48 protein-coding genes, 1 tRNA gene and 1 rRNA gene (1 of these 50 running past the window's edge) are annotated in these 57,671 nt (G+C 65.5%); 36 read left to right on the forward strand and 14 right to left on the reverse strand.

Going from position 1 to position 57,671, the window contains the following annotated elements; translation table 11 throughout:
- From rrf to IV501_RS08470, 23 genes are all read left to right on the forward strand, one after another.
- Window positions 1–116: ribosomal RNA gene (gene rrf, locus IV501_RS08360) — 5S ribosomal RNA — on the forward strand.
- A 246-nt stretch (window positions 117–362) separates the two neighbouring features.
- Window positions 363–566: a hypothetical protein gene (locus IV501_RS08365; RefSeq protein ID WP_200556185.1), complete on the forward strand. Its 204-nt coding sequence runs from the start codon at window positions 363–365 to the stop codon at window positions 564–566.
- Window positions 567–577: 11 nt separating this feature from the next.
- Window positions 578–1,366 carry an RPC7 family DNA-directed RNA polymerase III subunit gene (locus tag IV501_RS08370; protein WP_200556187.1) on the forward strand — a complete coding sequence of 263 codons (789 nt, stop codon included), beginning with the start codon at window positions 578–580 and terminating at the stop codon, window positions 1,364–1,366.
- Window positions 1,344–2,369 (forward strand): HAD-IIA family hydrolase, encoded by a 1,026-nt coding sequence (locus IV501_RS08375; protein WP_234698471.1) that lies wholly within the window; start codon window positions 1,344–1,346, stop codon window positions 2,367–2,369. Before IV501_RS08370 ends, IV501_RS08375 begins: the two co-directional genes overlap by 23 nt.
- A 37-nt stretch (window positions 2,370–2,406) precedes the next feature.
- Window positions 2,407–2,598: a hypothetical protein gene (locus IV501_RS08380; RefSeq protein ID WP_200556197.1), complete on the forward strand. Its 192-nt coding sequence runs from the start codon at window positions 2,407–2,409 to the stop codon at window positions 2,596–2,598.
- Window positions 2,595–3,398 carry a TlyA family RNA methyltransferase gene (locus IV501_RS08385; RefSeq protein WP_200556199.1) on the forward strand — a complete coding sequence of 268 codons (804 nt, stop codon included), beginning with the start codon at window positions 2,595–2,597 and terminating at the stop codon, window positions 3,396–3,398. Before IV501_RS08380 ends, IV501_RS08385 begins: the two co-directional genes overlap by 4 nt.
- A 111-nt stretch (window positions 3,399–3,509) precedes the next feature.
- Entirely contained in the window at window positions 3,510–4,415 is a 906-nt protein-coding gene (locus IV501_RS08390; RefSeq protein WP_200556407.1) for an NAD kinase, read from the forward strand.
- Window positions 4,412–6,109 carry a DNA repair protein RecN gene (recN, locus tag IV501_RS08395; RefSeq protein WP_200556201.1) on the forward strand — a complete coding sequence of 566 codons (1,698 nt, stop codon included), beginning with the start codon at window positions 4,412–4,414 and terminating at the stop codon, window positions 6,107–6,109. Before IV501_RS08390 ends, recN begins: the two co-directional genes overlap by 4 nt.
- Before the next feature lie 104 nt (window positions 6,110–6,213).
- Window positions 6,214–7,890, forward strand: a complete 1,677-nt coding sequence (pyrG, locus tag IV501_RS08400; RefSeq protein ID WP_200556203.1) for a CTP synthase — start codon at window positions 6,214–6,216, stop codon at window positions 7,888–7,890.
- A gap of 3 nt (window positions 7,891–7,893) precedes the next feature.
- Window positions 7,894–8,565 (forward strand): NUDIX domain-containing protein, encoded by a 672-nt coding sequence (locus tag IV501_RS08405; protein WP_372430750.1) that lies wholly within the window; start codon window positions 7,894–7,896, stop codon window positions 8,563–8,565.
- 8 nt (window positions 8,566–8,573) lie between these two features.
- Window positions 8,574–9,518 (forward strand): site-specific tyrosine recombinase XerD, encoded by a 945-nt coding sequence (xerD, locus tag IV501_RS08410; RefSeq protein ID WP_307812244.1) that lies wholly within the window; start codon window positions 8,574–8,576, stop codon window positions 9,516–9,518.
- Between the two features lie 252 nt (window positions 9,519–9,770).
- Window positions 9,771–10,661, forward strand: coding sequence for a ParA family protein (locus IV501_RS08415; RefSeq protein ID WP_200556205.1), 891 nt, complete (start codon window positions 9,771–9,773; stop codon window positions 10,659–10,661).
- Complete coding sequence (locus tag IV501_RS08420; protein ID WP_200556207.1) at window positions 10,645–11,493, forward strand: segregation and condensation protein A; 849 nt, start codon at window positions 10,645–10,647, stop codon at window positions 11,491–11,493. The genes IV501_RS08415 and IV501_RS08420 overlap by 17 nt, the downstream gene beginning before the upstream one ends.
- Window positions 11,483–12,139 (forward strand): SMC-Scp complex subunit ScpB, encoded by a 657-nt coding sequence (gene scpB / locus IV501_RS08425; RefSeq protein ID WP_200556208.1) that lies wholly within the window; start codon window positions 11,483–11,485, stop codon window positions 12,137–12,139. The genes IV501_RS08420 and scpB overlap by 11 nt, the downstream gene beginning before the upstream one ends.
- On the forward strand, window positions 12,129–12,923 hold the full coding sequence (locus IV501_RS08430; protein ID WP_200556210.1) for a pseudouridine synthase: 795 nt from the start codon (window positions 12,129–12,131) through the stop codon (window positions 12,921–12,923). Before scpB ends, IV501_RS08430 begins: the two co-directional genes overlap by 11 nt.
- Window position 12,924: 1 nt before the next feature.
- Window positions 12,925–13,287, forward strand: a complete 363-nt coding sequence (aroH, locus tag IV501_RS08435; protein WP_200556212.1) for a chorismate mutase — start codon at window positions 12,925–12,927, stop codon at window positions 13,285–13,287.
- On the forward strand, window positions 13,284–14,402 hold the full coding sequence (locus tag IV501_RS08440) for a prephenate dehydrogenase (RefSeq protein ID WP_200556214.1): 1,119 nt from the start codon (window positions 13,284–13,286) through the stop codon (window positions 14,400–14,402). Before aroH ends, IV501_RS08440 begins: the two co-directional genes overlap by 4 nt.
- A complete protein-coding gene (cmk, locus tag IV501_RS08445; RefSeq protein WP_200556216.1) occupies window positions 14,399–15,070 on the forward strand; it encodes a (d)CMP kinase in 672 nt (223 codons plus the stop codon). Before IV501_RS08440 ends, cmk begins: the two co-directional genes overlap by 4 nt.
- A gap of 48 nt (window positions 15,071–15,118) precedes the next feature.
- On the forward strand, window positions 15,119–16,657 hold the full coding sequence (gene der / locus IV501_RS08450) for a ribosome biogenesis GTPase Der (protein ID WP_200556218.1): 1,539 nt from the start codon (window positions 15,119–15,121) through the stop codon (window positions 16,655–16,657).
- A gap of 57 nt (window positions 16,658–16,714) precedes the next feature.
- Window positions 16,715–17,356, forward strand: a complete 642-nt coding sequence (locus IV501_RS08455) for an FMN-dependent NADH-azoreductase (RefSeq protein ID WP_200556220.1) — start codon at window positions 16,715–16,717, stop codon at window positions 17,354–17,356.
- A 58-nt stretch (window positions 17,357–17,414) separates the two neighbouring features.
- Window positions 17,415–17,768: a nuclear transport factor 2 family protein gene (locus IV501_RS08460; protein WP_200556222.1), complete on the forward strand. Its 354-nt coding sequence runs from the start codon at window positions 17,415–17,417 to the stop codon at window positions 17,766–17,768.
- A 9-nt stretch (window positions 17,769–17,777) separates the two neighbouring features.
- Entirely contained in the window at window positions 17,778–18,344 is a 567-nt protein-coding gene (locus IV501_RS08465) for an MOSC domain-containing protein (RefSeq protein WP_200556224.1), read from the forward strand.
- A 214-nt stretch (window positions 18,345–18,558) separates the two neighbouring features.
- Window positions 18,559–18,632: transfer RNA gene (locus IV501_RS08470), tRNA-Pro, on the forward strand.
- A gap of 196 nt (window positions 18,633–18,828) precedes the next feature.
- On the opposite strand, the gene IV501_RS08475 is transcribed toward IV501_RS08470, so the two are convergent.
- Window positions 18,829–19,410: a tyrosine-type recombinase/integrase gene (locus IV501_RS08475; protein ID WP_234698472.1), complete on the reverse strand. Its 582-nt coding sequence runs from the start codon at window positions 19,408–19,410 to the stop codon at window positions 18,829–18,831.
- A gap of 326 nt (window positions 19,411–19,736) precedes the next feature.
- Between IV501_RS08475 and IV501_RS08480 the strand changes: the two genes are divergently transcribed.
- From IV501_RS08480 to IV501_RS08500, 5 genes are all read left to right on the forward strand, one after another.
- Window positions 19,737–20,084, forward strand: a complete 348-nt coding sequence (locus IV501_RS08480) for a sulfate permease (protein WP_200556226.1) — start codon at window positions 19,737–19,739, stop codon at window positions 20,082–20,084.
- 568 nt (window positions 20,085–20,652) lie between these two features.
- Window positions 20,653–22,143, forward strand: coding sequence for a DUF2397 domain-containing protein (locus IV501_RS08485; RefSeq protein ID WP_200556228.1), 1,491 nt, complete (start codon window positions 20,653–20,655; stop codon window positions 22,141–22,143).
- Entirely contained in the window at window positions 22,140–23,297 is a 1,158-nt protein-coding gene (locus IV501_RS08490) for a DUF2398 family protein (RefSeq protein ID WP_200556230.1), read from the forward strand. The genes IV501_RS08485 and IV501_RS08490 overlap by 4 nt, the downstream gene beginning before the upstream one ends.
- Window positions 23,294–27,400, forward strand: coding sequence for a TIGR02680 family protein (locus tag IV501_RS08495; RefSeq protein WP_200556232.1), 4,107 nt, complete (start codon window positions 23,294–23,296; stop codon window positions 27,398–27,400). Before IV501_RS08490 ends, IV501_RS08495 begins: the two co-directional genes overlap by 4 nt.
- The gene (locus tag IV501_RS08500) at window positions 27,400–28,713 is read left to right on the forward strand and encodes a DUF2399 domain-containing protein (protein WP_200556234.1); all 1,314 of its coding nucleotides are present in this window, start codon (window positions 27,400–27,402) and stop codon (window positions 28,711–28,713) included. Before IV501_RS08495 ends, IV501_RS08500 begins: the two co-directional genes overlap by 1 nt.
- Window positions 28,714–29,189: 476 nt before the next feature.
- Here IV501_RS08500 and IV501_RS08505 read toward each other — a convergent pair whose 3' ends face one another.
- The gene (locus tag IV501_RS08505; RefSeq protein WP_200556236.1) at window positions 29,190–29,747 is read right to left on the reverse strand and encodes a GIY-YIG nuclease family protein; all 558 of its coding nucleotides are present in this window, start codon (window positions 29,745–29,747) and stop codon (window positions 29,190–29,192) included.
- Between the two features lie 24 nt (window positions 29,748–29,771).
- Entirely contained in the window at window positions 29,772–30,698 is a 927-nt protein-coding gene (locus IV501_RS08510; protein WP_200556238.1) for a hypothetical protein, read from the reverse strand.
- A 24-nt stretch (window positions 30,699–30,722) separates the two neighbouring features.
- On the opposite strand from IV501_RS08510, the gene IV501_RS08515 reads away from it, so the two are divergent.
- Window positions 30,723–31,727, forward strand: a complete 1,005-nt coding sequence (locus IV501_RS08515) for a hypothetical protein (protein WP_200556240.1) — start codon at window positions 30,723–30,725, stop codon at window positions 31,725–31,727.
- A 197-nt stretch (window positions 31,728–31,924) separates the two neighbouring features.
- On the opposite strand, the gene IV501_RS08520 is transcribed toward IV501_RS08515, so the two are convergent.
- Window positions 31,925–32,269 carry a hypothetical protein gene (locus IV501_RS08520; protein ID WP_200556242.1) on the reverse strand — a complete coding sequence of 115 codons (345 nt, stop codon included), beginning with the start codon at window positions 32,267–32,269 and terminating at the stop codon, window positions 31,925–31,927.
- Between the two features lie 369 nt (window positions 32,270–32,638).
- On the opposite strand from IV501_RS08520, the gene IV501_RS08525 reads away from it, so the two are divergent.
- Complete coding sequence (locus IV501_RS08525) at window positions 32,639–33,583, forward strand: hypothetical protein (protein WP_200556244.1); 945 nt, start codon at window positions 32,639–32,641, stop codon at window positions 33,581–33,583.
- A 463-nt stretch (window positions 33,584–34,046) separates the two neighbouring features.
- Here the strand turns inward: IV501_RS08525 and IV501_RS08530 are convergent, their stop codons facing one another.
- The 3 genes from IV501_RS08530 to IV501_RS08540 form a co-directional block, all read right to left on the reverse strand.
- Window positions 34,047–35,129 carry a hypothetical protein gene (locus tag IV501_RS08530; protein ID WP_200556246.1) on the reverse strand — a complete coding sequence of 361 codons (1,083 nt, stop codon included), beginning with the start codon at window positions 35,127–35,129 and terminating at the stop codon, window positions 34,047–34,049.
- A gap of 127 nt (window positions 35,130–35,256) precedes the next feature.
- Window positions 35,257–36,291 carry an XRE family transcriptional regulator gene (locus IV501_RS08535; protein WP_200556248.1) on the reverse strand — a complete coding sequence of 345 codons (1,035 nt, stop codon included), beginning with the start codon at window positions 36,289–36,291 and terminating at the stop codon, window positions 35,257–35,259.
- 28 nt (window positions 36,292–36,319) lie between these two features.
- Window positions 36,320–36,991 carry a hypothetical protein gene (locus IV501_RS08540; RefSeq protein ID WP_200556250.1) on the reverse strand — a complete coding sequence of 224 codons (672 nt, stop codon included), beginning with the start codon at window positions 36,989–36,991 and terminating at the stop codon, window positions 36,320–36,322.
- A gap of 486 nt (window positions 36,992–37,477) precedes the next feature.
- Here IV501_RS08540 and IV501_RS08545 point away from each other — a divergent pair, with 486 nt between their 5' ends.
- Both IV501_RS08545 and IV501_RS08550 read left to right on the forward strand, forming a co-directional pair.
- A complete protein-coding gene (locus IV501_RS08545) occupies window positions 37,478–38,176 on the forward strand; it encodes a hypothetical protein (protein WP_200556252.1) in 699 nt (232 codons plus the stop codon).
- Between the two features lie 172 nt (window positions 38,177–38,348).
- Window positions 38,349–39,035 carry a hypothetical protein gene (locus IV501_RS08550; protein WP_200556254.1) on the forward strand — a complete coding sequence of 229 codons (687 nt, stop codon included), beginning with the start codon at window positions 38,349–38,351 and terminating at the stop codon, window positions 39,033–39,035.
- Window positions 39,036–39,077: 42 nt separating this feature from the next.
- On the opposite strand, the gene IV501_RS08555 is transcribed toward IV501_RS08550, so the two are convergent.
- Window positions 39,078–39,500 (reverse strand): hypothetical protein, encoded by a 423-nt coding sequence (locus IV501_RS08555; protein WP_200556256.1) that lies wholly within the window; start codon window positions 39,498–39,500, stop codon window positions 39,078–39,080.
- 93 nt (window positions 39,501–39,593) lie between these two features.
- The gene (locus tag IV501_RS08560; RefSeq protein ID WP_200556258.1) at window positions 39,594–39,950 is read right to left on the reverse strand and encodes a hypothetical protein; all 357 of its coding nucleotides are present in this window, start codon (window positions 39,948–39,950) and stop codon (window positions 39,594–39,596) included.
- A 255-nt stretch (window positions 39,951–40,205) separates the two neighbouring features.
- On the opposite strand from IV501_RS08560, the gene IV501_RS08565 reads away from it, so the two are divergent.
- Both IV501_RS08565 and IV501_RS08570 read left to right on the forward strand, forming a co-directional pair.
- On the forward strand, window positions 40,206–40,535 hold the full coding sequence (locus IV501_RS08565; RefSeq protein ID WP_200556260.1) for a hypothetical protein: 330 nt from the start codon (window positions 40,206–40,208) through the stop codon (window positions 40,533–40,535).
- 77 nt (window positions 40,536–40,612) lie between these two features.
- Window positions 40,613–41,935 (forward strand): hypothetical protein, encoded by a 1,323-nt coding sequence (locus IV501_RS08570; RefSeq protein WP_200556262.1) that lies wholly within the window; start codon window positions 40,613–40,615, stop codon window positions 41,933–41,935.
- Between the two features lie 149 nt (window positions 41,936–42,084).
- Here the strand turns inward: IV501_RS08570 and IV501_RS08575 are convergent, their stop codons facing one another.
- The 3 genes from IV501_RS08575 to IV501_RS16680 all read right to left on the reverse strand — a co-directional run bounded on the left by IV501_RS08575 (window position 42,085) and on the right by IV501_RS16680 (window position 45,567).
- Window positions 42,085–44,436 (reverse strand): CHAT domain-containing protein, encoded by a 2,352-nt coding sequence (locus tag IV501_RS08575; protein WP_200556264.1) that lies wholly within the window; start codon window positions 44,434–44,436, stop codon window positions 42,085–42,087.
- Window positions 44,437–44,725: 289 nt separating this feature from the next.
- Complete coding sequence (locus tag IV501_RS16675; protein WP_200556266.1) at window positions 44,726–45,286, reverse strand: hypothetical protein; 561 nt, start codon at window positions 45,284–45,286, stop codon at window positions 44,726–44,728.
- Window positions 45,283–45,567, reverse strand: coding sequence for a transposase (locus tag IV501_RS16680; RefSeq protein WP_200556268.1), 285 nt, complete (start codon window positions 45,565–45,567; stop codon window positions 45,283–45,285). Before IV501_RS16680 ends, IV501_RS16675 begins: the two co-directional genes overlap by 4 nt.
- Before the next feature lie 619 nt (window positions 45,568–46,186).
- On the opposite strand from IV501_RS16680, the gene IV501_RS08590 reads away from it, so the two are divergent.
- Together IV501_RS08590 and IV501_RS08595 are read left to right on the forward strand one after the other, a co-directional pair.
- Window positions 46,187–53,032, forward strand: coding sequence for a hypothetical protein (locus IV501_RS08590; protein ID WP_200556270.1), 6,846 nt, complete (start codon window positions 46,187–46,189; stop codon window positions 53,030–53,032).
- Window positions 53,032–56,745: a hypothetical protein gene (locus IV501_RS08595; protein WP_200556272.1), complete on the forward strand. Its 3,714-nt coding sequence runs from the start codon at window positions 53,032–53,034 to the stop codon at window positions 56,743–56,745. The genes IV501_RS08590 and IV501_RS08595 overlap by 1 nt, the downstream gene beginning before the upstream one ends.
- Before the next feature lie 263 nt (window positions 56,746–57,008).
- On the opposite strand, the gene IV501_RS08600 is transcribed toward IV501_RS08595, so the two are convergent.
- Together IV501_RS08600 and IV501_RS08605 are read right to left on the reverse strand one after the other, a co-directional pair.
- The gene (locus tag IV501_RS08600) at window positions 57,009–57,242 is read right to left on the reverse strand and encodes a DoxX family protein (protein ID WP_307812253.1); all 234 of its coding nucleotides are present in this window, start codon (window positions 57,240–57,242) and stop codon (window positions 57,009–57,011) included.
- A gap of 24 nt (window positions 57,243–57,266) precedes the next feature.
- Window positions 57,267–57,671, reverse strand: the 3' portion of a protein-coding gene (locus IV501_RS08605) for an SDR family oxidoreductase (protein WP_200556276.1). 414 nt of this gene lie beyond the right edge of the window; the window shows 405 of its 819 coding nt (coding positions 415–819); its start codon lies beyond the right edge, outside the window; it ends in the stop codon at window positions 57,267–57,269.

Raw genomic sequence — 57,671 nt, forward strand, 5'->3', positions numbered from 1 at the left:
TCGGCGGCCATAGCGAGAGGGAAACGCCCGGTCACATTCCGAACCCGGAAGCTAAGACTCTCAGCGCCGATGGTACTGCAAGGGGGACCTTGTGGGAGAGTAGGACACCGCCGGACTTAACTTAGAACAACCACTATGGCCATCCCGCGAGGGGTGGCCATAGTGCGTTAACGAGCATTGGGCGTTAACGAGCGAGCTGCGGTATCGAGCATCGTGGGTTAACGGGCATTGCTATCACCTGCACTGTGACGGTGCTGCATCACCCCATAATTTTCACAGCGACCAAACCCAAGGAGACACCGTGTCTGATTTCGGAGAACGAGGACGACGCCCGGGCGACAAGCCGGCGAATGGACGTCCGGATGACCGCAGACCGAACCGTGGGGGACCGGATCGTGGTGGGCCGCGCGATGGCGCGCAGCGCCCCGATCGTGGGGCACGGCCAGATCGTGGAGGGCGCCCGGAACGTGGCGGCCGGCCCGATCGCCCTGGCGCTCCGCGGGGCAACGGTGGCGGATATCAGGGCCGTTCGGCACAGGACGACTACGTCGATCCGGATCCGCTGAAGCTGAGGTCTGTGCGCAATCGGCACGATGACCCGATCATCCCCGACGACGTTCAGGCCAAGGAACTCGACCGCGTCGCACGCGCTCAGCTGAAGACCTTGAGCAAGGAGAACGCCGACGAGGTCGCTCGTCACCTGGCGATGGTCGCGCGTCTGATCGAATCCGATCCAGCGCTTGCTCATCAACACGCCCTCTCCGCTGCCCGCCGAGCTGGGCGCATCGGTGTCGTGCGCGAGACGCTCGCGATCACGGCGTATTCGATCGGAGATTTCGCGCTGGCCCTTCGCGAGCTGCGCACCTATCGCCGGATCTCCGGTAACAACGACCAGCTTCCGCTCATGGTGGATAGCGAACGTGGTCTGGATCGTGCCGACAAGGCGCTCGAACTCGGTCGCTCCGTTGATCGCGCGACCCTGCCGTCTGACGTCCAGGTGATGCTGGCGATCGCCATGTCCGGCGCACGTCTCGACCTGGGGCAAGCGGATGCCGCGCTGATCGAGTTGCAGATCCCGCAGCTCGACCCCGACACCGCTTTCCCCTGGAGCCCCGCCCTGTTCGACGCGTATGCCGCGGTGCTCGAAGAACTCGGGCGCGATGACGAGGCCGAAACCTGGTGGCAGCGCTCCGATCGCGCCAGTGCCGCGCTCGACAACGGCGGCGCCGACGATGACGACGTCATCGAGGTGGTCGAGGAAGAGGGCGACAGCGACGACATCGATGAGGTCACCGATGCCGAAGACGAAGAAGACGGCGCCTCCTTGGAAGGGGAGGGCATCGATGGCGAAGCGACCCACGACTGAGTCTCCGCTGCACGGAGTCGACCTGCTACTGGCCGACCTTGATGGTGTCGTCTATGCGGGCGCGAACGCGATTCCGCACGCCGTCGAGAGCATCAATCGCGCGGCAGAGGGGCGTCGGGTCGGGTACCTGACCAACAACGCCTCGCGCACCGCGGCATCCGTTGCCCAACATCTCACCGAGCTGGGCCTCTTGGTGACCGAGGATGACGTGGTGACCTCGCCGCAGGCGGCGGTACGACTGCTCGCCGACCTCGTGCCCGCCGGCTCGACCGTGCTGGTGGTCGGGGGCGACGGGTTGACGACGGTGGTGGAGGCGGCGGGGTTCGTGGTGACGGATTCGGCGCTGGAGCATCCGGCAGCGGTCATCCAGGGCTTCGCGCAGAATGTCGGCTGGGTGCAACTGGCCGAGGCATCCTACGCTCTGGGCGCCGACGAGACCATGCCGTGGGTCGCGACGAACACCGACTGGACGATTCCGCAGGCTCGGGGCATCGCTCCGGGTAACGGCACTCTAGTGTCGGCCGTGCACACCGCAATCGGGCGGCTGCCTATCGTGGCGGGTAAGCCCGAGATTGCGATCTTCCGGGAGGCGGTAGCCCGCTTCGGCGGCAGCAAGCCGCTGTTCATCGGCGACCGGCTCGACACCGACATCCTCGGGGCGAATCGCGCCGAGATGGAGTCCGTGCTCGTGCTGACCGGCATCGATCATTCAAAGAAGGTGCTCGCGGCCGACGCGAAGTCGCGCCCCACCTACCTGCTCGAAGACCTGCGTGAGCTCGACCAGCCCTATCCGGCCGCCGTTCGCAAGACCACGTTGCGCGGAGCAACGACCGTCACGGTGGGCGACGCGACCGTGCAACTGCTCGGTACTGCGGTGACGATCGTGAAGGCGGGGCGTCCGATCGATCTCTTGCGGGCCGCATCCACACTGATCTGGGAGTCGGGTCTGCCGATCTACGGCCTCGATGTGGCGCCGGAACTGTACGACGAGGGTAGCGTCTGAGGCATGGAGAACGAGGCGTCATGAGTGACGAGACGACATGAGTGACGAGACGGCGGCGGCGACGGAGCCCGGCGAGACGGATGCCCTCCTCTCGCGTCTGCGGGTGATCGAGGATCAGCCGCTCGATACCCGCGCCGAGGCCTTCGTGCAGATTCACGATCGACTCCGCGCGACGCTTGAGGGCTCGGATTCACCGATCGCGGGCGGCCCGCAAGCGACGGCCGGATGACCGACCAACGGCTCGACGCAGCACTGGCCGAGCGCGGTCTGGTTCGGTCGCGCACCCACGCCGCGCGGCTGATCGCGGCCGGGTCGGTGCTGGTCGACGGCGAGACCATCATCAAGGCCTCGCACCGGGTCGGCGCCGATCAAGAGCTCGCGATCATCGGCATCGACCACTACGTGAGCCGCGCAGCGCACAAACTCCTGGCCGCGCTCGACGTCTTCGAGATCCCGGTGGCCGGGCGCTCGGCGCTCGACGTGGGCGCGTCCACCGGTGGCTTCACCCAGGTGCTGCTCGAACGCGGTGCTTCGCACGTGATCGCGCTCGATGTCGGGCACGGACAGCTGTCGCCCCTCATCGACGGCGACGAGCGGGTGACGGTGATCGAGGGCTTCAACGCACGGGAGATGACGCCAGAGCTGCTGGAGGGGGCAGCCGGGCATCCGGTCGCGGTCGACCTGGTCGTGGGCGATCTGTCCTTCATCTCTCTCACGCAGGTGCTGCCCGCGCTCGTGGCGACGGCGGGACGGGATGCCGACTACGTTCTGCTGATCAAGCCGCAGTTCGAGGTGGGACGGTCGGGCATCCGTGAAGGGATCGTGCGAAACGCCGGACTGAGGTCTGAGGCGGTCAGCGCCGTGCTCTGGTCGGCCTGGGATCTCGGGCTGAAGACGGCTGGTCTCATCTCCTCCCCAATCCTCGGAAGTGCCGGGAACCATGAGTATCTCGCCTGGGTGAGCGCACGGGTGGGTACCGATCCGACAGAATGGACTGATCGGCTTTTTGCTTCAGCACGTCCGGAGTGATGCTCGGGGGCTTGTGCTCCCCACCATGCCGACCCGACCCGATCGACTCACGAGGAGTAGCTAGTGGAAGACCGGATCGCGCCGATTGATCGCACGCCCGAATCGCGATACATGCTCGTCGTCTCGCACACCGGTCGCCAAGACTCGCTCGACGCGGCCGTGCAGGTCTGCCGCAAGCTCGTCGCCCATGGTGTCACTCCCGTCTTGAAGAAAGACGAGTACGACGACATCGTCGCCCAGGCTCCCGAGTTGGTGGGCACCGCGGTGATGGTCCAGTCCGTTGACCTGAGATCGCTTGAGCTCGTGATCGTGCTCGGCGGGGACGGCACCATTCTGCGCGCAGCTGAAATGGTTCGCGGGTGTTCGGCGCCGCTTCTCGGGGTGAACCTCGGTCATGTGGGGTTCCTGGCCGAGAGCGAGCGCGACAATCTCGAGAACACCGTGCAGCGCGCGCTGGCCCGGGACTACGAGGTCGAGGAGCGCATGACTTTGGCCGTGCGGGTCAAGGTCGCCGGCGAGGTCGTCTACGACACGTGGGCGCTCAACGAGGCCACCGTCGAAAAGGCGAGCAGGGAGCGGATGCTCGAGGTCGTCATCGAGGTCGATGGTCGACCGCTGTCGTCGTTCGGCTGCGACGGGGTCGTCATGTCGACCCCGACCGGCTCCACCGCCTATGCGTTCTCCGCCGGCGGGCCGGTCGTCTGGCCGAGCGTCGACGCCATGCTTCTCGTACCGCTGAGCCCGCACGCCCTGTTCGCCCGGCCGCTCGTGGTCGGACCGGATTCCGTCTTCGCGGTCGAGGTGCTCGCTCGCACGCAGGGCACGGGAGTGCTCTGGTGCGACGGTCGACGAACCCACGATCTGGCACCCGGGGCACGGGTAGTCGTGCGACGCTCGGACATCCCGGTTCGCCTGGCCCGTCTGCACCACGGTCCCTTCACCGATCGCCTGGTGGGAAAGTTCAACCTGCCGACCAGCGGATGGCGCGGACCGGCCGCCGACGGGGCCCAGCAGTGATCGAAGAGATCTCGATCCGCAATCTCGGCGTCATTGGCGATGCGCGGTTGCCTCTTGGCCCTGGGTTCACGGCGGTGACCGGCGAAACCGGCGCAGGCAAGACCATGGTGGTCACCGCGCTCGGGCTGCTGCTCGGCGATCGTTCCGACAGCGCGATGCTGCGCCAGGGGGCCAGTTCGGCCGTCGTCGAGGGTCACTGGCAGATCGACCCCGCCGGCGCCGTCGCTGAACGAGTGCTGGACGCCGGCGGCGAAATCGACGAGGGCGAGCTCATTCTCGGTCGATCGATCTCGTCGGAGGGGCGAAGCCGAGCGACCGTCGGCGGCAGGACCACGCCGGTCGGCGTGCTCTCGGAGATTGGCGAGCAGCTCGTCGTCGTGCACGGGCAGTCTGACCAGGTGCGATTGCGGTCGGCAACGGCACAGCGCGAGGCACTCGACCGGTTTAGCGGTACTGAGCTGGCCAGCGTGCTGGCCGAGTACCAGCAGACGTATCGCCGCTGGCAGGGCAACCAGGGTGAGCTCGATGTGCTCGTCGCCGAACGCGACCGTCGCGCCGCCGAGGCCGAGGAGCTGCGCGCGGCGATGGCCGAGATCGAGGCCGTCGCACCCCGTGCCGGAGAGGACGACGAACTCGCCGAGCGTGCCGAACGCCTGAGCAATCTCGAAGACCTACGGCTCGCCGCCGCCCAGGCTCACGAACTGATCGCCACCGAGAGCCCCGACGAAACCCCGGACGCGGTGACGCTTCTCGAAACCGCGCGGCGCCAACTGGAACGGGCCGCCGAGCACGATCCAGCACTTTCCGGTATCTCCAGCTCGCTTGCCGAGGCGAGCTTCCTGGTGTCAGACGTCGCTGTGCAGCTGTCGAGCTACCTCGGCACTCTCGACACCGATGGGAGTCGGGAGCTCGAGATCGTGCAGGAGCGCCGAGCCGACCTTGCCGGTATCGCCCGCAAGTACGGACCGAGCCTGACCGAAGCGATCGACTACCTCGAGACCGGCAGTTCTCGCTTGCTGGAGCTCGACAACGACTCCGAGCGCATCGAGGGCCTCGAGCATGAGGTGGAGGCCGACCGGGCGAAGGTGTTGGAGCTGGCGGAGCAACTCAGCGCGCTTCGGCGTGGAAGCGCCATCCGTCTCTCCGACGAGGTGACCGCTGAACTCGCGGCCCTCGCCATGCCGGATGCGCGCATCGTCGTGGATGTCGCCGATCGCAGCGAGTATTCGTTGAGCGGCAAAGACGTCGTGTCGATCCTGCTCGCACCCCATCCCGGGGCAGAGCCGCGACCGCTCGGGCGCGGTGCGTCGGGGGGAGAACTGTCACGGGTGATGCTGGCGATCGAGGTGGTGATCGCGGGCAGCGACCCGGTTGCCACATTCATCTTCGACGAGGTGGATGCCGGGGTCGGCGGAGCCTCGGCCATCGAGATCGGTCGCCGACTCGCCCGGCTGTCGCGCTCGGCGCAGGTGATCGTCGTCACCCACCTGGCGCAGGTCGCCGCATTCTCCACCAACCATTTGCGCGTGGTCAAAGACAGCTCGGGCACCGTCACGGCGAGCAGCGTGCAGCAACTGCGGGGGGAGCAGCGCATCGAGGAGATGGCGCGGCTGCTGTCGGGGCTTCCCGATTCGCAGAGCGGCCTCGCCCATGCGCGTGAACTGATCGAGACTGCTCGCGCTCTCGACCAGTAATGTCGTGCTGGTAGGCGCGGGGCCAGGCTGCGAGCCCCACATCCGGCTCGGATCCGGCTCGTCGCTGGCCGGAGTGCTCCGCCGGTGAGATAAGCTGTAACCCCGTGGTGGACAAAAACAACGCGGACGTAACCAAGCACATCTTCGTCACTGGTGGTGTCGTTTCGAGTCTCGGTAAGGGACTCACGGCAGCCAGTCTCGGCAACCTTCTGACGGCTCGTGGTCTTCGCGTCGTCATGCAGAAGCTCGACCCGTATCTCAATGTCGACCCGGGCACCATGAACCCGTTCCAGCACGGCGAGGTCTTCGTCACCGACGATGGCGCCGAGACCGACCTCGACATCGGTCACTACGAGCGCTTCCTCGACATCAATCTGAGTCAGGCCGCGAACGTCACCACCGGCCAGATCTACTCCAATGTCATCGCGAAGGAGCGTCGCGGCGAGTACCTCGGCGACACCGTCCAGGTCATCCCGCACATCACCGACGAAATCAAGCGACGGATGCGGTTGCAGGCCACCGGGGACGACACCCCCGATGTGATCATCACCGAGGTCGGCGGCACCGTGGGCGACATCGAGTCACAGCCCTTCCTCGAGGCCGCCCGCCAGGTGCGCCACGAGATCGGCCGCCGCAACTGCTTCTTCGTGCACGTGTCACTGGTGCCGTACCTCGGTGCCGCGGGCGAACAGAAGACCAAGCCCACCCAGCACTCGGTCGCTGCGCTTCGCTCGATCGGTATCCAGCCCGACGCGATCGTGCTGCGTTCCGACCGCGAGGTTCCCGACTCGATGATGCGCAAGATCGCGCTGATGTGCGACGTGGACATCGAGGCAGTCGTCAACGCCGTCGACGTTCCGAGCATCTACGACATCCCGACCATGCTTCACGATCAGGGTCTCGATGGCTACATCACCGAGCACTTCGAGCTCGAGACCCCCGAGGTCGACTGGTCCGGCTGGGCCGACCTGCTTCGCGCGGTGCACGAGCCCAAGTACGAGGTCACCATCGGTCTGGTCGGCAAGTACATCAACCTGCCCGACGCCTACCTCTCGGTGACCGAGGCACTGCGGGCCGGCGGCTTCGCCCAGCAGACCAAGGTCAACATCCGTTGGGTTCCGTCCGACGAGTGCGAGACACCCGAGGGGGCTGCGAAGCTGCTCTCCGACCTCGACGGCGTCTGCGTTCCCGGCGGTTTCGGCGTGCGCGGCATCGAGGGAAAGCTCGGCGCTCTGCGTTTCGCCCGCGAGAACGGCATCCCGACCCTGGGCCTCTGCCTCGGGTTGCAGTGCATGGTCGTGGAGTACGCACGCACCGTGGTCGGCCTCGGCGGGGCATCCTCGTCGGAGTTCGACCCGGAGACCGAGTTTCCCGTTATCGCGACGATGGCCGAGCAGGTCGACATCATCAACAGCGGCGACCTGGGCGGCACGATGCGCCTCGGCCTCTACCCGGCAGTTCTCGCCGAGGGCTCGATCGTGGCCGGCGTCTATGGCTCGAATCTCGTCGACGAGCGTCACCGCCACCGCTACGAGGTCAATAACGCGTACCGTCCCCAGATCGCGGATGCCGGACTCGTGTTCTCGGGGACCTCTCCCGATGGCAACCTGGTCGAGTTCGTCGAGCTGCCGAAAGACGTGCATCCGTATTACGTCGGAACGCAGGCCCACCCGGAGCTGCGCTCGCGCCCCAACCGCGCGCATCCGTTGTTCCAGGGACTGGTCGCCGCGGCGTTGCAGCGCCAGGAGGCAAGCCGGCTGTTCGAAGTGACGGAGGCCTGAACCGTGACAGTGCCCAGCAGCGACAATCCCAGCAGTAGGCACAGCGGCAGCGACGAACTCCACGACCTGCGGCATCCGGTCGAGATCATCCGCAGCGAGACAGTGTTCCGCGGTCACGTCTGGGATGTGCGGCAGGACACCTTCCTCTATGGGGGCGACCAGGTCGTCCGGGAGTTCGTGGCCCACACCGGAGCTGTCGCCGTGCTCGCTCTCGACGAGAAAGAGCGCGTGCTGCTGATTCGTCAGTACCGGCACCCGATCGGGGAGCGCGACTGGGAGATCCCGGCCGGGCTGCTCGATATCGAAGGGGAGGACCCGCTCGGTGCGGCCAAGCGAGAGCTGGCCGAGGAGGTCGACCTGCAGGCCGAGGACTGGCATATCCTCTCGGACATCCGTACCTCGCCGGGCGGCAACAGCGAGATCGTGCGCATCTACCTCGCCCGCGGGGTCAGCGCGACCGCCGAAGTCTTCGCCCGCACCGAAGAGGAGGTCGACATCGAGAAGCGCTGGGTGCCGCTCGACGAGGCGGTCGACGCCTTCCTGGCCAGAGACATCCAGAACTCGATTCTCGGTAATGCGGTGCTCGCCGCCTACGTCAGCCGCGCGAAAGGCTGGGCGACGCTGGGCCCGGCCGTGGCGCCGCTGCCCCCGCGAGCTCTGCCGTTGCGCGACTGAATGCCCCGGTGACCGTCACACCGGTGCCGCCCACCCCGCTCGAGCGCGCGGTGGGTCGCTACCTGCGACATGTGGCGATCGAGCGCGGCCTCGCCAGCAACACGGTCTCGGCGTATCGGCGCGACCTGGCCGCGTATCTGACCGCGCTGGAATCGCGCGGAATCACGACGCCAGAAGGCATCGCCGCAACCGACGTCGCCGCCTTCTCGACCGCACTGCGCACCCGCGAGGAGTCGCCGCTCACCGCCTCCTCGCTCGCGCGCATGCTCTCGAGCGTGCGCGGCTTTCACCGCTTCCTGCTCGACGAAGAGCTGGTGCAGACGGATGTCGCCGCCGACGCCAAACCGCCGAAGCTCGCCCAGCGGCTGCCCAAGGCGATCACGGTAGACCAGATGGCGGCGGTGTTGGACGCGGCGAAGGGCGAGGACATCCAGGCGCTGCGCGACCGCGCTCTGCTCGAGCTGCTCTACGCGACCGGCGCGCGCATCTCCGAGGCGGTCGATCTCAATGTCGACGACATCCTGGGCGACGACGGCGGCAGCGTCGATGTGGTGCGGCTGTTCGGCAAGGGCGGCAAGCAGCGCATCGTTCCGCTCGGCAGTTTCGCCCGGGAGGCCATCGAGGCGTATCTGGTGCGGGCGCGGCCGCTGCTCTCGGTGAAGGGCACCGCGACCCCCGCGCTGTTCCTGGGCATGCGCGGCGGGCGGGTCTCGCGGCAGAACGCCTGGCTGATCATCCGAGCGCGGGCGGAGCAGGCACAGCTCGGCATCGAGATCTCGCCCCACACCTTCCGGCATTCCTTCGCCACCCATCTGCTGGCCGGGGGAGCGGATGTCCGCGTGGTGCAAGAACTGCTCGGACACTCGAGTGTCGCAACCACCCAGATCTACACTCTCGTCACCGCGGACACCCTGCGGGACATGTACACGACAGCACACCCCCGCGCCCGCTGACCCCGCTGGTCGAGTAGCGCGCACCCGCTGGTCGAGTAGCGCACGCACTCCCCGTTGGTCGAGTAGCGCACGCGCTCTGGCGCGTTCGCGTATCGAGGCCCGCCACGCGATGGTTTCGATACGCGTCCTCGTCGCTCGCGGCCTACTCAACCGGCGGTGTGTGCTGGCGGGTCGCTCCGAGGGCGCGGCCCGACGATCGGTAGAATTGCCAGGACCGGTAGGCGCCGGCGCACAGCAGTGAGGAATGTCGGGATGACAGCAACGCGGGACACAGCGGCGGACGAGCTTGCAGGTCTGGACCTGCCCGTGAACGGCCCCACCGGGCGCCCCCGCACCGAGTTCCCCATCCCGGCGACCCTGCGCGAGCACGGCCCCGCCCGCATCATCGCCCTCTGCAACCAGAAGGGCGGCGTGGGCAAGACCACCACCGCCATCAGCCTCGGGGCATCGCTCGCAGAGTATGGCCGTCGCGTGCTCGCGATCGACTTCGACCCGCAGGGCGCGCTGTCTGCCGGGCTCGGCGTCTCGAGCCACGATGTGAACAACATCTACGACCTCATGCTCGGCACCATCAAAGACCCGCACGACGCGATCCAGACCACGTCGATGCCGAACCTCGACATCATCCCGGCCAACATCGACCTCTCCGCCGCGGAGGTGCACCTCGTCAACGAGGTCGCGCGCGAGCAGATCCTCGCCCGCGTGCTCCGCAAGGTGAGCGACGAGTACGACGTCATCATCATCGACTGCCAGCCGTCGCTCGGTCTGCTGACGGTAAACGCGCTGACTGCAGCTCACGGTGTGCTGATCCCGCTGGAATGCGAGTTCTTCGCCCTGCGCGGAGTTGCGCTTCTGGTCGAGACGATCGACAAGGTGAAGGACCGGCTCAACCCGGCGCTCGAGCTCGACGGCATCCTCGCCACCATGTACGACTCGCGCACGCTCCATTCGCGCGAGGTGCTCGAGCGCGTGGTCGAGACGTTCGGCGACAAGGTCTTCGAGACCGTGATCGGACGCACCGTGAAGTTTCCGGATGCCAGCGTGGCCGGCACCCCGATTATCCAGTTCGCCCCCGAGCACCCCGCCGCACAGGCTTACCGTCAACTCGCTCGAGAGCTGATCGTCCGTGGCGCCGTCGCCTAGCGCCCGCGTTTCGGTAGGCGCTCTTGCGGCAGACGGCGAGCCGGATAAGGCCGCGGCGTTTTCGGTCAGACTCGACAACTTCGACGGGCCGTTCGACCTTCTCCTGACGTTGATCGGCAAGCACGAGCTCGACATCACCGAGGTCTCGCTCAGCATCGTCACGGGTGAATTCATCGCGTACCTGCGCCAGCTGGACTCCGTCGAGGAACTCGATCAGGCCAGTGAGTTCTTGGTGGTGGCGGCGACGCTGCTCGACCTCAAGGTCGCAGGCCTGCTGCCCCAGGGCGAGCTGGTGGACGCCGAGGATGTCGCTCTGCTCGAGGCGCGCGACCTTCTGTTCGCGAGACTGCTGCAGTACCGCGCCTTCAAGGAGGTCACCGGCTGGTTCAGCAGTCACTTCGACGCGGAGTCGAGCAGGCACGTGCGATCGGTGCGGCTCGAAGAGAAGTACCGTCGGCAGACGCCCGAGCTGGTGTGGACACTCACCCCGGATGACTTCGCCGCCCTCGCTGCCCTGGCCATGGCACCGAAGGAGCTGCCGACCGTGGGGCTCGACCATTTGCACGCACCGCTGGTCAGCATCCGTGAACAGGCGGCGTACGTCGTCGCGCTGTTGCGTGGCGGTGAACCGATGACCTTCCGGCAGCTCGTCGCCGGGGTCGAGGTGAAGGGCGTGATCATCGCGCGTTTCCTCGCCATCCTCGAACTGTTTCGGGGGGCGTCGATCGCCTTCGAACAGCTCGAGCCACTGGGCGAGTTGACGGTGCGCTGGACCGCCGAGCACTGGAACGAAGAATCTCTCGCAAGCCTGGGGGCAGACTATGGCAACTGAGCAGGAGACCATCGAGGTCGAGCTGGACACCGAGCCGCTCGAGACAGAACCGCTGGACACGAAGCCGCTCGACACAGAACCGCTGGACACGAAGCCGCTTGACACCGAACGAGCGCTCGAAGCGATCTTCATGATCGCCGACGAGCCGCAGTCTCTGGTCTCGTTGGCGACATCCCTCAGCCTTCCCGTCGCGGCGGTTCGGAAGTCGATCGAGCGACTGGTCGCCGACTACGACGGCGTCGACGGCACTCCGCGGCGCGGCTTCGAGTTGCGTGAGGTGGCCGGCGGCTGGCGCATCTACGTGCGCGGCGAGTTCGACGAGGTGGTGCGCGATTTCGTACTCACCCAGAACCCGACCAAGCTGTCCCAGGCGGCGCTCGAGACCCTCGCGGTGATTGCGTACAAGCAGCCCATCAGCCGGGGAGCCGTCGCGTCCATCCGCGCGGTGAACGTCGACTCGGTCGTTCGCACGCTGCTCGGGCGCGGCCTCATCACCGAGGCATACACCGACAGCGAGACCGGTGCCATCCATTACGCCACGACCGACCTGCTGTTGACGCAGCTCGGCATCAACTCCATCGAGGAGCTCCCCCTGATCTCACCACTACTCGCCGACGGCTCTGACGGGTTCGCCAATGTCCTCTGATACCAATCCGGAAGCAGCGTCGGACGGCGTTCGCCTCCAAAAGCTGATGGCGGCGGCTGGCGTCGCCTCCCGTCGCGTCTCTGAAGACCTGATCGCCGCTGGCCGGGTCGAGGTGAACGGCGAGGTCGTCACCGAGCTCGGCCGCCGCGTGCTCGAAACGGATCGTGTTGCCGTCGACGGCCGCGCCATCCAGCTCGACACCAGCCGTCGTTACCTCATGCTGAACAAGCCGGTCGGCATCGTCTCCTCGCTGCAGGATGACCGCGGCCGCCCCGACCTGCAACGCTTCGTCGAGCGCTTCGACGAGCGGCTGTTCAACGTCGGACGGTTGGATGCCCAGACCAGCGGTCTGCTCATCCTCACCAACGACGGCGAACTCGCTCACGTGCTCGCGCACCCGAGCTTCGGCGTGATGAAGACCTACATCGCCAAGGTGGAGGGCAGGGTCAGCCCGCAGACGATCGGTATGCTCACCCGCGGCATCGAGCTCGAAGACGGCCCGATCGCGGCCGACAAAGCGCGAATCATCGGCCAGGCCGGAGCCAGCGAGACCATGGTCGAGGTCACCCTGCACAGCGGTCGCAACCGGATCGTTCGCCGCATGCTCGAAGAGGTCGGGCATCCGGTGATCGACCTGGTGCGACGTCAGTTCGGCCCGCTTCACCTCGGCTCGCTCGGCCAGGGCGAGATCCGCGACCTGAGCAAAGACGAGCTCGGCGCCCTGCTCACCATCTCGCGCGATGCGAAGGGTGCGCCGGCAACCCCCACGGATTCGGAGGACTGACATGGCAGTGCGTGCCATTCGCGGCGCCATCCAGCTCGACCGCGACGACCCGGACGAGGTGCTGCGCTCGACCGCAGAGCTGTTGTCGAAGGCCCTTCATGCCAACGAGATCGACACCGATGCGCTGATCTCGGTGATGTTCACCGCCACCCGCGACATCACCAGCGAGTTTCCGGCGTTGGCCGCCCGCCAGCTCGGCCTCGGCGACGTACCGCTGATGTGCGCGGTGGAGATGGATGTCGTCGGCTCGATGCCCCGTGTCGTGCGGCTAATGGCGCTCGTGGAGTCGGACACCCCGCGCAAGTACATCCAGCACACCTACCTGCGCGGCGCGACCGCGCTCCGCGTGGACCTGGCCCAATGACCGCGGCGCTGCATGCGGCTCCGCTGACCGGAAGCCGCATCGTCGGCGAGGTGCGCGTGGTCGGGGCGGGTCTGCTCGGCGCGAGCGTCGCCCTGGGGCTGCGGGCTGTCGGCGTCGACGTGATCCTGGCCGACGCCTCGCCCGCCAACCTCAGCCTCGCCATCGACTACGGCGCCGGCCGAGCAGCGCGCGACACCGACAACCCGACCCTCATCGTCGTCGCCGTGCCGCCGGACGTCACCGCGACGGTTCTCGCCGCGGAACTCGCTGCCTGGCCCGACGCCCTGGTGACGGATGTCGCGAGCGTCAAGGTCGCGCCGCTGGAGGGTCTTCGCGCGCTCGGGGCCGACGTGCTGCGGTACATCGGATCGCATCCGATGGCCGGCCGCGAACGCGGGGGAGCGATCTCCGCCCGCGGCGACCTGTTCATCGGACGCCCGTGGGTGATCAGCACTCATGACGGCATTCCCGCGGCGCAGGTGAGCGTGATCGAGGGACTCGCCCTCGACCTCGGCGCGGTGCCGATCCTCATGACCGCGGAACAGCACGACGCCAGTGTCGCGCTCGTGTCGCACGTGCCCCAGGTGATCTCCTCGTTGCTGGCGAACCGGCTGAACGGCGCGGCGGAGTCCGCGGTCGGGCTGGCAGGCCAGGGGCTGCGCGATACCACGCGGATTGCGGCCAGCGACCCGGAGCTCTGGGTGCAGGTGCTCGGGGCGAACTCGGCAACGGTCGCGGACATCCTGCGGTCGTATCGTGACGACCTCGACACCTTGGTCGGCATCCTCGACGCTCCTACCGCGCCCGGAGCCCGGCGGGCCCTGGCCGAGTTGCTCGCATCCGGCAATGCGGGGGTCGCCCGCATCCCGGGCAAGCACGGTACAGACCGACGTTTCAGTCAGTTGATCGTGATGGTCGACGACACCCCGGGCGAGCTCGCCCGGCTGCTCACAGAAATCGGAGAAATCGGCGTGAACCTGGAAGACCTGCGGCTGGAGCATTCGCCGGGCGTGCCGATCGGCCTCGCTGAGATCAGCGTGCTGCCGGAGGCGGAGACCCGACTGGTCGCCGACCTCGAGGCCCGCGGCTGGCGGATCGCGCAGGCCGGAGCATGAGCGGAGCACACACCGTCGTCGCCATCGACGGCCCGGCCGGAAGCGGCAAGTCCAGCGTGAGTCGTGCGGCCGCCCGTGAGCTCGGCTTCGACTACCAGGATTCCGGCGCCGCCTACCGGGCTCTCGCCTGGTACGTGCTGGATGCCGGCATCGACACTGAAGACGCCGACGCCGTGATCGCGGCTCTCGACGGCTTCCCGTACACAATCGGCATCGACCCGGACGACTACTTCGTACGAGTGGGTGACACCGACGTGACCGAGGCCATCCGCGAGCCACGCATCACCGCGGTGGTGAGTCACATCGCGCGGGTGCCGGCGGTGCGGGTGCGGATGGTCGAGCTGTTCCGCAGTGTGATCGCCGCGAGCATCCGCCCCGGCATCGTCACTGAGGGGCGCGACATCACCACCGTGGTTTCGCCGCAGGCGCAGGTGAGGATTCTGCTCACGGCATCCGAAGAAGCTAGAATGGCCAGGCGTTCCGCTGAGATTACCGGTCAATCGGCCAGCGATGTCGGCAAGCAATTGAGTTCTCGCGATGCGCAGGACTCGAAGGTGGTCGATTTCATGAATGCCGCCGACGGTGTGCACACCGTCGACTCGACCCACCTCGACTTCGACCAGACCGTTTCCGCGGTCGTCGATCTCGTTCGCTCCACGGTCGAGTAGCGCCCGCAGCTCGCGAAGCCGCGCACCGAAACCCCCAAAGGACATCCCATGGCAGACACCGATACCGACAAAGACGATTTCGGCGACGTCGATCCGCGGCTTGCCGACAAGATCCAGACGCTCGACGAGACGGATGCCGCCCAGCGCGCCAACGCGCTGCGTCTCGGTCTCGCCGACTACGACCTCGACGCCGAAGACCTCGACCTGCTCGAGACCACCGGTGACGACTCCGACGAGCTCATTTACCTTCCGGCGCTGCCCGTGCTGGCCATCGTCGGCCGACCGAACGTGGGCAAGTCCGCGCTGGTCAACCGCATCCTGGGCCGCCGTGAGGCAGTCGTGCAAGACACCCCGGGCGTCACCCGCGACCGCGTGACCTACAAGGGCGAGTGGGCCGGACGAAACTTCACCCTCGTCGACACCGGCGGGTGGGAGCCGGATGCCAAGGGCATCAATGCTTCCGTCGCTGCGCAGGCCGAAATCGCCGTGGACCTGGCCGACGCCGTGCTGTTCGTCGTCGACGCCACCGTCGGTGCGACCTCGACCGACGAGCACGTCGTTCGCATGCTGCGGGCGAGCAACAAGCCGGTCATCCTCGCCGCAAACAAGGTGGATGACGCCCGTCAGGAGCCGGAAGCCGCAGTGCTCTGGGGCCTCGGCCTTGGCGAGCCGTGGCCGGTCTCCGCGCTGCACGGCCGCGGCGTCGCCGACCTGCTCGACCACGTTCTCACCGTTCTGCCCGAAATCTCCACCGTCGCCAAGGAGGAGGTGGGCGGCCCGCGTCGCGTCGCCATCCTCGGCCGCCCGAACGTCGGCAAGTCCAGCCTGCTCAACAAGGCCGTCGGTGAGGAGCGCGTGGTCGTCAACGACCTCGCCGGCACCACTCGCGACCCGGTCGACGAGCAGGTCGAGCTCGGCGGCAAGGTGTGGCGCTTCGTCGACACCGCCGGTATCCGCCGTCGCATGAACCTCGCCCAGGGCGCCGATTTTTACGCATCGCTGCGCACCAGCGCGGCGCTGGAGAAGGCCGAAGTCGCGGTCGTCGTGATCGACGTCAGCCAGGTGATCAGCGAGCAGGACATCCGCATCATCGACCTCGTGCTCGAGTCGGGCCGCGCTCTCGTGCTGGCCTTCAACAAGTGGGACACGCTCGACAGCGACGAGGGCATCGAGAAGGAACGCCGTCGCTACCTCGAGCGGGAGATCGAGCAGGATCTGGCCCACGTTGCCTGGGCTCCGCGGGTGAACATCTCCGCGCGCACCGGTCGTCACATGGAGAAGCTGGTGCCGGCACTGGAGCTCGCGCTCGAGTCGTGGGACACCCGCATCCCCACCGGCAAGTTCAACGCGCTGCTCGCCGAGCTCACCGCGGAGCACCCGCACCCGGTGCGCGGCGGAAAGCAGCCGCGCATTCTGTTCGGCACGCAGGCGGCATCGCGTCCGCCGACGTTCGTTCTGTTCACCACCGGCTTCCTCGACCCGCAGTACCGCCGTTTCATCACGCGTCGCCTGCGCGAAATCTTCGGCTTCGAGGGCAGCCCGATCAACGTGAACATGCGCGTGCGCGAGAAGCGTAAGCGCAACTAACGTCGGTTGGTCGCCCTTCGACACGCTCGGGGGCCGGGGTGGGTATAGCGTTTTGCTATGCCCACCCTTCTTCAGCTGGACTCTTCTGCCGACCTCAGCCAGTCGTACTCGCGCAACATCACCGCGTCATTCGCCGATGCGTGGCGGGAGCTCGGAGACGACCATGTCGTCGTCGTGCGTGACCTGCACCGCGACCCTCTGCCGCACCTCGAATCGTCGCAGCTGCACTGGCCCGAGCGACTTCGTCCGGAGGGTCCCGTTCCTTCGGCCGAGGGGCAACGACTGCAGCAGGAGCTCATCGACGAGCTGCTCGCCGCAGACGTCGTGCTGATCGGTGCGCCGCTCTACAACTACTCATTGCCCTCCACGCTGAAGGCCTGGATCGACAACATCCACGTGCCCGGTGTCACTGCCCCCTTCGATGTCGATACCCAGCCGCTTGCCGGTCGCCCGGCCGTTATCGTGAGCAGCCGCGGCGGCTCGTACGACGCCGGCACCGCCACCGCCGATTGGGAGCACGAGATCCCCGTCTTGCGCATCATCCTCGGCGAAGCCCTCGGAATGGACGTGCACGTCATCACGACCAGTCTCACCCTGGCAGCGACTGTTCCGGCCCTGTCCGACCAGCTGGAGCGTAGCCTCGAGGAGTTCGCGTCGGCACGGTCGGCGGCGGTGGAGCTGGCTCGCACTCTGGGATAGGGGCTTACGCCACATCCGCTCTGCACCGTACGGTTGGCCTCATGACGGAGATGCGCGCATGACCGACATCGATACCTGGATGCGCGGTTATCTGAAGGCGTGGCGCGGCGAGGAGCCGAAGGATGTCGAGGCCTTGTTCGCGGAGGATGCCGTGTACCTCACGTCGCCGTCGGCCGATCCGATCTCGGGACGCGATTCGATCGTCGAGTGGTGGCTGGCAGAAGACGAGCCGAGCAATCCTGAATTCGAATGGTGGCCGGTGATAGTGACCGAGACGATGGCCGTGGTGCAGGGGCGCACGGAGTACCCCGGGTCGACGACCTACCTCAACCTGTGGGTGATCGCGTTCGATGCGGCCGGGCGTGCGACCTCGTTCACCGAGTGGTGGATGGAAGAGAAAGAAGACTCCTAGGCTGTGCAAATGGCCTCCGTTCTCGCTGTCTGCGTCGTACACGAATTGCGCCCGGATAGGGGCAACATCGGTGTCACCGCGATCGACAAGCGAGCGGTGGCCGGGCCGGTGAAAGTGCGAAAGCTTGGCCTGTTCGCCGACGCGCAACTCGACCGCAAGCATCACGGCGGCGAGCACAAGGCGCTGTACGCCTACTCGCAGGAAGATGCGGAGTGGTGGGAGCGCGAGCTCGGCCGCGAGCTGCCGCCCGGATGGTTCGGCGAGAACCTGCGGGTGAGTGGGATCGACGTGAACGCCGCCAAGGTGGGGGAGCGGTGGACCATCGGCGGCATTGAGGTCGAGGTGACCATGCCGCGGACGCCGTGTGCGACCTTCGCCCGCTGGGTGGGTGGGGCGGATGCCCGGGGCTGGGTCAGGCGGTTCGCCGAGGCCGGGCGGCTCGGACCATACCTGCGGGTGGTGCGCACCGGCGCGGTGGAGGCGGGGGACTCGCTGGAAGTGGTCTCGGTTCCAGCAGGTGCGCCGAGCATCCTCGAGGTGTTCCGCTCGGGAGGTCGCGGCCTTCCGCTCGAGTGACCGCGCTTCGTGTGGACGTGGTTGGTGTGGATGTGCTTCGCGTGGACGCTCGTCGTGTGGACGTGGGAGCCTCCGGGAACCGGTAAGCTTTCTTCTCGGTGCTGATGCAATCGGCACAAGTCACGGGCTGTGGCGCAGCTTGGTAGCGCACTTGACTGGGGGTTAAGTGGTTTACCACTCTTCGGTCGGCCCAAACAACTGAAAATCAACGTCGCGGGCTGTAGCGCAGCTTGGTAGCGCACCTGACTGGGGGTCAGGGGGTCGCAGGTTCAAATCCTGTCAGCCCGACAGAAAAGGCCTGATCAGACGCAAGTTTGATCAGGCCTTTGTTATTTCCACTGACGATTTTTTGTGGTCCCCCTCTGGTCCCCTGCGGCCGGCAGGCGTGGTCGATCTGTGGATGACAGAATCCGTCGCGATGCCCTGTCTGTGGATAAGGGGACCAAAAGGGGACCAGAACGGCTCAGACCCGCGGCGCAGCCAGTCACAATCCGCGTCCCGCTCCTTGCCGCGGCCGTCTCGATGAGTTCGGACGAGTGTCTCTGCTGAGGAAGGCGTTGGCCTGTTCCGCGGCAGATGCAAGGTGGCGGTCATCGGGGTGAAGATAGCCGCGAGTGGTCTCAATGGAGGCATGTCCGAGGATCTCTTGGAGAACATGGAGGGGGACCCCGGCGTCGGCAAGCCAGGTGGCACCAGTGTGCCGAAGGCCGTGCCTGGTGAGGTTGGGTAGGCCGAGGTCAGCAACAACCTGATCCCAGCTGGTGGCATCGCGAACAGTGGCCGTCGTGAGGAACCCGCCGCGCGGGCCGACGAGTAGCGGCGCTTCCGGCTGCTTGAACGCGCAGAGTCGCTTCAGGACTGGCCGGAGCGGATCGAGAATCGGCACGCGACGCTCTTTGCGGCTCTTGGTCGGCTTCGTGATGAGGCCGCCTCTTCCGGGGAAGACCTGCCGTCTGATGATGACGAGGTTCTTTGTGAAGTCGACGTCTCCGACTTGAAGTCCGGAGACTTCGGACGAGCGAGCCGCCTGGGATTTGGTCGAGGCCGGGCACCGCGCCGTCAGCATCAGCGAGGCGGAGCAGTTCTACGGCACCGACTCGGCCAAGGAGACGACCGGTCGACGGATCATTCGGTGCAGCCACGAGCGAGAGAGCGGTACGCGCGCTCCGCTCGTCGTGTCCAAGGGAAGAGAGGGAAGTCATCATCGGGCTCCTTCACAGCCGGTTATCACCGTGCAGGTGCGCAGCACCGCCCTTTCCTATGTCGTTGGTTCGGCATACCCTTGGAACCAGGCGACACACTCAATGTTCGCCATCGCCCGCGCGATGGCATGACGGCCCCAGAGCAGTCCTCCAAGGTTCAACGTTGCCGAGCCATGAGAGGACCGTTGTCATGTTTCGAATCATCTGGGTTATCAGCATCCACCTCCGCAACTTCATGCGCAGGTACATGCCGACCAACATCCTGCTCGACGCGATTTGCACCCGCCGCGGGCTCAAGTGGGGCGTGCCCGCGATGCTCCTCGCCATCCCGTATCTCTTGGCCGCGAGCATCTGTACATCTCTGATCGACGGGGGAGCGTCCCGCTGGCCCTACGTCGTTGCGCTTGTCTGCATCTGGAACGCGCTCAAGTTCATCATGATTGGGCCGGTATCGGCCGTCCTGTTGCTCCAATACAAGCGTTCTGAGCGACAATCTATGCGACTCCGACCGCTATCGAGTGTCGCAGTGCCGCTGTAGAACGCCCCACCATTCTGGCGTGATGGTCCGGGGCACGATGCGTACGTTTCTCGCAATCGGAAGAATTGGACGGCAGGGCGCTCCTTGAGCACCCTGCCATTGTTGCTGAATGATGTGATTCGCGGCGTCAGGTGGAGATCGATCGCTTTCAAATCGTTTGGATGCCTCGCGAGATCGGCAGGTACGAGGCCTTCACAGGATGACTTCGGTGATCGGCCCGTTGCTGACCCCAGGTTCAAGAACAAGTGCCGGAACGTCCGGTTCCGGCTTTCTTGATCAGTCGGAAATCACGGGAACAGAATGAGTGTCGCGGCGAGGAACGACGAATTGATCGGGTGCTTGCTGCGTATAACCAGTGACAGCGGGAAAGGCTCGCCTGTTGCAATGTCGTCAAGGACTTCCGTGAGTGGAACTTTCCGGCACGAGCGCGGCGGTGCCTGTCACCCAATCGGGTCACTTGCGAGTCTGCGGAGAATGACCCTTCGCGGCGGTCATCGTTCAATGTCCGCCCATGCCGGTAGAGTCCGGGAAGCCGTCAACACAACTCCGACGGCGGGGAGGTGCGAGGGTGGACGACACCGAGCTCGACCCTGCGCGTCTGAACCTGTACTCGTACCTGACGGCCGGGCAATCCGAACAGCACGTCCGCATCATGCGAGTGCTCGCCGGCGAGGTCCTCACCCGGCAGATGAGCGCGGCGGAGATCTCGGCGAAACTGACCTCGGACGGGTACCTGGTCAACGAAGATGACGTCGAGGCGCGCTGCAAGCAGCTGGTCGACTGGGGCAACATCATCCCCTCCGTCCGGAACTACCGGGTCGCGACGATCGCCGAACTCCGCCGCACCAAGAGCCGGTACCAGGCGTCGAAGCTCGGCGCGAGGATCGCCTCCGACGTCGACGAGATCCTCGGCGCGGACGACGGGGCAAAGGAAGTCGCCCGTGAACTTCTTGACGTCATCGCGGAGCAGCTCGGTCGTGTGCTCGCGGAACTGAAATCCGACCGGAAACCGGACGCCGACGCTGTCGCGTCCGCAGTCAGCACCGCGTTCAACAACCACCAGGTCTTTGCCGGCAGTCTCCGCGATTTCAACGCATACCTGGGCGGGGTCCTCGCCCGGTACGACATCGTCGGCGAAGACTTCACCGTGCTAAAGACCACCCTGATGATGTACATCGACATCCTCCGCACTGACGTGCGCCGGCACGGCCCGAAGATCCACGACCTTCTCACCCAGCTAGAACCGCACTACCGTCAAGTCACCGACATCCTCGCTAGCTGGCAGACGCTGACACTGGTAGGAGCCGAACGAGGCCAAGGCCGGGCTGAATCCGAATGGGAGAGGCTGACTTCCTGGTACGCAGATTCCGGGGAGAACTCTGGACCCGCGCAGTTCCGGGCCGCCACTGAGCAAGCGCTCGGGCAGCTGCTGGTCAACGCAAAGCGAATCCTCACCGACGCCGGCTCCGGCTACTCGCGTCGCGACGACCTCATCCGTCTTGCAGGAATATTCGCTGTCACCGATGACGGGGACGCGCACCGGCTGTTCGCGAACACGTTCGGGGTGTACTCGTGGAGGCATCTGCTCCTCGGCGATTCCGAAAGCGTGCATCCATCCGCGAATACGTCGTGGTGGAATGCCCCGCAAGTGGATGTCCCCGTCACGCTCCGAGAACGCGGCGACCGCGCGGCCCGTGGACGCACTAGCCCTGTCCCGGATTCCACGCTCGAGACACAGCTCGCCTACGACGCCGCAGCCCGGCAGGTAGAGACCCGCAGGCTGGCGGTCACGGAGCTGCTCGTCGCTGGAACCTTGGACGGTGTGAAGCTCTCACCAGTCGCGCAGAAGCTCATTCAGGACCAGATCACCAAGATGGCGGGGGAGTCCGGGGCGCTGTCGTCCGACAACCTGGAATCCGGTTTCACGTTGCGGCGGGAGCCGATCACCGGGACGAGCTCCGTCCAGTTCGACGACGGGGTGTTCACCGTGTACGGGTTCCGCTACCACGCAACCCCGATCGAGGAAGCCGCCGCCGAGCAGGGAGAAGCGACCGCATGACCGAGGCCACCATCCATCCGGAAGCACGGGAGGCCGCGCGAGCGCTGGAACGGCACACGTTCCTGAACCCGTCGTTGCACCCTGACGAGTTCCTGATGGCGCGACGCCACTCCACCGACCTGAAACGGCTGTTCGGGGAACTGCTCGGCTACCGGGTCGTAATTGAACCGACATTTGCCCGGCTGCTCAAACCGCAGCTGCCGGACACCTCTCCGGCCCGGTCGATGAAGACAGCGTCCGGGAACCCTGTGACAGCCCGGGTGTACCAGTACGTATCGCTGGTCGGTGCAGCCCTCCTCGCGCCCGGCGCCGCAGACCAGCTGCTGATCTCCGACCTTGTCGCCCAAGTCAGGTCGGACGCCGCGACCGCGGGAATCGTGACCGGCGAAACCATCACCGAACGACGGGACTTCGTCACCGCGGTCACTATCCTCGTCCGGTGGGGTGTCATCACGGAGACGGACGGCACCGCCGCCGCATGGGCGGCCGACCAAGCAGAAGCGCTGCTGACCGTGGACCGTGCCGCACTGGCGTACCTGATCGTGAACCAGCCCGGCATGGAGATGGCTCTCACCCCAGCCCGGTCGCTGGCTCGCCGGCTCGTCGAAGACACCGTGATGAACCGCCCCGACCTGACCGACGATGAACAACGGATCTGGTCTAAGGACCGTGCCACGGTGGAGCAACGGATCGACGAGATGTTCGGGTTGCAGGTCGAAGCCCGCCGTGAAGGCGCTCTCGCCTGGGATGATGACGACGATGCGACCGACGAACCGTTCCCCGGGATGGGCGCAGCCCGGCAGGTGTCGTTGATGTTCATCGGCGAGGTCGCCGCCGCCCGACGTCCTGGTGAAAACGGAACCGTCGTGCTGACCCGCGATGACGCCGCAGAGATCATCGGCGTCATCCTCACGGAGAACCTGGGCCACCTCCGCGGCGACTATGAGACGTCGGGAGCGAACTCCGAACGCCGGGTGCTCGACGAGGTCCTCGCCGTCCTCACCGCCGTCGGACTCGCATCCTCCGCCGACGGGAACGTCACCATCCACCCGGCAGCAGCTCGGTACCGCACCTCGGTGATGCGCCGACCGAAGAAGTCAGCCCTCCCGGACGGCACCGTCACCTTGTTCGACGACTTGGAAGCAGGATCATGACCACCGCCACCGTCACAGGGTTGAACCTCCCCGCACAGCAGGCACTGTTCCCGGAACGGTTCCGGTGGTGCCGCGCTGGGATCCTGAACATCCACAAGTTCACCGACATCGAGTTCGAGTTCGACGGGGGCATGCTCGTCCTCCGCGGACCGAACGGTTCCGGGAAGACCCGAGCACTGGACATGCTGTTCCCGTTCCTACTCACCGGCGATCGCCGCCGGATGGGTTCCGGGAACGGCTCCCCAGTGACGGTGGAGTCCCTGATGAAGGTGATGTCCGCCGGAGCGACCAACCGGGTCGGGTACGTCTGGGCGGAATGCCGCACGTTCGCCGGTGAGTACCGGACGGTCGGGGCGTTCTTTCGGTACTCCTCGAACACCTCCCAGGCGAAGGTCGCGTATTTCCTCACCCCGTTGCGTGTCGGTATCGACCTGCACCTGATGGACCAGCACCGGCAGCCGCTGCCTCGGCAAGCTCTCGGCGAGGTGCTCGGGGCAGGCCAGCTGACCGATAGCGCCGCTGAGCATCGTGCCCGGGTTGCGCAGGAGCTGTTCGGGCTGACAGACACCCGCGGCCGGATGCGGATGGACGCCGCCGTCGAGCTGCTGTACAAGCTCCGCTCCCCGCTGTTTGGTGCGAAACCGGAAGCCGCTGACGTGGTCCGCCTCCTCACGGAAGCGCTCCCGCCGCTGCAGGATGACACTCTGCGTACCGCCGGTCATCAGCTGGACGATTTGAAGGACACTCGTGACCGTCAGTCCGACATCGAGGAGGCCGCCAAGCACGCCGCAGACACGTTGGAGGTGTACCGCGGGTACGCCGCCACTGTGATCAGCGCTGAAGCTGCCAAGCTGGCGGAGGTGTCAGATGCCGCCCAGGCATTGCAAGCAGCCGAGGACAGCGCGCGGGCGCATGAGGAGACGGCCGGCAGCAACCTCCGGGACGCGAAGACGGCGGCCGCATCCGCGAAGGACCGGATCGACGAGCTGTCATCGCGGAAAGGCGCGCTGGAATCATCGCCGGCGTACAAGGACTTCCTCGGGCTGGTCGACAGACGCAACGCCGCGGACGCCCTGAAATCCGCTGCGGCAGCCGAACTGTCGAAGTGGTGGACGCTGTGGGGGAACGTCGAATCCGCCGTCGGCCGGGCGAGCGCCTCCGCCGGGTCGGTGGGCGACGCCGGGAAGCAGCTGGCTGCCACGGTCAACGATGCCGCAACCGCTGCTACTGCCGCCGGAACACCTCACAGCCTCCCGGCCGTGACGGTGACCATAGGTGGGGAACCGGGGGAGCCGGTCTCCACCAGGCGCACTGTCGACGACGACCGATCCGAGATGGTGCACGCCCCGATCCCCACCATCCGCGTGTCCCCGGCGGATCTGTCCGGCGTGACATCCGCCGCCGAGTTGCTGCGGGACGCTGCAACGGAGCGAGCCGCCGCCGCTCACACCCGGCTTGAGACGGCCGAACAGCTGGCTTCCGATGAAATCGCCGTCGAGAGGGCGGAGGAAGCCGCGACCACCGCCCGGGCCGGCGCCGACACCGCGAAGAAGGTGGCAGAATCGGCAGCGGAACGCAGGGCCACCGTCCGCGTGGAGCTGGCGGAAAACTGGGTCCGGTGGGTGAGGTCGGATGAGACGTCGGAGCTGCTCGCCGGCACCGACTGGGACGCCACACCGCTCAGGTCCCTGCTCGCCGGTGGCGGACTCCCGGACCTCAGCAGTCTGGACGGAGCCGCGGGAGGTGTCTCCTCGGATGCGTTCGCTGCGATCGCCGTCAACACCGGATCCGTCGCGGGCAAGCTGGCCGCAGTCGCCGAAGAGGAGAACCTCCTCACCAGCGAGCAGACTGACCTGACCTCGATGAAGGACCAGCCGCCCGCCCCGCCGGCCTGGGTCACAGTGCAGGGTGGCGTCCCGTTCTGGCGGGCCGTCGACTTCGCCCCCGGTACCCCGGCGAGCATCCAGGCGGCGGTGGAATCCGCGCTGTCAGCCTCGGGCATCCTCACCGGGGCCGTCACCGCAGACGGTGTGTCGCCGGCGCCGGGCGAACTGATCGTCTCCGCTGCCGGAACCCCCGCGTCCCGGTCGCTCGCCGACCTGCTAACTGTGGACACCCACTCAGACGCCAGCACCGCCGCCGGCCGGATCCTCAAGCGGATCGGGTTCAACGACCCGAACCACCCGGTAAACGTGAACGACGACGGTTCATGGAAGGTCGGGGTGACTGCCGGAAAACCGGCGACCGTCCACGAAGCCCGATACATCGGCGCGGCCGCGCAAGAGCGCGCCCGGCAAGCCCGGCTCCGAGAGATCACGGAGCGGCTGCTCGAGCTGGCGGGGATCCACGACGAGCTCCAAACCGAGGCTGGTGGGCTGGCTGAGATGAAGGAACGGATCGGCGTGAACATCGCCGCCGCCCCGTCGTCATCACACGCGTACCAAGCCGACTCCGACGAGAAATCCGCCGCCGCGGCAGCTGACAGGGCCTGGCAAGCGTCGAACACCGCGAACGATGCGGCGCTGACGACGCGATCGGCATGGGATGAACGCGCCTCCACCCACCGGCGCGCCTGCGAACATGCCGGGCTACCGATAGGGGCGGCAGACCTCCGGAAGGCCGCCACCTTATTCGGAGACACCGTCGACGCGTGCCGGAAGGTGGACACCGCCGCCGCAGCGCTCGACCGGCAGGTTGCGCAGTTCCTCTCCACCGCACTGGAGATCAACGCAGCGGTGGGCGCGGCGTCGGGAACCCACACCTCCGCCGAAGCTGCTGTCACGGATTGGCGGGTGGCCGCTATCGCCGTTCGTGAACTGGAAGCCGTCGTCGGAACGGACGCCGCTACCGTAGCTGCGGAGATCACCACGGTCACCAAGAATCTGAGGGACACCGCGGTGGACAAGAAAGAATCGGATGCCGAGGTGATCCAGTTCACCGGGATCCATTCCGCTGCCGCCATCACCACCGTCAATGCTGCGGCCGCTGCTGACGCCGCCATCGAACGTGCACTGTCCGCTGTCCACGGGATGACAGCTGTCCTCCAACTCCCCGGATTCACGGACGCCGCGACCGGGACACCGGACCCGGCGCCGACCGGTTCGGACATCACCCCGGACGCCCTCATCGAGTGGGTGGCTGCCAGCGTCCCGAAACACCGACCGGTGAGCATCGACACCGTCCACCTGTCCGTCGACAGCCTCCGAGCGCACGTCACCCAGATGTTCGAGGTGATCCGTCGCACCGACCGTGACGTGCTGCTCGTCGACCTGATCGACGGGGAAGGCAGCCATCCGCTGGCCACAGCGACCGCGGACCTCGCCATCCGCGCCGAGACCGGCCGTCAAGCGTTGATGGACGCGGAGTACGAACTGTTCTCCAACTTCATCATCGAAGGCGTGGCAGCAGACATCCGTCGCACCATCGCGCTGGCGGCGTCCACGGTGAAGGAAACTTCCGGCCGAGTGTCGAAGTTCCGCACCAGCAACGGGATTGGTGTCCGGTTGGTGTTCTCCGCGAACGGGAACGTCAGCGACGACGTGGCCCGGATCCGTGACCTGGTGTCGATCGCCGACGAGGTGCGCACCGTGAACCAGAACAACGAACTGTCCACGCTGCTCCGCCGGGCAGTGGAGGAAGCGTACAACCAGAACCGCGCCGAAGGTTATGGGAAAGCACTCAACGACTGCCTCGACTACCGCACCTGGTACAGCGTCGACCCGGTCGTCCTCGGCCCCGGTGAATCGCAGGAACGCAGCCTGAAAGGCGCGAAACTCTCCACCGGGGAGCTTCGGTACGTGTCCCTACTTACCCTCATTTGCGCCCTCGATTCCCACCTGACAGCGTTGCCCGGGACAACACCTCGGCTGCTTTTGCTCGACGACGCGTTCATTGCGATCGACGAGAACGGAAGACGGATCCTGATGTCGATCCTCGTGGACCGGGACATCGACGTGGTGATGACCGGGTTCGACTTGTGGCTGCACTATCCGGAGATCAAATCTCTCGACGAGTTCGACATTGTCGCGACCGGTGATGAGTCCCCGACAACCTCCGTCCGACACCACTGGGATGGTCAAAAACGTCACCTTAGGGCGGTCTGATGCCGATCCCCGCACAGACACTGTCTTTCCTGTCCGCGGAGAGCCTCGCACCGGTCTGGGCTGGCATCCGCGCGCTGCTGGAACAGAACGGCCTGTCGCCGACCGGGACGATAACCGCTGTCGTTGACGACGACGGCGCGGACAGGCTCTCGGGGCTGTTCGGTCACACTATCGCCCCCGGTCGGGTGCGCCTCAAGTTGGAAGATCTCGACTCCACGCTCCGGGGCTCCGCCGCCGCCGCAGGCGTCGTGGCGGTTGTCGCGGAGGTCACCGGTTTCCCTCTGACGGACCGGAAACAGGTGAAGGCCGACAAGGAGGCCGAGACCGCACGGGTAGCAGCGGCGTTAGATGACGCGGTGAATGCGCGCTGGTTCACCCCGGAGCAGACCCAGCAATTCCTGACCGGCGTAAGACGCTCAGGCATCCTCACGAGAGCCGGGACGGACTCGGCATTGCGGGCGATCGCCGGGTTCTCGTACGCGTGGGGCGAGCTGGCCCGGGCCGACGTGTTCGACGACCCGGACGCCGCATCGAACCCATTATGGGGACTTGGGGAGCTGGCGACCGCGGCGACCAGCACCGCGCACGGATTCGACAGCGGAACCGTCCCGTCAAACCTGATGATGCGGGCGTTGGCGGTCGCGTTCGCCATCCCGGTGCCGCTCTCCGGGGAGGGCCGACGCCGGCTGTGGGAGCAGGCGGGGGTGGCGACCGACGACGTGTCCGGCACCGCGATGACATGGGGTTTCCGACCGCCTGGACATGACCGGTGGTCTGTGATGATGCGGGAACGCGCGGCACAGCGACTGGTGACGCATCTGACCGCGCAGGAACTCCGGGCTGCCGGGAACGTGGTGTTCTCGGAACCGGGGACGACGGTGTTCGCGTGTGAGAACCCGCAGATCCTGTCAGCCGCCGCCCGGGCCGGGGTGGCGTCGCCGATCCTGTGCCTGTCCGGCCAAGGATCTGCAGCGGCCTGGCAGATTCTCCGTGCCCTCTCCGAATCCGGTGTGACCGTCCGCTACCACGGCGATTTCGACTGGCCGGGGGTACTGATCGTCGGGCGGGTGGTCGATGCCGGTGGGGCGCCGTGGCGGATGGGCGCCGATGATTACGAGTCCGCGGCGGGTGCCGGGCAGTTCGAACCTTTGGATGGTGTACAGCGGCCAACCCCGTGGGATGGCCGGCTCGCCGAGGTGATGGTGCAGAGGGGGATCGCAGTGCATGAGGAGGCGATCGTAGGAGACCTGCTTAGTGACATGGCAAGGCTGTCTAGCGACCCACGGTTTTCGGATCCGAGCCCAGCGCGGTGAGACTCCCGTGATCGGATACTGGCAGCTGGAGAGCTAGAGCGACGAGGCTTCGTCCGAAGCGTTGGCAGTCGCCTGCACTGGTGCAAGCGCGAGGTGGAGTGCGGCTATCAGCGTTAGCGCAGAGCTATAAACGCCAACTTGCTCGACGAATCCGTGTGCCAACTCATTGCGAAAGTGCCGAATGGGCTGACCAAGAACGTCTGGAGATAGCGGTAGTCGTCTTGTTGAGAGCGCAAGTCATCGCGAAATCCCACACGACGTCGTCGACGCGGTTGAAGTGCTCGAAATTGAGGTGGACGACAAGAGCGGACTTGAGATTCTCCTCCGCTTCAACCTCATCGCCCTAGAAGAGCAGGGATTTGTAATGGTGAGTTTGCTGCCCCTCTGGGATTTTACGGGTCTGGCGAGGATGATCAGGGCCTAATGCCCTTAGTTAGGGACCGTGAATCCCTCAGCAACACAAGTCAGGCGTCGAGCTACTCTTCACAGTGGGGTTGCTGACCCGCGGCGATCCCTCGGCAGAGCACGCGCAGCTCATCGAGTTCGACCAAAGCCTGTGGGTTGCCATCGAGGTTGAGGAGCGGCGTGTGTTCGACGATCAGCGCGAGTTCGGCCTTGGGAACGTCGGCGGCGGGAACCTCTGCCCAACTCACCTCGAGGTTGGCGTTGATCCACTCGACGATGCCGTCGCGATCCGCTTTCTGGAAGCTGAAATTGTACTTGTTGACCCGTTCGGCGAGCGACCCAGCAAGTGGACGGAAGCCCAGCACGGCGCCGATGCTTCGGAAGAATGTCCCGTGTCCGCGACCGCGGAGTTCGTTTCCGAGCATTCGCTTCTTGAGGGTGGTCGCCTTGCCAATGTAGATCAGGCGCGAGGTGCGTTCGGCCAGGAACGCCTCGAAGGGCTCCGGCAGACTCGACTGCCCCGCGAGCCGGATAGCGTAGACGCCGGACAGGATGGGCACGTCGCCGTCGATCTCGCTGGCCGGCCGAAATGACTGGTTTTCGAGAAGCATGCGCACGTCGTCGGCCATGGTCCTGAGCTTAGGGCTGAGGCGTCAACTGTTGACGTGTGCTTCGGCGAGCTTCTCGCGGGCTTCGGCGACCGCCTTCTCTGCTTTCTTCAGCTCTCGCTCGGCGCGAGCTACGCGATCGTCGCGCTTTCGCATCACCTCGGCCATCCGCGCCGCAGCTTCGACGATCTTCACGGAGTTGACGACACCACGGGTCATCTCGCACCCTGGGCACCGAGCAGTGGAGAAGCTCGGCGACTGATTCGTGTGATGCACGCTCTGTTCGACTTTGTGGCCGCACGTCAGGATGCGCTCCCAGATGTCGAGTTCCTCTTCGCGGCGTTCGGGGAAGCTGGCGAGTAGACGTCCGATGTGCTCGCTCTGTTCACGGGACATCGGAAGTGGCGGGCAGCAGTAGCCGCAGTGCGTTGCGCGTGAACCCTGCATGCTCCACCGATGGGCATCGCAGTTTGGATGCATCTTTCGGTACTTGGCCTGTTCAGCGTCGTAATCGCTGCGCTGTTCGGGAGTGAGATACATCGTGCCACCCCAGTCGCCGAGGTTGTCGATCACCGGTAACCCGCAGCCTCGGCAGGGCTCGCCGGCTGCTGCCTGCTCGCGGGTGAGATGCATCCCCTTCTCGCGCCACTCGATTCGACGGGCTTCATCGCGGTGAGCGCGAGCTTCTTCCTTGAGTGCATTCATCATGCGGCGCTTCTCCGCACGCGCTTGCTTCTGTTGTTCGGTAAGTGGCATGACGGGCCTCCTGTTGTCGATGTCGGAGGTTCCGGGGGGAATGTCAGCATGCCTCACCTCTACACAAAGAATGGCCGCTAGTGGCTGGTCGCGCCAATTATTTGTGGAGAAAGCGTAGGGGGATTGCAGCGAATACCACATGGAATCTCTGACGCCATTGGCTAGAGCAGCAGGTTGTCCCGGACTTCGAAGCTCCAGACCGTCAGTGCCGCGCATCTCGATGTAGGGGATACTCGGTTCATGACGGACGTCTCACTGCGGGCGCGGTTTCTCGCTTCCGGCACATGGATTGGGCTCGACGCGGTCGGCATGTCGTTCGAGCTGGAGCGAGACGGTAAGCATGTCACGGTGGCTCTGCCTTCAGGGCCCGACACCTTCTCCGAACATCTGGTCGAGGACTCGCCTTATCCGGTGCTCCCGTCGCTGGCATCGGGCGGTCCGGTGTTCGCCGAGCCGGATCGGGACACTAGGACCGCTGCGCTAGTCATCTTTGAAGTCGTTGTGGATTTCGAGTGCGACTTTCCCGTCCCAAAACCCGACGAGATCCCCCCAGAGGTCAGGGCACTCGCCGACGCTGGCTACGCGGAAGGCGCCTCCATCGCTATCGCCGTCGTGGGCGACTTCCTCCGGCACCTTCACGCCGCGGCGCCGGCACAGTCGTGGCGGGGTCTCGCCGCGCACGACCCAGAGCAATACGGCATTGCTCAGCTCGAGTACCGGCCGTCAGGTCAGCGCATCCTCGGTTACGGCCCCGCGCAGACGCAGACAATGCGGTCCTCGCGTTTGCGAGTCGACCTCGACCAGATGCTGGTCATCGCCGCGAATGTAGCGGACGGGCGTGACCCGGATCTGCCAAGCTCGCTGCTCGCGGACGCGTGGCATTTCACAGATTCGATTCTGGATCTTGATCGCGCGACGCTCGTCGCCGCGATCGCGTGCGAGGTTCGCGTCAAGCAGACGATCCGCGACCTCGTCCCTGCGGATCGTCTGGCGATGACGGAGCTGGTGTTGAAACGTCGGTCCAACTTGCCGGAGCTGCTCGACGAGGTCATTGCCGCGGCTCTGGATGTGACCCTGCGCCTGGATGATCCGCCACTATTCAAGCGGGTACAGGTTCTCGCGGCGCACCAGAACATGATCGTCCACACCGGCCGACCGAAACCCGACGCTGAGCATGTCCGGACACCCGCTCAGACAGGGGCCGATCTGTTCGCTTGGCTCGAGGGTCTGCCTGATCGGGTTTGACCCACGACCACGACGACCAGCGGCGCGCGGCTCGATCTCTTTCATGGCCGACCGAAGCTGAAACATCCGGCGGCGGTCGGAAGGAGTGACGCAGTCAGGTCGCTAGAGCCTTTTGAAGCGACTGCCTGAGTGTCTGAATCCGCGCGTCGAGAAGCACCTCCTTGAGATCCGAGCGGAATGCCCCGCTGATGGTCTGCTCAGCGCTGATCGCGTAGCCAGTTGAGCACCCCACGAGCATCGGCTACGTCAGTCACTGTCGTGCGGTGATCGCCGTCGTCGTCCTTGTACTCGTACGTCTGCCGGATGCCGACCTCGTCAGGGAAGGAGTCCGTGTACGTCTCCGTGACGATGTATTTGCCGTCCGAACCCCACCCTGGTCGCGTTCTCGTGCGAGGGGGAAGGCTGGTCCCGCGGTATCTCTCGTCATACTGATCGACAAATCCAGCGAGCGTCAGCGTCTCGTCATCGGTCATGCGGGCGTTCGAGACATCGAGGTGCTGACCGATGTGGTGGCGTAGACGCCTCTTCTCGTCGCTGTCCATGCCGATCTCCGTCCGTGAGCGCTATCGTCGAGCTTACGCGGCGACTTGCGGGAGCCCGAAGGTGCTCCTGCTTGCAGTGTTTCTCCAACTCGCTTTCGCAAGGTAGCGGGATGTTGTGACGGATTGGATGCGGCACCGTGTTGAAGATGTAGGTGGGATTGCAGCGAATACCACATGGGATTTCTGACCCCAGTAATCCGGCTGGCCGTCTGGAGCCGGTTGAGTGCTGCATCAAGCGAGCGTGGCGTTCTTCAACCGCGTGAAATACCTAGGAGTGTCATAGGGCGTCGGTAATCTGGACGCATGACAGATCAGGACCCGAGTGAGACGACCGGGCCCGCGTACCGAATAGGTATCGAGCACTTCGACGTGCTGGACGACGAGTTCGCGACCGCGCTCGTCAACATCCTCAACAACACCGGCCTGGCGAACGCACTCGTCGCTGGTCTGCTGTTGCAGCTGCCCGACCCGGACACGTGGCGACTGACGATCAGTGGCGACGTCGTGGCGAGCGTCAACGCAATCGAGCAGCGCGAAGAGGGCAACGACTACACGCTTGAGAGGGGCGTTGGCGAAGTCGGTGCGCGGACCATCAACGCGCACGACGGGACTTACGACATCGTGATCGGCGCATGGTCGTTCATGCCCGCGTTCGAGGTCTCCTCTCCGGAGGAATTAGTCAACTACATGCACAATATCGGGACGCATCTCGCGATCCACGAGTCCGGTCATGCGATCCTCCACCAGCGCGGCGAGGATTCGGAGGCCTTCCAAGACCTCGCCACGGGCACCAAGACAGAGCGGACCTGGCGGAAGCACCTAGCGGCTCACCTTGACGATTTCCGCATCGAGAAGATGACGAACCGCACCACGCCGTCGCCGTCCTCGCACGTCGAGAGTGTCGGCGACACCCTCGCTCACATGAGGAAAGAGCTTACGGAGTCGAATGTCCTCCGCCTGACAGACGGCGAGGCCGCGACGTCCCGTAGCTCCACCGCTGTCAACGACCTCATCCGAGTAATGACCTACCTCGGGGCCGAATTGGGCGCTGGCGGCAAGATCGCCAAGGGGATGCGACCCGACCCGCTGCCGGAGGGCTGGGATGAGTACCTGGAGGAAGTCTGGGACGCGTGGGCTCTGAACCTTGACAGGCTTAAACCCGCCGACGATCCCATGACGGTCGATGAGATCGCTTCTGTGCTGACGGACCTCTGCAAGATCGTCGTTCTATGGTCGCAAAGCATCATCGGCTACCACTTCGAAATGCACGACGACGGTTCGTGGACAGCCAACTGGTCACGGGCGGCGTACTAGGGCCGAGGTACTTCAATTGCGGTGCAGATGACTTGGAGTAGGGATGTGGATGGATGTAGACCACGTAAGGATCGACGGATCCAAACTCCGCGGCGTGCCGGTCCAGCAGCGCTAGCACTTCGTCTTGGCGCGTGGAGGCAAGCACGTGCAGCACGAACAGGATGTTCCTGCCTGGGCGAGGCATTCGGTCGGCAACTTCGAGATCGAGCGCGTCCAAATTCACTGCGTTAGCGACGCGCGCCCATCCATTGAGAGCAGCGTCAGCGAACCATTACGAACTCGTAGAAGTTGTGTGCCAGCGCGTGTCATCCTTCGGCAGTGCGAGCAGCGCGATCACGGGCCAGTGTCCATTGCCCGAAGGAAGGCAACCGCCGCATGACGAGCGTTTGCCGTCGGTCTCACTGTGGGGCGGAGCCTCTACTTCGACTCACAGAACGCGCGTGGGTGTCGGACTGAACGCCGGTCAGTCGTCAACGATTGTGCCGCTCATTTGATTATTGAAGTCGATCTCTAGACGAATCGAGCTTCCGTGCCGGAACAACCGTGTGTCGCGAGCGGGCGTGGTCCCGTCTGGTGGCGTTGTCACCGACTGACGGAGGCCGAGAACCTGGCCGTTCAAGAGCTGGTCGGGCAGTCGGCCAACGGGCAGTGTGGGGTATGGCGCGATTTCGACATCGGTCCCAGCGAAGTGCTCCATAGCGGCAACATGAAACAGCGCCCCATAGACGTTCGCCATCATCCAAGCTTCAGCCAGAACTGATGGGACGTCGATTCGAAGGGTCGTCACCTCCAGCCCGAGCTTCGGCTTACCGTTAGGGCGACCGAGGTATGTCACAAGAGGGCGGTCGAATACGGGAATGGAGTTCTTGAGCGCGGTCAACGAGATATCTCCGCCACCTTCGGGGATCGCATCTGCCGGTATGAATTCCAGCCGCAGATCGTCACGGCCTCTGACAGCTAGACCGTGCTTGAACTTGTTGTGGGCTGTATTCGTTGTCAGTTCCTCATCGGTGAGCAACTTGATGGCGTGATTGGTCCAGGCCAGTGCGTTCGTCACTGCTCCACGCGATGCCTCCGAGTCGTCAATCCCGGTGGCGAGAAAGAGCGGAGCGAATAGGCCTTGGTCTGTGTTCATGCACTCGGCGAGTTGCTTGACCACGTCCAGAAGGTTGATCGGGCCAGCAGCGATCGCTCGCCAAATGCAGCGGGCGTCGCCTGTCGGTTCCGCGAACACGGTCAGGGCATGAAGGAATCGGATTAGACCCTCGGCAACGTGGTGACGAAGAGTGAAGGCATCGGCGGCGACCTGGAGCCTGCGGTCTCGTTCGTCAAACTCAAGAACACGGTTCGTGTCAGACAGATTCAGGACCCCGAAGAACTTTTCGGCCGCCTTCGCATTGGCCTGGGCCGGCCCATCTTCAGCGTCGAGCAGCGAACTGATTCGCGAGTTGAAATATTGAAACGGCCGCGAAGTAAAAAACTCATCGTCTAGGACCTTTGCCTGCGACAGGTTTAGGTTCCGTCCCTCTGGCCTAATGTTCAACATCTTCTAATGATGGCCGTCCTCGACGGGGGACCGCAGCTCCTGCGTCGCCACACCTGGCTACGACCGCTACAAACAGTTCAACCAGGGCACGTCGACGAATGCGCCGACAGCTTGGGCTAAGAACGAGTTACGCAGCCACCGGCACCAATCCCTGTAGAAAAGTCCGCAGATCGCTCTGATTCAACGACAGCTCTGTTGCCGCGTCGCGGAGGCTCACTTTAACGGTCTTACCGAATAGGACCTTCTTCAGGAGCTTCGACGTCTCGGGGACGATGCCTCCGGGCTCGCGCGAGCGGTAACCGAGATCCGACAGCGTCACGCACATGGTGCGGTATTGCCAGTCATTCAGGAGGTCAAGGGCGTGCAGTCGGTGGGTCATCGCCATCGCAGAGACCTTCCAGAACGATCGAGCCAGCAAGATGCGGTCGAGGCTGGCCGCCCCCATATTTTGGGCAAGAACCCCTTCGGTGGGCATCAGGAAGTTGGAGGCGAACTGGTTGGCTTCCGCCTCGCGCTCCTTCGAATCGCTGGTACGCATCTCGAGGTCGCTGTGGAGAACCAGATGCCCCAGTTCATGTGCGGCATCGAAGCGCTGTCGCTCTGCAGACTTCGAGGTATTCAGGAACACATACGGAATGCTGTCGCGGAGGAAGCAGAAGGCGTCGACGTCGCGGAAGTCGTGAGAGAGCGCGACGACGCGGACCCCCTTCGATTCGAGGAGGTGCACCATGTTCGAGATCGGACGGTCTCCGAGATCCCACTGGCGCCGAAGTAGCTCAGCCGCTCGCGCGGGCGAGAGCTTGTCCAGTGTCGGGATGGTCACGTTAGGCAACGTGAACTTCTCCTCGACGAGGCCAAAGAACTCAACCGCCAGGGTGGCTGAGGCGAGCACAGCGTTGCGCGTGGTCGCCGTGGTCTTGCTCAGCTTGCGGAAGCTTGCGGCCTCGACCTCGATAGGATCAGCGCCTTCGCGAGCGAAAAACGTGACCGAGACGTTGAGCGCCTCAGCGAGCTTGCGCAGGTTGTCTTCGGATGGCTCGGCATCCGGGTCGTTTTCGTAGGTGGTGAGTGAGCGGGCGGACACACCACTTGCTTCGGCGAGTTTTGTAAGACTCAAGCCGAGCCGATGGCGCGCCAGTTGAAGGCGTGATCCGTTGAACATATCCAGATAAAGAAGTTAGTGAAGCCGGCTATGAACGGGGCGTGACGGGGACGTCGAAGTCGTCGTCACCATCGTCAGGCGTTTCGAAGACCGAGAGGTCGCCGTCAAGGTCGAGCGATCGGATCAAGATCCGGCCCGGCCCCCACTCGGTAACCATCCCTGAGGGCGTCATACCCGCAGGCTGAGAAAGCTCGAGGTTGAGCCCGAGCTCCGTGCGCTCGTAGTCAAGCAGCCACAGCGGAGCGTTTAAGGCTGAGGCTGGGAGTGTCGCTTCGACGTTCGCGAGTTCCGGGAGATCGAGCGTCAGATCCGCAGGCTGCGACGGGCCGGCGAGTGACATGCGCGTTGCCGGGCCCTTGCGCCCGGTCCTCGGTTTGCGGCGGTGATCGGCGTCAGCAACGTACTTTGCCGATGAGATGGTGAAACACATGATGCCGTCAGGGTGCAGGAGGCGCGGCTGGTGGTCGACGTAGACGAGGCGCCAACCCTTCGGGGTGAGGATCTGTGAGAACTGTTCCATCGTGTCCTGGTAGACATCGTTCCCCGCGGCATTGCGCAGCGCCAACGGCGAACGATTGCGCGCGTGGGTGAGGCCGGGGCGGAAGGCCGTGTGAACCATTTCGGTCGACAAACCGAACGCGTTCAGGCGGCGCTCCGGATCAGACGAGCTTTCCTCTGCGAAACTGACGTTGGTAACCATGACGCCTCCTTGGTGTTGCGTGAAACGTTACCACAAGTGCGGTCCAAAAACGCGCAACGCGGCTGCGTCGCGGCCGCATCGTCGCCGGACGGGATCTGTCCAGCGGATGCGGGCGCGGATTCGGCCCGATCGATCGAGTGTGTCCTTCGAAAGCCGAACTCCAACGGGCGGCACGTGAAGATGTGTGATGACCATTCGACCGATACTGGGGGAGATCAGGCCCAATGGGACGTCATCGCGGTCGATGGTCCTTCATGGCAAGGAACCGGAGACGGATGCGGGACACCCCTTCAGTCCAGCGTCAATTTGCCCAATTGCAATCGGCCCAATTTAGGGCCGTCGCCCAAAACTAATGCCGTGGACCGGTTAGCTGTCGCTCGACGAAAGAGGTTTAGTGTGCTGTTTCTTGACGATGCGAAACGAACCGCTACATGACGCGTGTCGACCGACGGCTGGCGGACTCCATGCCGCCGGTACGCTTGTTCGATGACTGGCGCGTTCTCGTGGGTGGACCTTGCGGCTTTGGTAGTTGCAGTGGCTGCGCTCGGCGTCACGGTGGCCATCTTTGTCCTCGGACGACGTCTGTCATTCCGACAACAGCGCGAGCGCGTTCGCGAGCTTGAAGCGAAGGCGCGGGAGGTGCTCGGCCCGATCCGTACCGAGGGTCTGAACAGCAAGGTCATCGTGATGAATGTGGCTCGCTACAAGCGCGGGTACGACGGCAGCAACAAGATGACCTGGCGAGGCTACGCCTTCACGGGGCCGGAATTTATCGAGATCGATCACGGTGGTGTCGAAGTGATAACGCGGGGGATTCAGAGCTATTTCGACATGGGTAACCGCCGCGCACTGACAGAGACGAGCAAGCCCGCACCGAACGTTATCGAGTCCGGACACATCCCGTGGGATTGGATCGAAGACATTGCTCCCGATGGTGACGAGTTTGACGGCTCAGCGATCTTCTTCGTCCGTCACCGCGCATCGGGCCGGCAGCCGTACGACTACATCACCTACCGTGAAGGCACGCCAGTGCCGTTCGGGCCGAACAACCGTGACTACTACCGCCCGCTTTCGGAACTCGGGACGCGGCGACCGCAGTTCTTTCGGGACTGGTTGCGCTTCGTGTGGTTGCTACGGCAGGAAAAGAAAATGGAAGCAAAGGCGCGACGCGGTTGGGAGCGCTAAGTGCGAACTCCGCAACTCACTGGCGACCCCACAGACGGAGGCGTGGCGTGCATTCTTATCCAGTCTCTCTTAGGGGGTGAAACCATGATTCGAAACAAAGCGCTACAGCTTCGAGGTGTCATCCAACCTCGTTTGTTCCTACTGCTTCTCTGCGCGTGCCTAGGATCAAGCCATGGTGTCCGAAGACGAGAATTCCGACTTTCTACTTCTCTGTCTTGATCCGGACGGCGTCCTTGCCCGCCAGGACGCGATCATCAACGGCCGGGGTCTCCTGCGAGATATCGATGTGATCCTCGAGCGGACGCTCGATGGTGGGGGAGACGGGCGACCATCATTCGCGGTGATGCTCGTTATTCGCGTGGCGGTGTCGCTGGTGGACGGGATCGATACGCTCCTGCCTGGGAACGCGTATGCGGCCAGTGCACTGGTTCGTCAGCTTGTCGAGGTTGAGTACCTCGCCTGGGCGTGTGCCCATGATCCCGACGAGGCGGTCGACTGGCTCAAGTCCGACAGCGAGGCACGGCGCAAGCGCTGGCAGCCTAGGCATCTGCGTGAACGGTCCGCAGGCCATTTCGATACGAAGGATTACGCTGATCACTGCGAGGCGGGCGGGCACCCGACGCCGAGCGGCATACTCACCTTGAATGGAGCGACTCAGGCGAACCCAGAGTTCGTCGCGATGCCCGAGGTCACACGGTACGAGACGGTTCTGCACTTCGTGGCGATCTGCGATTACCTAACCCACGCGCTCCCCGACGACCTTGCGGAGAGCGACTCCCTTCGTTCGCGGGCGCACGCGATCAGCGGTGCATGGCGCAAAGCTGACCCCGTGGCAGCTTGGCGTCCTCCGAAGGCGTAGCGGTATGGACACGGACCGGGACAACGCTTCCAACCTGTCTGTTCAGTGATCTGGGACCAAGGCGACCAGCCACTCCAGGCGGACGCGGAACAGGAGCTCGGCTGCAGGCAGGTACGTCTGGAGAAGTTCACGTACCTCGTAAGGCAAGCGCTGGGGTATTCGCCACGGGTATCGCATCTGCTCGGGCTGTCGAGCGCCTAGCGAGTATGCGATTTCCGTGGTTCTCCCGATCAGCTCATCAATGTCCGTGGCGTCGGTCGCCAGTTCAGCAAGAGTGCCGCGGATATCGGCCCAGGTGTCAGCCTTCGTCGGTTCGGGATTGGGATTGACGATCATGTTCGTCGCGCTCATGTACGCGCATGTCGTGTGGGCTGGTGTGAACCGTGTGGGTGCGACGTAGACGCACTCCTCGAGAAGGGTTCGGGTGTCGCAAAGCGTTTCGAGTTCCGCGTAGGTGTGGCACATCGGCGCGACGTAGCGAACGAGCCCAGAGCCCGTCGTGCGTGCTTCCAGTTGTTCAAGTAACTCATGCTGGGGGAGACTTCCGACGTTGTCGGTTCAGTCGACCTGGAAGCGCCAGTAGGGGCCGCCGAGGTCGTCAAAATACGTGGCGTAGGACCTGTGGAGGTAGTCCGAGCGTTTGAACTGGAAGAAGACGTTGAGCGCCTTCGATGTCACGGCCGCCGTCGGACTGAGGTTCGGGTTCCACACGGGTCTCGACAGGCCCGGAAGCGGTGGGAAGTGCAAGATTCCCCACATTGGATGACTTGGTGGGAGCCATCCGCCGAGATCGAATCCAACTCTCGCTTCGAGAACCTGACCGATTGGTGCCAGTTCGATGCCGCGGTGGTTCCGCTGTGTGAGATCGTCTTGGAAGAAGACGGCGAACTGCGACTCCTCGAACCCTGGTCTCATGCCGCCTCCGATTTGCCGCTGGCTACACCTTAGAACCATGGGAGCGCCTGGGGATGGGCGTCACTGCGCTCATCACACCGTTCAGCGCGCCAGACTCGTTGAACGACCCGCTTGACTTCGACGCGCGACGAGTTCGCAGCGACCGACGTTTCAGAGACACTCCAGCGGCGGCCGAATCCTGGCGGGTCCGGCCTGAGGGACAAGAATGCGGATCACGGTAGACCGCTGAACTGCCGCGCTCGATAGGCTCAGCGCGTGACCGATCCCGGCAGCGATTCCTTGACAGGGATCACGATTCTGCAATTTCCAATGGCGTTCAGCCAGTCGGCCCCGCTGTCGACAGAAGAATTCATTGCGGAAGCAAAAGATCGCGGCCTTTCGATCGACCAGAAAACCCTGCGGGAGCTATACCGCCACGGCGATCTTGCGCCACTACTGGAGATAACAGGGCGACAAGTGAGCGCGGGAATGCGTCCCGCTGAAGACAATCGCACCGGCAGCAACTCTCAGTTCATTCAGTTGGGAAATGCGCTTGATGCCGGCCGCGTTCGTGACCCGGCAGAAAGTCCGTTCGCCCAAAAGTGAGGTTCGACACTAGACGGCTCACCGACAGGCGAGGATGGTCGAACGGTCTTACCTATAGCCGCTAGCAACTCCTGTCTATGCCCGACCTCCGTACTCGTGTCGCCAAGTCGCGCGTTATTGGGTCCTATGGCCACCAGCGGACCGTGCTTCCGCAGCGATCCATAAACGCAGGATCGGCACCAGCCGACTACCGTCGTTGGGCGATAGTTATCGCGGTCCTCGAGGCACGTTACCTGCCGACAATCGGAATCGACTTCCTCGAGCTCAGCAATGTCGATCCGGAGGCATGGCAGAAGTTCCGAGAAGACTTCGACCCAGTGAACACGGCGGCGGCCCTCCAGGTCAGCCCTGACGAGGCGCGCAAGTTCGCCGAGCGGCTGCTGAGCCGCGCCCACACACTTGATCCGACCGGCGACTGGTCCAAACTCATCAGGCGCGCACCAAGTCGAGCGTGGAAGTCGCTGCGGGGCGACGCCCTTGTCGCCTTGGACCATAGGCTTGCGGGCGAGATTCTGTTGACCTTTGTGGAGGACCTCGCGAGTCGAGGCGCAGCGGAAGCGCTCCCGGAAACCAACTCTTTTTCCCGTTCCTGGCATCCGCTCATTGAGCGCATTTCCACTCGACGCGATACCCCGTTGGATGAAATTCTTGGCGACCTTGGAGTATCCCCTCACGCCAATGTCGTTCTCGCGGTTGAGGGAGAGACTGAAGAGATTCTCGTTCCCCGCGTTTTTGACGAGCTTGGGCTACGCCGTTCTCCCGATCTTCTTCGTATCCTGTGCATGCGCACTGAGGGGCGTGACCTCAGCATGGTGATCGCCCTCACGGTTGCTCCCCTTCTTGGCGAGCGGCAAGGCGACAACTACTGGATGATCCGGCCGCCCACCGCAGTGGTGGTCGCCGTGGATCCCGGAGAAGTTTGGGCGACTCAAGCAAAGGTCGAGAAACGACGAAGGAAATGGATCGAGGAAATCCAAAACGTAGTCAAAGCACAGGGCGGCGAAGTCGACGAGACCGAGCTTGAGAAACTGGTCCAGGTGCGTCTGTGGAAGCAGACATGCTTCGAGTTTGAACATTTCACTGATCTGGAACTCGCACAAACGATATCGGTGCTCCACCCCAACTCGGGTGGACTCGACCTTCCCGGTTTGGTCGACCTGACCGCAGCGACGCGCTCAGCCGGCGCCGACATCAAGAAGGTGTGGCACGGCTGGAACCCTCAGATCCGGAAGCCCGAACTCGCCAACGCGCTATGGCCCACGCTGCGCGACAAGATTCATCGCGCGCAAAGGGACCCGGCTGCCGACGTGCCACCGATTGCAGCGGTCGCCCTCGATGCACACGACCTTGCACAATCATTCAACTTCGGCCGCTACGTAATCCGAGCAAAGAGTGACTGACGCCGAATCTCTTGTTCCGATCACTATTCCTCAAAGCACCGCGAGTGCGAACATGAGGGGCGTGTGCGGACAGTTCCTACGAAGTCGACCGCGAGTCAACAACTCCCGTGCTGCCGATCCGAGCGATGCAACGCTAATCGCTCCTCATCTCAGCGGTTAGCATCGCCTTCGGGCTCCCAGAAGCTACCCGCGGTGTCGTGCAGACTCTGCTCGGCGAGACTGCGGAACTTTGCCGAGCGGTGGTGTGCCGCGATCACCTGGTCCGCAAGTCCAAATGCGTGACTCTCGGCTACGAACAGTACTCGTTCATGCATCTCAAATGCCGCGAGATTATCGGCCGCCCCAGGATCATCCACGCTAGCGGAGAGATTTTCATGCCAGGACACACCGAACTTGCGCTGCAGATGCCAGTCGAGCGCGTCGTGGAGCCCGATGTCTTCAAAGTCGGTGGAGAACAAGGTTCGGGTCAGTGTGAACGCCCAGAGTGGATCCCCGTCCTGCGCGTAGTGGAAATGAAAGCATGCGGAGAACACCGCAGCGTATAGATCTCCCACCGTCCAGGCTGGGGCAACCACGTATCGGACGCCACGTACGAGCAGGGCTTCGGCCACAGTAACGGAGCGATGTCGGAGAGCAGTGCGAAGGGATCCCGCTCCGGTCTCGCACGCGCTGAGGAACACAAGCCCTGTCTCGTGCCATTCACCGTGCCCTCTCAGGAGTTCCAAGGCGGTCACCCTGCCCTCCCTGCCGTCGGACACGAGGAGCGCATTCGTGTTCGCTTCACCGTTTCCTTTGCCGTGCCCCGCATAGTGGAAGACATCGGCTCCTGCGCCGGTGACCCCAGACCGAGAGCGGGCGAGTTGTTCGTCTGGATACCACCCTGCAACAAACTCGCGCTCATGATGGACGTACTCAAGCTTGTCCATGGCCTGGATATCTGAGCCGACCAGTATGCGCGCTCGGTGTCGGTGTGGGTTCCCATCCTCGCCAAAAGTGGCACGGGAGCCACCGATCGTAGCGGCCACCGCGGCATTTAGCGACAACGACAGCGACTTCACCACTGGCACGCGAAGCCGCAGGAACGCCTCGTTCAAAGGGCTGGAGGAAACCACAGCCCCAGGCGACAGATAAACCTTCCGGAAGTTCTGAAACGAGTCCGAGTTGCGCATCAGGCATTCGCTCAATGCGGCGACAAGTTCCTCGACCGTGTCTCTGGCTTCGGGTGACCTACGGACGCGATGCGCAGCTCGGTCTGCTGCGTGCTTGTCCAGAAGGCGACTCACTTCAGGCCCGAGGTCGAGATGGAGCCTGAAGTCAAAGTTCGATGTCACGCCTCGAAGCTCGAGCGCATCCCGTGCTGAGCTAAGGTCAACCAGCAGGAAGAGCTCATCGGGATCGAGAAAAGTGGCTGGATCGAATGTCACCGCGCGTGGTTCGTGCATGACCTCAGGTAGCCAGGTGAGCGGGTGGTCGCCGCTCTCGCCCAAATCGACCCAGCGGGCGCACGCATCCTCAAACTGCGCGATCTCTTGCTCGTCCCCCGGCCGTAGCTGTCGCTTGTCCAGGGCGTATGCGAGATTCCTCAACGAGGGTGTGAGCGCCCAGATATCGGAGTGTCGTTGCTGGTCGAGCTCTGGGAGTTCGCCTAAAGGAACACTCTGCGTTCCGTAGCGAGCGAATTTACTCACAGCCGTAAGAAGGTCTTCCGCCATGCTCGGGTCAGCGGAGCCTAAACATGCTGTTGAAGACTCGAGAAGTGTTGGGTCTTGCCCGGACGCATCCCAGACTTCAATGCGGAACACTCCGATGAGTGAAGCAACTGCTGCTCCCTGTGCGTTCGAAGCGATCTGAAGCGGCGCTGTGAACACCTTGCCGTGGCCACCGTCGGGCGGGATTGCGATGAAACCGACTCCGAGCTCTCCGGTGATGACGCCATACGCTTGCCCAGTCAGGGCCAGCGTGTTCCTGATATGGCGAATATCGGTATGGTCGGCCGCGAGAAGGTATCGAGCAAGCAAGCCCGACGCGCGGAATTCGCTTAATTGCCCAACGCGCGCGGCCTGCGCCGCAGCGTCCGCACCCTCCTTGAAAACCGACACCGCGATCTCCGGACCATCCCCATCGAGCCGTAGCCAGGCCTCACGCATTGGCTCCTCAACGAACTGTCGTGAATTAACCAGCATCTCGAACTCTTCGCGCGGCCATGAATCGACAACCTCGAGCGCCGCGAGGTGAGGTTCGAGCACCGCCGCGATGTCGGTCACTAGTGTCACCAGATCACCGGCTCGGTCGGTGGCCACTGGGGTGGCGGCGAGATCGCTGAGAACGGTCTCGACTGAACAACTCCGGTCGAGTGGTGCGATCGCGTCGACTAGATCGGCGATGTCATCAACAGCCACGCCGAGCAAGTAGGCAATGTGAATCAGGCTCAGTTCTGTCACGTTGCGACCTGGTTTCGGCCCGTAGATCTTCCTAAGTCGAACCAATGCTGCTTGAGTCATGACGCAATGTTCTCACTCAGCTGACCGCCCGTTCGAGCGCGCGCTATTCTGCGTCAAATCGGCGCATTGATCGTGTGCCCGTACGGTGAAGTACGAGATGCTCAGCGAATCGACAGGGGGGACCACAAGGGGACCAGAATAATGCAAACCGTGCAATGCATGACGTGAATTGAGGCGCTCCGCGCAGCGCTGCGCCCCGGAAAATCAACGATTCGGACTTTTGGGGCTACCTGGGGGTCAGGGGGTCGCAGGTTCAAATCCTGTCAGCCCGACAAAAGGCGAGTGCTATTTACTGTAGAAAGTACTCGTCAAAATCAAAACGCCCTCGAGCTTGCTCGGGGGCGTTTTGTGTTTTCTGGGCTCGGGCAAGGTCGGAGCTTACGATGTTCGGGGCGTGCGCGTCCGACTCGGCGGTTAAACGGCGATAGCGCCTGTTTTCCAGGCGCGCCGAATTGACTCGTGCTGCGGAGTGAGATGGGGCTGAGAGCGGGGCAGGCCGCGACTTACCGTCGAAGCGGCGAGGGTAGTTTGCCTTCGCGTCGAAGTTCGAGGATTGACACACCGACCAGGTCCTCTGCTGGGAACACAGTCGCCACACGCGCCACTCCGACGCGGCGATACCGGCTTCGGCCTCGATCTCGTTAGCGATGAACCGATACCCGAACCCGGGTTCGTCGCCGTGAATGTCGATCGCGGCGTTGATCAGGTGGGCGTTATCCCAGTCCCGCCTCGACACCGGGTCGGCCCGCCAGGCGAAATACGACTGCTTCGACAAGCCCAGCACCCGGCAGGTCACCGCGACCGTAATCTTCCGGTCGTCGGCCAACTCAACGACCAGCGGGTACATCATTTTGGGAGCGACGCCTGCGACAGATACGCGGCCGCCCCGCGCAGGATCTCGTTCCCCTGCTCCAGCAGCTGGATCCGTTTCCTCGCCTCCCGCAGTTCGGTGGCATCAGCTTGGGTCACGCCCGGCCGGTTGCCGTCTTCGATATCGGCCAGTTTCAGCCAGCGTTGCAGACCCGATTCGGAGATCCCGAAATCCTTCGCCACCTGGGCGATCGGTGCTTCGTTCTTCCGGGCGACGGCGACCACTTCGCGGCGGAACTCGAGGGGGAAAGCTTTTGGCACGGTGAACATCCTCCCGTGAGAACCGAAATACTCAAAAGTGAGGAATCAGGCGAACCGACAGCAGTCCCGTCTGGCTCCGTCACGGTCGAGGAGTGACGAGACTCGCTGATCCCGTTGGGATGCCGCGCGTAGAACCGAGACGCGATGGGTTCAGAGCGTTTGTCACGAGACCGAGGGTTCCTCGGCGATAGCGGCATGCGTGTTACCAGCCTCATGCAGCCTTTGGGTCTCGGCAACCTGTCTCGCAAAGGGGCTGGCTCATCGAAGCGGCACTCCGGCTCGATCGATGGCTCGATTCACCGTCGTGTGATGGACGCCAATCTGCGTGGCGAGCTGCGTCGTGGTGCGTCCCGTCTTCTACTGAGTAAGCGTTGCAGACCCCTACCAGCGGCTACGACGACTCGAGATCGGAACCCGCGCCGACCCCGAACTCCAACAACGCGCCACCCTCGCACTCAACCAAATCGACCACCCCAAAGCCGCTCGACACCAGTAGGAGCATCCACGCTAAATGACGCAACCCGCAGTGCATTCGACCGGCTCTTGTCCAGCCCCGCGCCCGGGTCTACAGTGTGAGACGCCAGAAGTATCTCGTTCACCGCTGCCCCGGAGGCGCGTCGTGACCCAGTGGGATGATCTGCCGGATTCCGCCAAGAACGGCGGGGCCCTTTCCGCGCTGGAGGACGCTCTCAAGGCGGGCGGCGCGAACGGTCCAACACCCGACGGCGACTGGAAGGTCTGGTCCAAGACCTACCGCGCTGACAGCCTGCTGACGCTCGGGGGATTCGGCGGTATCCCTGGCGGTGGTACGCCCATCGAGTTTCGCGACCCGAACCTCACGATCGAGATCGGGCTGCACCAAACTTCGGGCACCGATGACGGAGGCTGGCGCGTAGTTCTGACGAGCCCCGTCGTTGCGGTGCACCTGCCGTTCCTCAGCCCCGCCAAATACGACGAGCCCAACGCCCGGTTGCTGCCCGACCCGAGCATCGACCACGTGTCGATGCTCGTCGGTGGGCTGAAACTGAGGCTCATGCAGCTGTCGGGCCAGTCCGTGCAGTTCGACTTCCTCTCCGCGTCCACCACCGGCAACCCCGTCGACCAGATCTACGACCTCGTCCGGATGGAGCCGCCTTACGCGACCGTCGGCCCCGAAGCGACCGTGGGCATCGGGTTCCGTGCGGCCGTCCTCGACCTGAGTTCGGAAGCCGGCCCATCGGGGCTCCCCGCCGGCGCACGGGCGATGCCCAACGCGTGGCAGGGTTTCTACCTGCCCGAGGTGCGGGTGTTCGTGCAGCCGCCCGGGCTCGAGGACCTCTACATCACCACGGCCGCGCGCGACCTGTACATCGGCGTCGGCGCTAGCGCCGGGCTCACCGCGATCTTCGAGGCCGAAGTGGTGAACATCGCCGAGCTCACCGTCTCGGCACACGTCCTAACCAAGGCAGGGAAGTACATCCCGGTCACTATCGCCGACCCGACCGCCGACCCCGCCCACGGCACCGCCACAGTGCCCGCCGACGCGACGCTGTTCGTCGACACCCACGGCGGGTCAGGCTCGAACACGGTCACGATCGCCCCCGACAACGCGTCGATCGTGATGGGGACCCGCGCCAACATCACCACCGACGCCGACGGCACCACCATCCAGGTCACGGTCTCGGATGCCGCGGCTGGCATCACCAAGCACCTCACCGTCACGACCACCCTCAATACTTCCGCGGCCGGCGACGGAGGCGGCGGGGTCACCGCGCTCTCGATCACACCGACGAGCACTCTCGTGCCGTATCGGATGGTCGCCGACTCGCTCGATCCGGCCGTCGTTCGACTCGAACCGGCACCACCCGTGACCGCGACGATCGCGTGGACGAGCTCGACGGTGCCGATCATCGGCGACAGCGACAAGTCCTCGGTGACGCTCGATGTCTCGGCACTTACCCCGACGCATCCGCTCTCCAGCCAGCTCGTGGTCACCGTCAGCGGAGGCTCCGCTGTGGTGAGCGATTGCTACTTCGTCTTCGACCACCCCACGCCCGCCGAGCTCGCCACGCCCACCTGGGCGCGCAACCCCGACAACACCCGCGACCAGAAGTCGCCCGCGCGCGACCAGCACGCGCCATCCCGCAGCTACATCGATGCGGCGACCGACCTCGCCAGCTACCTTGACCACGACACCGAACTGACCGTCGACGGGTACGCGTCGTACGAGAACGAGCAGGCCCAGTACAACCACGACCTCAGCGATCGCCGCCTGCAGGCGGCGCTCGCCATCCTGCACGACGCCGGGTTCAGCAAGGCGAAGGCGGGCACGGCGTTCGGGGCGGCCAACGCGCACGCGAGCACGAACCCCCGCACCGACACCGCGCCCCCGCCTACGACACCCGCACCACCGGCCGAGACCGACGGATTCTGGTGGCTCGCGCGGGCGTGGGCCCCGGGCGCACCGGCTGCCAACGTCACCGCGAACCTCGATGTGACGCGGCAGGAGTGGGGCGGCGACAACACGCAGAAGGACGTGACCCCGCTCAAGCAGCCGCAGCCCAGCTGCTTCCGCCGCATCGGCGTACGCGTCGAGATCCTGCGTGACACCTTCATCCGCGCCGAGGTGTGGGGCGAGTTCGACTTCTCCAAGGCCGCCGATCAGAGCAAGCCCGGACTCGGGCTCACCGATGCCCAGCACGACGACAACCCCGCAGATGGCATCGTCGACTTCCTCGTGCGTCTGCGGATCAGCGAAGACCGCCAGTCGTGGGAGGTGGATGCCGAGTTCCGCGCACACGACAAGGACAAGGACGGCCTCTATCAGCGCAAACGCGGCGACGGCATCCCCGATCTCGTCCTCGACGCCGTCGGTGCGCTCGCGGTGCTCGCCCCGCTCGCCGCCGCCGCGAGCAGCCTCTCGCCCGCCGGCGGGGGCGTCGTGGCGCTCGGGGCCGTCGCGATCGGGGCGGCGGGCGTTCTCGAGACGCAGAAGCTGACCCTTTACGGCGGCGAACTGGTCGTCGCCGACGGGATCGTCAGCGCGGACGGATCGACGGGGGATGCCTCGGCGGGCAGCAAAGTTGCCGTCTTCTTCGACGTCGAGACCAGCTTCTCGTTCGATCTCAAGATCATCCGCACCGCCGACGGCAAGCCGATGAGCGCGCGGTACAAGGCGATCGGGGTGGCCGGGCAATGGGGGAGCGCGGCGAACCCTGACTTCCGCCCGCTTGCCGTCTTCGACCCGGCCAAGGGATATACGATCGACGCGCCCGACGGGTCGCTCGTCGCGACGCCGCCGCTCGACGAGATCCTGCGCATCTTCGGCTTCAAGGTCAGCCGCGACAACCCGATGTTCGTCGAAGTGCAGTTCGGTATCGGCCTCGAGCTCGGCATCGTCACCATCGACACCGCTACGGTGCGCGCAGACTTCCACGGCAGTGGCGCCCCCGACATCAGCATCTCGCGCCTGTCGGCCACCCTCGACGTGCCGGGCGTCCTGCACGGCACCGGGTACGTCGCCATCTCGGATGCGCAGATCAGCGGCGGCTTCGACGTCTCGGTGACGTCGGTCAACATCCGCATCTCGGCCACCCTCACCATCCACCCCGACCCCGACGGTGGACCGGCGATCGGCATCCTGTTCGGCGCCGCGGTGGAATTCCCTGCGCCGATCCTGCTCGGCGCGTCCGGCCTCGGCATCTACGGCTTCCTCGGCGGGATGGGCATCAACTTCGCCCGCAGCTACGACGAGACCGCCGAGCTGCCCGCGCTCGACTGGGCCATCACTCACCTGAAGAACGATGACCTGTTCACCGACCAGGCATGGCACTACCAGAAGGATGCGTACTCGTTCGGCGCTGGCCTCGTGCTCGGCACCGCCGACGGTGGATTCACGCTCAACCTCAAGGGCGTGCTGCTGATCTCGACGCCCGGCCCCGACATCACGCTGCTCGCCCTCGCCAACGTCTTCTCCCCGACCCTGCCCGAGCTCGGCGGCGACACCAGCGCGACGATCATCGCGGTCATCGACCTCGACTTCGGCCGCGGGACCGTGCTCGTCGCGCTCCGCATCGAGTACGCGATCGGGGCGCTCCTGTCGATCAAGATTCCCGTCACCGCCTTCTTCGACACGAATGACACCTCGCACTGGTACGTCGAGCTCGGCAACTACGAGCACCCGGCCACGGTCAGGGTGTTCGATTCGTTCACCGGTTCGGGCTACCTCGAGGTGCATGGCGACGGGCTGAGCCTGCCGACCGACCCGCCGCTCAGCTCGGGCGGCCTGGTATTCGCCGCCGGCTTCCACATCGAGGCCGTCCTGATGGGCAGCGAGACGATCGGCCTCTACTTTAAGGCAGCCGCCGGCTTCGACGCGCTGTTCTCGCCAGACCCGCTGTATGTCGGCGGAATCATCGAGGTCAGCGGCGAGCTGCGCCTGTGGATCATCAGCATCTCCGCCAGCGCCAAGCTCGTCATCATCTACAAGGATGCGACCGGCGAGCTGTACGTGCACGGCGAGGTGCACGGCAAAGTCGACTTCTTCTTCTTCAGCGTCGAGGGCTCCGTCGAACTGACCATCGGGACCAAGCCGGGCGCAGAGCCGCCGCCTGTGCAGGACCTCGTCACCGGCGTCGGACTCGTAACACGCACAATCCACGTGCTGCTCGAGGGCGCCGCCGTCGGCGAGCCCGTTGACGGCGTGCTCGCGAAGGCCGCCGAGAGCGGGAACGCGCCGGTCGACGTGCCGATCGATGCGATCCCGGTGCTGTCGTTCCTCACCCTCGCCAAGACCGACCAGGCGAACATCCTCGGCGGGGTACTCGGCTCATACGCGGGCGCCCCCGCCAACCCGTGGATGCAGCTCGGCGACCATTGGTGGCGGTACGAGGTCACCGCCGTGCGGCTCACCGGGGGAGTGCTCATCCCGCCCACGCCGGCCGGCGGGTCGGCGGCAAGCGTGTGGTGGGTGCAGAAGAACGACGCGCAGGCGACGTCGCTGCAGCTGGCACTGCTGAACTGGACGCCCGATCCGCATCCGGCCGCCGTGCCGTACGGCGAGGCGCTGACCACGACCGTCGACCACCGGTGGGGCACGATCTGCAGCACGGCGGCAGAGCCGGCGAGCGTGCTGTGGACGTTTGACGAGCAGCCGCTCGGTCCGAGCCCCACGGGGTGGGTGCTCACAGGCATCGCCTGGCCAGACGCCCCTGGCACCATCCGGACAACTCCGGTGCGCACCCGGATGACCGTGACCGAGCCGTGGCGGATCGCACCCGCCGTCGACGCACTGCAGGGCACCGACCCCGCGATCGTCCTCGGCGACGCCGTGGCCTGCTACAACCCGTCGATCCGCGACCCGAAGACCTCGCTCTCGCAGTGGTCGAAGGGACAGGCGACGGAGTTCAGCGCGCGCGGCTGGCTCACCGGCGCCGCGGCGTTCACCGCCCTCGACGCGTACGTGGCTGCCGGTGGGTCGCTCTACGACTTCCCCGCCGCGCGGCAGGCGACGGCGTGGGACCCCGCGACAGTGTCGGCGTTCGCACGCGCTGCGGCGGCGACGGGTTCGCGCCAGATCGTGCAGGATGCCGGATGCTTCGGCGAGCTGCTGCGCTCGCCGCTCCACGATCTCGCCGAACCCGCCCCGGGCGGAGGCGAGCTGGAGCGCAAGCTCGTCGAGGAGACCTGGGCGGCATCCGGGTTCACGCCCGATCCGCTGGCCGACGCCGTCGCATTCACCGCGGGCGCTGCCGCGGACGCCGACGGGTTCGAGGACTTCGGCGTGCTGATGCTGATGCCGCGGATCGGACTCAAGTACGGCCTGACGGTGTCGGCGCGCACGGCCGATGGGTCCGAGATCGAGACGCACCGCGTGAACGGCCAGGATCTGGTGCCATCGCCTGTGCCGATCCCGGGCCGCTGGCTCGACGCCGAAGGATCGTGGGCCGACCCGGTGAGCCGGGCCGGGCACCTCGCCGGGCGACTGATCTCGACCGAGAAGCTCGTGGCGGTGTACGTGCGACTTGACGGGCTCGGCGGCAAGGCGGCGCACGTCGTGACCGGCTGGGACCGCCGCCGCAGTAAGGCACCGTTCCCGGCCTACTACGTCGTCGCGGTCGAGGCGCTGCTCGCCTCCGAGACCCGCCGGTATGACTGGGACACGACGACGCTGAACAACGATCAGCAGGCGCTGAACACCGCCCTCACGCAGGCGGCCGGCAGCGAGCCGCTGCTGACGCCCGACACGACGTACGCTGTCGAGATCGACTGGCAGGCGACCTGGGTGCCGGTCACTGGCGACGACCACAGCCCGCCGCAGGGTCAGCCTCCCGCTCCGACGCTGACGCCCGCCGACCTTCCGAACGACCACACGTCGACCAAGACGCAGAGCTTCCGCTTCCACACAAAGGCACAGGCGAACGTGCCCTCCGACGTCGTGTCCGACCTCTCGCCGTGGGTGCTCGGCACCATTCCCGCGAAGGACGAGACCGGGGTCTTCACGCATGCCGGGGTGAGCCTCACCTTCTCGTCGCAGCGGGTGGCTGCCCTGTTCGACGCGTACGACCTCGAGCTCTATGCCGTGGTGCACTCCTCCTCGGGCATCCACCCCCGACTCGCCGATCAGCCCGATAATCCCGTGCCGCAGGTGCCGCTGGTCGGTGGGTCGGCCTACGCCACCACGATCGATCCGTACGGGGTCACGTCGCCCTGGCGCGAGGCCGCCGAGGACCTCGCGGCGAACCTCGGATGCCTCGACGAGTCGCGATTCGACCACAGCACGTTCACCGTGACGCTGCCGTACGAGTTCGAGCCGCTCACCGAGTACCTGCTCGACGTGCACGCGCGCAACAAGGGCGCCGGCGGCACGGGCGACATCGTGTACCGGGTCCCGTTCCGCACCGGCCGGTTCGCCGATGCCGCCGAACTCGCGTCGTTCGTCGGCAGCTCGCGCGGCGAAGGCCGCGGCATCCTCACCCCCTCGGCGTTCGCCCCGCTCGTCGGCAGCGTGCCCGGCACGGTGCTCGACGACGCGTTCGAGCACGCCGGGCTCGGCGCCCCCCAGGTTCCGGCCTTCCCGGCGCTGCAGGTGCTGTGGAGCACCGACACGGTGCCTCAACCGATCGCGGTGGTCGTCGAGTCGAGTGAAGCAATTGTGCGCTCGCGGGCGACGCCGCAGAAGGTGGATGCCGCGCCCACCGACGCCGACCCGACACACCACTACTGGGCGAGCGTGCCCTGGACATGGCTAAAGGTCGGACCCGCGATCTCGCCCGCCCCACCCGGATTGCCGGACGCCCCGGTGACCCGCATCGCAACGGGCCCGGGCGGCACGCGCGCAATCGTCTTCCTCGGTCCGAACGCCCGCGGCACGAGACTCCGAGTCGACCTCGTCACCGACCTCGACGGACCCGCGGGATCCACCGAGGCGCGCACTCCGCTGCTGTCGGTCGCGCTCGTCACCGCACCGTGGGAGGAGGAGGACTGATGGCGCGCATCGCGAACCCCGGGTACTTCCGCGCCGAAGCTGTCGGCATCGACTGGGCCTCGGTCGCCAAGTCGCACGGGCAGCAGCTACCGGACGCCGGCGACTCCCGCGGGCTCACCCTGCGACTGGCGTGGGCGTGCCACAGCGACCTCGGCGTGCCGCACGGGGTGTTCACCGTGTGGCGGCGGCAGCCGAAGCCGGCGGATGCGCGTGCGGTCGAGGTCGCCGCACAGTCCACCGGCGACGGATCGCTGCGGGTGGACTGGGGCACGCCTGCGGGGCGCGTCGTCATCGACTGCGCTGTGGTCGACCCGTCGCGACCGGTCGTCGTGCGCCTGTGCTGGCGCACCGGCTCGAAGGAGTCCGTCACTACCGTCGGCGTGTCGGGCACGGGCAGCGCGACCGCGCACATCGAACTGCGGACGCCCGGCGCGACGTGCGCTCTCGTCACCAACGCGTTCGATCCGGTCGCCCGCATCGTCTCCCTCGACGACATCGTCAACGCACCCGACTGGGAGCCCCTCGAGTACGTCGGGCTGCCGGTCCCGAATACCGGTATCGCCGGCACCGACTATGACGGCTACAAGCAAGGCTTTGTTACCGGGACGATGCCAGCACAGGATGCCGCCCTCGACCGCTGGACCCGCGGCGCTCCGCCGGTGGGATGGCCGATGACGCTGCCGTCCGGCGTCGTCGCGCCGACCTGGCAGGCGCCGGATGCGAAGGCGTTCGTGGCTCGGATCGCCGCCGAGTTGCTCGACAGGATCGCAGGCCTGTACGCGCCGGGGCTCGCCGAGAACGCACAGGCGGGAGTGACGAGCCCTACCCCGGTGGCGGGCCCGCCGGGTGCGGGGCAGCCGGCATCTATCGACGCCGCCCCATGGCCGCTGCTTTCGATTCCGGCCGTGAGCGATCCGTTCGCCAACCTGGCCCTCGGGTTCGGTACGGCATACCCGTTCCGCACCGGCAGCCGAGCCATCGCGCAACTGCCGGCGCCGGAGTTCCTCGTTACCGCGAAGTATGCCGAAGGCCCGGTGTTCCGGGCGAGCGGGCCCGGGTGGAACGTCGAGATCCCGCTGCCGGCGGGGGAGTACGCCGCGTATGCCCCACCCGTCATGCACGCGCAGACCCCCGGACCGCTGCCCTTCGTGTCGACGCGCTACTCGCTGCAGCCACCCACGTTCATCGACGCCCCGTGGCGCGAGAACGTGCGGTCGACATGGCCGCCACTGCCCGCCGACGCGGGCACCGTGCACGTCACGCAGTTCGCGACGGTGCGCACTCCCCTCGCGACGGGAGTGGCCGAGCCGCTGTTCGCTTTCGACTCCGACGTCGACGGATGGCGCGTGCCGAACATCCCGCCCCTCACGCCCGGCGCGACTCTCCTGAGCAGTATCGACCCGGTCGCCGAGATCCCGCTCGGCAGTGGCGGACGCCAGGAGCTGTACGCCGCCGCGCTGTCGGACGTCCACGGCATCTGGTCGCCGTGGAGCGAGACCGTTTATTCCGGTGTCGAACCGGGCGCGACGCCGCCGATGCTTGCGAACCTCAAGCTGCGGACCACCTACACGGGCTCGGTGCTGTGCCCGGCGACGCTCGACGTGGACGTGATCGCCGAGTTCACCGAGCGGTCGACGACCTCCGTCGAGTTCTCCGCCGTGTTTTACCCGATGACCTCGCCGTCGATGCCCCCACCGATGGGGCTCGGCGCCGAGTCGGTGCCGGTCGGTGCGGTGCGTCGCAGCTTCTCGATCTCGTTCACCGGTGATGTACCGACTGGCATCGGATGCGCCGTCGTGCCGCTCGACGAGAACGGCCTGTCGACGCCGGTCGCGGGACCCGGGCAGGGCGAGCCGCGCCGCTTCGGTGTGCGCGTCGGTTTACCGCCTCTCGACTTCTCGACAACCGACCGCTGGGGGGTGGACGTCTGGGCGCGCCGAGCTCTGGCGGTCGGCCCGACTCCCACGGTGTGGTCGCCCGGCGATCCCGCGCGGGCGATGCTCGCGTCGGTCGGCAGCCCTGTGCCGGTAGTCCCGGCGACGATGCCGCTCCCGGGTGTGCCGCTTGCGAGCCTCCCCGACTCAGACGGCCGCTCGCACGTACGGGTGGTGTGGGGAGCGCCCGGGTCGAGCAGCGTCAAGGCGTTCGTGGTGTGGCAGGCGAGCGAGGACTACCTCCGCGAGCGTTGCGGGATCGCCGACCCGGCACCGGATGTGGTGCCCGGCGCGCGACTCGTCGCTGTGCGCCAGCTGCTGATCGACCATCCCGAGCAGTGCCGTCTCGCCTTCCGGCGCGTGCTGGATGTGACCGGCGACCGGCGGGAGGCGGATGTCGCGCTCGCCCGCGGCTCCACCGGCATTCAGTTCTTCGTCGTCACCTCCACGACCCCGAGCGGCGTCGACTCGGCGTGGCCCTACAACTCAGCTGGCCACGACTCCACGCAGGTATTCATCGCACCGCGCGTGCTGCGGCCCGCCCAGCCGCTCGCGCGCCCCGAGATCACTCTCGCGGGGGCGGACGTCGGTCTCGAGGTGCCGAGCGACGTGCCGGTATCCCGCTTTCGCGTCTACCGCACGCACAACTTCGACGCGGCCCGCCGGGCCGACTCGATGGGCGCGCCCGAGTTTGCCACGGCGACCGCGCCCGCCGATCCGCCGCCCCCGGCCGACGTCGACCTCGTCACCGGGCAGCCCGTCTTCCGTGGGCACTGGGCCGGCGCGCTCACCCCGAGCTGGAAGACCTGGTACGTGCGGACTGTGGCCGAGCCTGACACGAGCGGCGTCCCCGAGCGGGGCTGGCGGGGCATCCTGTCGCCGGAGTCCGATATCGTGACAGTGCGCGTTCCGCCCTCGACCCCGCCCGACCTTGATCCTCTCGTCGTCGAGTCGGTGACGCCCGATCACAGCGTGCTTGTAGCGCGCACCTCGACATCGGCACCGATCGCCGACACCGACTTCGGGCCGCACCTGGCCGGGGCGCTGGCGTCTGCCGCGCTCACGGCGGACGGGATGGCCGCGGCATCCCTCACGCCGCTCTCGGGGCTGGCCGCCGCCGATCCGCCGGCACCGGCGGTCGGTGTCGCAGTGGTTGTGCGCGAGGAACGAAGCGGGGGTCGCACGCCGCTGGCGGTGTGGTTCACGCGGGCCGACCCGGCGCAGCCGGTAGACGTCGGGCTGCGGCTCGTCGATCCGCTCGGACGCGCGGTCGTGCAGCTCGCGACGGTCGCCGGATGGACCGCGCCCACGCCGCCGAACCTCGAGCTCGTCGCGGTGACGCGGGCATCGGCGACCGCTGCCGTCGTCACGGTCTCGAGCACCGAGGAGCGCACCGCGCGGCCGCCGTTCGTGCTCTCCGTCTCGGCGGCGCGCCGGATCATCGCGCGTCCGCCGCTCGGCAGACTCGGGGGGATCGGCGGGATCCGCCCGATCGCGGGGGCCGGCGAAGCGCGCGAGCTGCTCCTCATCCCCGGCTTACCGCTCGGACCGACGCTCACCGCGTCGATCGAGCTGCCTGCCATTCGGCGCGACGGCGGGCTGCCATTCCCGATCCCCTTCCCGCCGCGACCGCCGGCGAGCGGCATCCGCTTCGCCTTCCGTGAAGAAGTCGGACCCGCTCTCTACGACATCTTTATCCCGCTCGCAGCGACGATGTCGGCGACGGTGACACTCACATCGCCGGAGGGGCCGCACACGTCGGTGCGCGCGACGGGATAGTCGGTGACGGCGGTCTCCGGGCGACTTCGCAATCTCGGCAAGACTGGCTGGGAAGCTAAGACCCGCGAACTCATTCGCCTCGCTCGCGACCGTGAACAGGATGGCGACTGGCTGAGGTTTCGACGCCGGACGAGGTTGTAGTGCTCGATGTAACGCTCGACGACGCGATCGCCCTCTTGTTGAACTGTCGCCGATTTTGCGACAGTTGACCAGTCGGCCAGTCTTCTGTTGTGTCCGCGCGCGCGTGATGATCGCGCCCACCATCAGCAGCGCGATGCCGATGGATGCGAGGAGGCCAGCGAGCGGCACCATATTCCGACGATCAGGCCGACGACGGCTAGGAGTTCGAGTGCGCCAATCGTCTTCCAGGTGCGGTTGGTGAGGGTGAGGCTGTCGCGGATGGCGAGAGAGGACGACGCCTGGAGCAGCTTCCCGCCGCCCGTGGCCAGGAGGAGTAGCACGAGCAGGGCGTCGAGGATGAGTCGCGCGATGATAATGGGGTCGTCCTCTCTCGGCGGTTTCTACTTGCCTTCGGCTTCGCGGGATACGGGAGCCCATTCGTTCCACTCGTCGAGGCGCTGCTGGTAGTAGTACGACGCGAGCTGAATGGGCTGCTCTCCGAAGAAGACGCGCAGGGGGGCCTTCTCGGCGTCGACGATTTTGAAGATCGCGGACCCGAACCCGACGGGCTTCGGGTTGACGATGTTGGCCATCTGCGCGGCCATGTCCTCGTGGAGGGGGCCGTATGCCGGGAGGGGATCGGCGAACACGGCGGACGCGCCGGCCCAGTCGGTGTCGAAGCCGCCGGGCTCGACCAGGGTGACCTTGATGCCGAACCCAGCAATTTCCCCGGCGAGAGACTCGGTAAGACCTTCGAGCGCCCACTTGGACGCGTGGTAACCGCCGAGGGACGGGAAGGCGATGAC

This window comes from Lacisediminihabitans changchengi, from assembly GCF_016634425.1.
GTDB lineage: Bacteria > Actinomycetota > Actinomycetes > Actinomycetales > Microbacteriaceae > Lacisediminihabitans > Lacisediminihabitans changchengi.

What these genes read in the sequence shown, in the direction of transcription:
- IV501_RS08365 (WP_200556185.1), top strand. Translation starts at nt 363, where the DNA reads ATGACCGCAGACCGAACCGTGGGGGACCGGATCGTGGTGGGCCGCGCG.
- IV501_RS08375 (WP_234698471.1), top strand. Translation starts at nt 1,344, where the DNA reads ATGGCGAAGCGACCCACGACTGAGTCTCCGCTGCACGGAGTCGACCTG.
- IV501_RS08380 (WP_200556197.1), top strand. Translation starts at nt 2,407, where the DNA reads ATGAGTGACGAGACGGCGGCGGCGACGGAGCCCGGCGAGACGGATGCC.
- IV501_RS08385 (WP_200556199.1), top strand. Translation starts at nt 2,595, where the DNA reads ATGACCGACCAACGGCTCGACGCAGCACTGGCCGAGCGCGGTCTGGTT.
- IV501_RS08390 (WP_200556407.1), top strand. Translation starts at nt 3,510, where the DNA reads ATGCTCGTCGTCTCGCACACCGGTCGCCAAGACTCGCTCGACGCGGCC.
- IV501_RS08415 (WP_200556205.1), top strand. Translation starts at nt 9,771, where the DNA reads ATGACAGCAACGCGGGACACAGCGGCGGACGAGCTTGCAGGTCTGGAC.
- scpB (WP_200556208.1), top strand. Translation starts at nt 11,483, where the DNA reads ATGGCAACTGAGCAGGAGACCATCGAGGTCGAGCTGGACACCGAGCCG.
- IV501_RS08430 (WP_200556210.1), top strand. Translation starts at nt 12,129, where the DNA reads ATGTCCTCTGATACCAATCCGGAAGCAGCGTCGGACGGCGTTCGCCTC.
- aroH (WP_200556212.1), top strand. Translation starts at nt 12,925, where the DNA reads ATGGCAGTGCGTGCCATTCGCGGCGCCATCCAGCTCGACCGCGACGAC.
- IV501_RS08440 (WP_200556214.1), top strand. Translation starts at nt 13,284, where the DNA reads ATGACCGCGGCGCTGCATGCGGCTCCGCTGACCGGAAGCCGCATCGTC.
- cmk (WP_200556216.1), top strand. Translation starts at nt 14,399, where the DNA reads ATGAGCGGAGCACACACCGTCGTCGCCATCGACGGCCCGGCCGGAAGC.
- der (WP_200556218.1), top strand. Translation starts at nt 15,119, where the DNA reads ATGGCAGACACCGATACCGACAAAGACGATTTCGGCGACGTCGATCCG.
- IV501_RS08455 (WP_200556220.1), top strand. Translation starts at nt 16,715, where the DNA reads ATGCCCACCCTTCTTCAGCTGGACTCTTCTGCCGACCTCAGCCAGTCG.
- IV501_RS08460 (WP_200556222.1), top strand. Translation starts at nt 17,415, where the DNA reads ATGACCGACATCGATACCTGGATGCGCGGTTATCTGAAGGCGTGGCGC.
- IV501_RS08465 (WP_200556224.1), top strand. Translation starts at nt 17,778, where the DNA reads ATGGCCTCCGTTCTCGCTGTCTGCGTCGTACACGAATTGCGCCCGGAT.
- IV501_RS08475 (WP_234698472.1), bottom strand. Translation starts at nt 19,410, where the DNA reads ATGCTGACGGCGCGGTGCCCGGCCTCGACCAAATCCCAGGCGGCTCGC.
- IV501_RS08480 (WP_200556226.1), top strand. Translation starts at nt 19,737, where the DNA reads ATGTTTCGAATCATCTGGGTTATCAGCATCCACCTCCGCAACTTCATG.
- IV501_RS08490 (WP_200556230.1), top strand. Translation starts at nt 22,140, where the DNA reads ATGACCGAGGCCACCATCCATCCGGAAGCACGGGAGGCCGCGCGAGCG.
- IV501_RS08495 (WP_200556232.1), top strand. Translation starts at nt 23,294, where the DNA reads ATGACCACCGCCACCGTCACAGGGTTGAACCTCCCCGCACAGCAGGCA.
- IV501_RS08500 (WP_200556234.1), top strand. Translation starts at nt 27,400, where the DNA reads ATGCCGATCCCCGCACAGACACTGTCTTTCCTGTCCGCGGAGAGCCTC.
- IV501_RS08505 (WP_200556236.1), bottom strand. Translation starts at nt 29,747, where the DNA reads ATGGCCGACGACGTGCGCATGCTTCTCGAAAACCAGTCATTTCGGCCG.
- IV501_RS08510 (WP_200556238.1), bottom strand. Translation starts at nt 30,698, where the DNA reads ATGCGCGGCACTGACGGTCTGGAGCTTCGAAGTCCGGGACAACCTGCT.
- IV501_RS08515 (WP_200556240.1), top strand. Translation starts at nt 30,723, where the DNA reads ATGACGGACGTCTCACTGCGGGCGCGGTTTCTCGCTTCCGGCACATGG.
- IV501_RS08520 (WP_200556242.1), bottom strand. Translation starts at nt 32,269, where the DNA reads ATGGACAGCGACGAGAAGAGGCGTCTACGCCACCACATCGGTCAGCAC.
- IV501_RS08530 (WP_200556246.1), bottom strand. Translation starts at nt 35,129, where the DNA reads ATGTTGAACATTAGGCCAGAGGGACGGAACCTAAACCTGTCGCAGGCA.
- IV501_RS08535 (WP_200556248.1), bottom strand. Translation starts at nt 36,291, where the DNA reads ATGTTCAACGGATCACGCCTTCAACTGGCGCGCCATCGGCTCGGCTTG.
- IV501_RS08540 (WP_200556250.1), bottom strand. Translation starts at nt 36,991, where the DNA reads ATGGTTACCAACGTCAGTTTCGCAGAGGAAAGCTCGTCTGATCCGGAG.
- IV501_RS08545 (WP_200556252.1), top strand. Translation starts at nt 37,478, where the DNA reads ATGACTGGCGCGTTCTCGTGGGTGGACCTTGCGGCTTTGGTAGTTGCA.
- IV501_RS08550 (WP_200556254.1), top strand. Translation starts at nt 38,349, where the DNA reads ATGGTGTCCGAAGACGAGAATTCCGACTTTCTACTTCTCTGTCTTGAT.
- IV501_RS08555 (WP_200556256.1), bottom strand. Translation starts at nt 39,500, where the DNA reads ATGTGCCACACCTACGCGGAACTCGAAACGCTTTGCGACACCCGAACC.
- IV501_RS08560 (WP_200556258.1), bottom strand. Translation starts at nt 39,950, where the DNA reads ATGAGACCAGGGTTCGAGGAGTCGCAGTTCGCCGTCTTCTTCCAAGAC.
- IV501_RS08570 (WP_200556262.1), top strand. Translation starts at nt 40,613, where the DNA reads ATGCCCGACCTCCGTACTCGTGTCGCCAAGTCGCGCGTTATTGGGTCC.
- IV501_RS08575 (WP_200556264.1), bottom strand. Translation starts at nt 44,436, where the DNA reads ATGACTCAAGCAGCATTGGTTCGACTTAGGAAGATCTACGGGCCGAAA.
- IV501_RS16675 (WP_200556266.1), bottom strand. Translation starts at nt 45,286, where the DNA reads ATGATGTACCCGCTGGTCGTTGAGTTGGCCGACGACCGGAAGATTACG.
- IV501_RS08595 (WP_200556272.1), top strand. Translation starts at nt 53,032, where the DNA reads ATGGCGCGCATCGCGAACCCCGGGTACTTCCGCGCCGAAGCTGTCGGC.